The 57,671-nt window shown below is 32.8% G+C and carries 45 protein-coding genes (1 of these 45 running past the window's edge); 27 read left to right on the forward strand and 18 right to left on the reverse strand.

Annotated elements, in window-relative coordinates; genetic code table 11:
* Positions 1-153 precede the first annotated feature (153 nt).
* From FEM21_RS05760 to FEM21_RS05785, 6 genes are all read right to left on the reverse strand, one after another.
* Positions 154-705, reverse strand: coding sequence for an acyl-CoA thioesterase (locus tag FEM21_RS05760; protein WP_035658815.1), 552 nt, complete (start codon positions 703-705; stop codon positions 154-156).
* A gap of 21 nt (positions 706-726) precedes the next feature.
* Complete coding sequence (locus tag FEM21_RS05765; protein ID WP_035658816.1) at positions 727-2,169, reverse strand: rubredoxin; 1,443 nt, start codon at positions 2,167-2,169, stop codon at positions 727-729.
* 76 nt (positions 2,170-2,245) lie between these two features.
* Positions 2,246-5,764, reverse strand: a complete 3,519-nt coding sequence (locus tag FEM21_RS05770; protein ID WP_035658983.1) for a nitrate reductase — start codon at positions 5,762-5,764, stop codon at positions 2,246-2,248.
* Between the two features lie 300 nt (positions 5,765-6,064).
* The gene (locus tag FEM21_RS05775; RefSeq protein ID WP_035658818.1) at positions 6,065-7,009 is read right to left on the reverse strand and encodes a tRNA dihydrouridine synthase; all 945 of its coding nucleotides are present in this window, start codon (positions 7,007-7,009) and stop codon (positions 6,065-6,067) included.
* A gap of 103 nt (positions 7,010-7,112) precedes the next feature.
* Positions 7,113-7,898 carry an anti-sigma factor gene (locus tag FEM21_RS05780; protein WP_035658820.1) on the reverse strand — a complete coding sequence of 262 codons (786 nt, stop codon included), beginning with the start codon at positions 7,896-7,898 and terminating at the stop codon, positions 7,113-7,115.
* 4 nt (positions 7,899-7,902) lie between these two features.
* Complete coding sequence (locus FEM21_RS05785; RefSeq protein ID WP_035658821.1) at positions 7,903-8,433, reverse strand: RNA polymerase sigma factor; 531 nt, start codon at positions 8,431-8,433, stop codon at positions 7,903-7,905.
* Between the two features lie 225 nt (positions 8,434-8,658).
* On the opposite strand from FEM21_RS05785, the gene FEM21_RS05790 reads away from it, so the two are divergent.
* The 16 genes from FEM21_RS05790 to FEM21_RS05860 all read left to right on the forward strand — a co-directional run bounded on the left by FEM21_RS05790 (position 8,659) and on the right by FEM21_RS05860 (position 31,588).
* Positions 8,659-9,246, forward strand: a complete 588-nt coding sequence (locus FEM21_RS05790; RefSeq protein ID WP_035658823.1) for a glutathione peroxidase — start codon at positions 8,659-8,661, stop codon at positions 9,244-9,246.
* A gap of 256 nt (positions 9,247-9,502) precedes the next feature.
* Positions 9,503-11,164 (forward strand): 2-succinyl-5-enolpyruvyl-6-hydroxy-3-cyclohexene-1-carboxylic-acid synthase, encoded by a 1,662-nt coding sequence (menD, locus tag FEM21_RS05795; RefSeq protein ID WP_035658824.1) that lies wholly within the window; start codon positions 9,503-9,505, stop codon positions 11,162-11,164.
* Positions 11,165-11,389: 225 nt separating this feature from the next.
* Positions 11,390-13,831 carry a Plug domain-containing protein gene (locus tag FEM21_RS05800; RefSeq protein ID WP_035658825.1) on the forward strand — a complete coding sequence of 814 codons (2,442 nt, stop codon included), beginning with the start codon at positions 11,390-11,392 and terminating at the stop codon, positions 13,829-13,831.
* A gap of 281 nt (positions 13,832-14,112) precedes the next feature.
* A complete protein-coding gene (locus tag FEM21_RS05805; RefSeq protein WP_035658826.1) occupies positions 14,113-16,512 on the forward strand; it encodes a hypothetical protein in 2,400 nt (799 codons plus the stop codon).
* 34 nt (positions 16,513-16,546) lie between these two features.
* Complete coding sequence (locus FEM21_RS05810; protein ID WP_035658827.1) at positions 16,547-17,746, forward strand: carboxypeptidase-like regulatory domain-containing protein; 1,200 nt, start codon at positions 16,547-16,549, stop codon at positions 17,744-17,746.
* Positions 17,747-17,817: 71 nt separating this feature from the next.
* Positions 17,818-20,250 carry a TonB-dependent receptor gene (locus FEM21_RS05815; RefSeq protein WP_152547376.1) on the forward strand — a complete coding sequence of 811 codons (2,433 nt, stop codon included), beginning with the start codon at positions 17,818-17,820 and terminating at the stop codon, positions 20,248-20,250.
* Between the two features lie 182 nt (positions 20,251-20,432).
* Positions 20,433-21,146: a family 43 glycosylhydrolase gene (locus FEM21_RS16685; RefSeq protein ID WP_236353535.1), complete on the forward strand. Its 714-nt coding sequence runs from the start codon at positions 20,433-20,435 to the stop codon at positions 21,144-21,146.
* Entirely contained in the window at positions 21,095-21,958 is an 864-nt protein-coding gene (locus FEM21_RS16690; protein WP_236353537.1) for a glycoside hydrolase family protein, read from the forward strand. Before FEM21_RS16685 ends, FEM21_RS16690 begins: the two co-directional genes overlap by 52 nt.
* Before the next feature lie 114 nt (positions 21,959-22,072).
* Positions 22,073-22,927: a CvfB family protein gene (locus FEM21_RS05825; RefSeq protein ID WP_035658830.1), complete on the forward strand. Its 855-nt coding sequence runs from the start codon at positions 22,073-22,075 to the stop codon at positions 22,925-22,927.
* 646 nt (positions 22,928-23,573) lie between these two features.
* Complete coding sequence (locus FEM21_RS05830; protein WP_262486548.1) at positions 23,574-24,437, forward strand: 1,4-dihydroxy-2-naphthoyl-CoA synthase; 864 nt, start codon at positions 23,574-23,576, stop codon at positions 24,435-24,437.
* Positions 24,438-24,548: 111 nt separating this feature from the next.
* On the forward strand, positions 24,549-25,511 hold the full coding sequence (gene menA, locus FEM21_RS05835) for a 1,4-dihydroxy-2-naphthoate octaprenyltransferase (RefSeq protein WP_035658833.1): 963 nt from the start codon (positions 24,549-24,551) through the stop codon (positions 25,509-25,511).
* Between the two features lie 57 nt (positions 25,512-25,568).
* Positions 25,569-26,246, forward strand: a complete 678-nt coding sequence (locus FEM21_RS05840; RefSeq protein WP_035658834.1) for a metal-dependent hydrolase — start codon at positions 25,569-25,571, stop codon at positions 26,244-26,246.
* Between the two features lie 37 nt (positions 26,247-26,283).
* Positions 26,284-27,483 carry a tetratricopeptide repeat protein gene (locus tag FEM21_RS05845; RefSeq protein WP_035658835.1) on the forward strand — a complete coding sequence of 400 codons (1,200 nt, stop codon included), beginning with the start codon at positions 26,284-26,286 and terminating at the stop codon, positions 27,481-27,483.
* A 169-nt stretch (positions 27,484-27,652) separates the two neighbouring features.
* Positions 27,653-28,687, forward strand: a complete 1,035-nt coding sequence (locus FEM21_RS05850; RefSeq protein WP_035658836.1) for an o-succinylbenzoate synthase — start codon at positions 27,653-27,655, stop codon at positions 28,685-28,687.
* A 163-nt stretch (positions 28,688-28,850) separates the two neighbouring features.
* Positions 28,851-29,969, forward strand: coding sequence for a vWA domain-containing protein (locus tag FEM21_RS05855; protein WP_035658837.1), 1,119 nt, complete (start codon positions 28,851-28,853; stop codon positions 29,967-29,969).
* A gap of 155 nt (positions 29,970-30,124) precedes the next feature.
* Positions 30,125-31,588: an AAA family ATPase gene (locus tag FEM21_RS05860; protein ID WP_035658839.1), complete on the forward strand. Its 1,464-nt coding sequence runs from the start codon at positions 30,125-30,127 to the stop codon at positions 31,586-31,588.
* Positions 31,589-31,670: 82 nt separating this feature from the next.
* Here FEM21_RS05860 and FEM21_RS05865 read toward each other — a convergent pair whose 3' ends face one another.
* From FEM21_RS05865 to FEM21_RS05875, 3 genes are read right to left on the reverse strand one after another with little or no spacing between them, the layout of a single operon-like run.
* A complete protein-coding gene (locus FEM21_RS05865; protein WP_035658840.1) occupies positions 31,671-32,462 on the reverse strand; it encodes an SDR family oxidoreductase in 792 nt (263 codons plus the stop codon).
* A 4-nt stretch (positions 32,463-32,466) separates the two neighbouring features.
* Positions 32,467-33,294 (reverse strand): amidohydrolase family protein, encoded by an 828-nt coding sequence (locus tag FEM21_RS05870; protein ID WP_035658842.1) that lies wholly within the window; start codon positions 33,292-33,294, stop codon positions 32,467-32,469.
* 1 nt (position 33,295) lies between these two features.
* The gene (locus FEM21_RS05875; RefSeq protein WP_035658844.1) at positions 33,296-34,312 is read right to left on the reverse strand and encodes a zinc-binding alcohol dehydrogenase family protein; all 1,017 of its coding nucleotides are present in this window, start codon (positions 34,310-34,312) and stop codon (positions 33,296-33,298) included.
* Positions 34,313-34,443: 131 nt separating this feature from the next.
* Between FEM21_RS05875 and FEM21_RS05880 the strand changes: the two genes are divergently transcribed.
* On the forward strand, positions 34,444-35,466 hold the full coding sequence (locus tag FEM21_RS05880) for a LacI family DNA-binding transcriptional regulator (RefSeq protein WP_035658845.1): 1,023 nt from the start codon (positions 34,444-34,446) through the stop codon (positions 35,464-35,466).
* A 1-nt stretch (position 35,467) separates the two neighbouring features.
* Here FEM21_RS05880 and FEM21_RS05885 read toward each other — a convergent pair whose 3' ends face one another.
* From FEM21_RS05885 to FEM21_RS05900, 4 genes are all read right to left on the reverse strand, one after another.
* A complete protein-coding gene (locus FEM21_RS05885; protein WP_035658847.1) occupies positions 35,468-36,049 on the reverse strand; it encodes a 2'-5' RNA ligase family protein in 582 nt (193 codons plus the stop codon).
* Between the two features lie 36 nt (positions 36,050-36,085).
* Positions 36,086-36,835 carry a GYF domain-containing protein gene (locus tag FEM21_RS05890; RefSeq protein ID WP_035658848.1) on the reverse strand — a complete coding sequence of 250 codons (750 nt, stop codon included), beginning with the start codon at positions 36,833-36,835 and terminating at the stop codon, positions 36,086-36,088.
* Positions 36,836-36,933: 98 nt separating this feature from the next.
* Positions 36,934-37,494 carry a DUF6642 family protein gene (locus tag FEM21_RS05895; protein ID WP_035658849.1) on the reverse strand — a complete coding sequence of 187 codons (561 nt, stop codon included), beginning with the start codon at positions 37,492-37,494 and terminating at the stop codon, positions 36,934-36,936.
* A gap of 48 nt (positions 37,495-37,542) precedes the next feature.
* Entirely contained in the window at positions 37,543-38,430 is an 888-nt protein-coding gene (locus FEM21_RS05900) for an AraC family transcriptional regulator (protein ID WP_035658850.1), read from the reverse strand.
* 133 nt (positions 38,431-38,563) lie between these two features.
* Here FEM21_RS05900 and FEM21_RS05905 point away from each other — a divergent pair, with 133 nt between their 5' ends.
* The 5 genes from FEM21_RS05905 (at position 38,564) to FEM21_RS05925 (ending at position 51,310) form a co-directional block, all read left to right on the forward strand.
* A complete protein-coding gene (locus FEM21_RS05905; RefSeq protein WP_035658851.1) occupies positions 38,564-39,961 on the forward strand; it encodes a sugar porter family MFS transporter in 1,398 nt (465 codons plus the stop codon).
* Positions 39,962-40,125: 164 nt separating this feature from the next.
* Positions 40,126-43,419: a DUF5107 domain-containing protein gene (locus FEM21_RS05910; RefSeq protein WP_035658853.1), complete on the forward strand. Its 3,294-nt coding sequence runs from the start codon at positions 40,126-40,128 to the stop codon at positions 43,417-43,419.
* A gap of 27 nt (positions 43,420-43,446) precedes the next feature.
* On the forward strand, positions 43,447-45,873 hold the full coding sequence (locus tag FEM21_RS05915; RefSeq protein ID WP_035658854.1) for a beta-galactosidase: 2,427 nt from the start codon (positions 43,447-43,449) through the stop codon (positions 45,871-45,873).
* Between the two features lie 174 nt (positions 45,874-46,047).
* On the forward strand, positions 46,048-48,396 hold the full coding sequence (locus FEM21_RS05920; RefSeq protein ID WP_035658984.1) for a beta-galactosidase: 2,349 nt from the start codon (positions 46,048-46,050) through the stop codon (positions 48,394-48,396).
* A gap of 10 nt (positions 48,397-48,406) precedes the next feature.
* The gene (locus FEM21_RS05925; protein ID WP_035658856.1) at positions 48,407-51,310 is read left to right on the forward strand and encodes an exo-beta-1,4-galactosidase; all 2,904 of its coding nucleotides are present in this window, start codon (positions 48,407-48,409) and stop codon (positions 51,308-51,310) included.
* A gap of 64 nt (positions 51,311-51,374) precedes the next feature.
* Here FEM21_RS05925 and FEM21_RS05930 read toward each other — a convergent pair whose 3' ends face one another.
* Both FEM21_RS05930 and FEM21_RS05935 read right to left on the reverse strand, forming a co-directional pair.
* Positions 51,375-51,815: a KTSC domain-containing protein gene (locus FEM21_RS05930; protein WP_035658857.1), complete on the reverse strand. Its 441-nt coding sequence runs from the start codon at positions 51,813-51,815 to the stop codon at positions 51,375-51,377.
* Between the two features lie 163 nt (positions 51,816-51,978).
* Positions 51,979-52,224 carry a hypothetical protein gene (locus tag FEM21_RS05935; protein WP_035658859.1) on the reverse strand — a complete coding sequence of 82 codons (246 nt, stop codon included), beginning with the start codon at positions 52,222-52,224 and terminating at the stop codon, positions 51,979-51,981.
* An 85-nt stretch (positions 52,225-52,309) separates the two neighbouring features.
* Between FEM21_RS05935 and FEM21_RS05940 the strand changes: the two genes are divergently transcribed.
* Positions 52,310-52,867, forward strand: a complete 558-nt coding sequence (locus FEM21_RS05940) for a hypothetical protein (RefSeq protein WP_035658860.1) — start codon at positions 52,310-52,312, stop codon at positions 52,865-52,867.
* On the opposite strand, the gene FEM21_RS05945 is transcribed toward FEM21_RS05940, so the two are convergent.
* Together FEM21_RS05945 and FEM21_RS05950 are read right to left on the reverse strand one after the other, a co-directional pair.
* Positions 52,864-53,253 carry a response regulator gene (locus tag FEM21_RS05945; RefSeq protein WP_035658861.1) on the reverse strand — a complete coding sequence of 130 codons (390 nt, stop codon included), beginning with the start codon at positions 53,251-53,253 and terminating at the stop codon, positions 52,864-52,866. The genes FEM21_RS05940 and FEM21_RS05945 overlap by 4 nt on opposite strands.
* Positions 53,250-55,454 carry a sensor histidine kinase gene (locus tag FEM21_RS05950; protein WP_160171307.1) on the reverse strand — a complete coding sequence of 735 codons (2,205 nt, stop codon included), beginning with the start codon at positions 55,452-55,454 and terminating at the stop codon, positions 53,250-53,252. The genes FEM21_RS05945 and FEM21_RS05950 overlap by 4 nt, the downstream gene beginning before the upstream one ends.
* Positions 55,455-55,903: 449 nt before the next feature.
* On the opposite strand from FEM21_RS05950, the gene FEM21_RS16600 reads away from it, so the two are divergent.
* The 4 genes from FEM21_RS16600 (at position 55,904) to FEM21_RS05965 (ending at position 57,049) form a co-directional block, all read left to right on the forward strand.
* On the forward strand, positions 55,904-56,056 hold the full coding sequence (locus tag FEM21_RS16600) for a hypothetical protein (RefSeq protein ID WP_201448275.1): 153 nt from the start codon (positions 55,904-55,906) through the stop codon (positions 56,054-56,056).
* Between the two features lie 12 nt (positions 56,057-56,068).
* Positions 56,069-56,299, forward strand: a complete 231-nt coding sequence (locus FEM21_RS05955; RefSeq protein ID WP_035658862.1) for a hypothetical protein — start codon at positions 56,069-56,071, stop codon at positions 56,297-56,299.
* Positions 56,300-56,368: 69 nt separating this feature from the next.
* The gene (locus FEM21_RS05960; RefSeq protein WP_236353540.1) at positions 56,369-56,677 is read left to right on the forward strand and encodes a YchJ family protein; all 309 of its coding nucleotides are present in this window, start codon (positions 56,369-56,371) and stop codon (positions 56,675-56,677) included.
* Between the two features lie 18 nt (positions 56,678-56,695).
* Positions 56,696-57,049 (forward strand): type ISP restriction/modification enzyme, encoded by a 354-nt coding sequence (locus FEM21_RS05965; protein WP_035658865.1) that lies wholly within the window; start codon positions 56,696-56,698, stop codon positions 57,047-57,049.
* Between the two features lie 72 nt (positions 57,050-57,121).
* Here the strand turns inward: FEM21_RS05965 and FEM21_RS05970 are convergent, their stop codons facing one another.
* A protein-coding gene (locus tag FEM21_RS05970) for a DUF2490 domain-containing protein (RefSeq protein WP_035658867.1) crosses the window boundary here: on the reverse strand, positions 57,122-57,671 show its 3' portion. The gene runs 224 nt beyond the window's last position; only the last 550 of its 774 coding nucleotides appear in the window; its start codon lies off the right edge, out of view — the gene reads right to left on this strand; its stop codon occupies positions 57,122-57,124.

A 57,671-nucleotide genomic window follows, 5' to 3' on the forward strand; every position in this document is an offset into this window, starting at 1 on the left:
ATTTGTGTAATTTGCGGTTAATTAATTTAGTTTTTTTAAGGAAACAAATCGTTATGAATACAAAAAGCACAGTGTTATACTGTGCTTTCTGCGTTTTTAGATGTTGTTTATAGATTCGGCCGATTTAAAAAGCGGTCGAGTTTATAAGCACATTTATTGTTCAAAATCTACTCTTACTTTGTATTCATTCGATTTTAAAATATTTTCGATAGATCCAAAAGTAGCGATGGTTTTTTGATATTCTCTTTCTTTTTTTAAGGCAATTTGTCTTATACCATTTTCAAAACGGCTTACTTCTTTAAGTGTAGTCAAAATTAACCCTGGAACCGCTACATTTTTACCTTCTTTATCTTTGGCAACCATTGTAAAATAAGAAGAATTGCAATGTTTGATAACACCTGTTTGAATGTTTTCAGCTTCTACACGAATACCAATAATCATGGAACTATTTCCCACAAAGTTTACACTGGCTTTCATAGTTAGTAATTCGCCTACTTCAACTGGTTTCAAAAAGTTTACCGTATCTACCGAAGCAGTAACGCAATAATTTCCTGAGAATTTTGAACCACAGGCAAAGGCAATTTGGTCCATCAGGGATAAAATGTAACCACCGTGAATTTTTCCGCTAAAATTAGTATGCGAAGGCAGCATTAATTCGGAAATGGTTATTTTTGAAGAATCTACTGTTTTGTATTCGATATTCATAATTGTGTGTTTTGTGTAGTTTTAAATATCTTGTTTTTCAGCTGCTAAAAGTACAAAATTAGATTTTGGAGATTCGCATAAAGAACAGCAATAATCAATAGGTAAATCTTTAAATAATACTCCTTTTTCAATTCCTTGTACCGCATCACCGTATTCAGAATTATAGATTGTTAAACATTCTGAGCATTGGTAAACATCTTGTTCTTGTTTTTCTTTTTTAGTGGTAGCTGTATTGTTATTATCGGTTGTAGTAACACTTCCTAATTCATCAAAATACTTTTTACTCAGTTCGATTAAGATACTTGGTAATTCCAGTTTGTCAATATCTTGTGTGTGAATGATATATTCCCTGGTATTTGGGTCAAAATGTTTAGCATACAAAACATTGTAAGTATCTCTGATTTTTATAGATTGAAGATCTTTTGGCAATTTGTTTTTTTCGATAACAATCGAAGTGAAATAATGCCCATCACGATTGTAATCAGAAATTCCAAAAGTGAGTCCGTACGTACTTATATCAAACTGATCTAAGGTTCTTACCAAAAAAGTTTTCAGGTTCAAAGACCATTCGGTAGCCACCGGAAGATGCCAGTTTAATTCCAGAAGGGAATGACGAACATTGATTCCTTTTTTGCCAAGAAATTTTTCCCAATCTAATTTTCTGTCTTTTGGAATTCCTTTTATAATGAAGGATTTCCATGGTGTGATACTTATTTTTCCAATTTTACAATCAAAACACAAATCGCACATTTCTTTAAGAAACTCTAAATCATAAAGATTATTTCTCCAATAGAGTCCAAGCCAATATTGGTCAATTCCCAAACGATTCATTCCTTCGTAATATGGAAATGGATAAAACGGAACATTCAAAGATTTGTCCATCGTTCGGTTATTGGTATCTAAATTTTCACTTACTAAATTGAAAATCATATCAATTCCCATGGATTCCTGGCTAACAAGACGTTCGATTTCATAATAAATTTTTGAAATATCCCAGCTGTAAATTAAAACAGGATAGACTTCCATACGGTGCCAGTTAGGCAAACGAATATATAAATACCAATAATCTTCAAGTTCAGAAGCTATAAAATTGATATGTCCTGTAAATAAAGGAACTAATTGCTGTTTTGGGTCGGTAATATTTACTTTTAAAACAGGTTGTTCTTTAAATTGTTCTAAAACATACAAGAATTTATTTCCTGTGAGCCAAGGAGTATTTCTAAAAATATCAGTTGCAACATAAGAAGAAACAATGTTGTTTCCGCTTTGTTCATTAGGATAAACAATATGAAATTTTCCATTATTTTCTGTTTCTGAATATTCAAATCCATTAGGGAAAATAATATCTTGTCTGGAACCAAAAGAAATATTTTTTAGCCCTTGAGCCATACTTATATTTACAATGTTTCGTAATTCGCCTGGCGAAATAACGCCTCCTTTTACTATTAATCGGGTTAATTCCATATTCTTATAAGTTTATGGTTTGTAGTTTGTTGTTTATAGTTACTGAACAATGAACTATAAACTATTAACGACAAACTTATTTACACTTTGCTAAAATCTCTTTTACTTCGGTTTTACAGCTTCCGCAGCCTAAACCTGCTCCGGTAGATTTACATAATTCGGTAAAATTAGTAGTTCCGGCTTTGATGGCTTCTTCTATATTTCCGCTTCCTACCTGACTACAAGAGCATACTAGTTTGCCTATTACCGGTTTTGCTGCTGCACCGCTTCCTCTTAATAATTGGTTTCGTTTATCAGATAATTCGATTTTGCTTTCAATCAAAGTTTTGAATTCGGCAAATTCATTTTTATCTCCCATTAAAATGGCGCCAACTAACAAATCGTCTTTAACAATACATTTTTTGTAATAACGTTTTTTTAAATCGGCAAAAACAATTTCTTCGTAGCTGTCATCATTTTCAGGAATGGCAAGTTCGCCAATACTGCAAAGGTTAATATCTTCCAGTTTTAGAATATTCATTAATATAGAGCCTTTGTAATAACTGCTAATATCACCAGCCAGATAATTGGCCAAAATATCAGCCTGTTCTTCGGCAGCAGAAGTAATTCCGAATAATTTTCCGTTGAATTCAGCAATTTCTCCTATGGCAAAAATATCAGGATGAGACGATTGTAAATACTGATTTACTTTTACTCCGCGACCACAAGCAATTCCTGATTCTTTGGCAATTTCTATATTTGGAATAGTTCCAATGGCGTAAACAATGGCATTTGCCGTTAAAATTCGACCACTTTTTAGTGCAATTTCTAATTCGTTAGCATTGTCAGATTCGAAAACAGTACTTACTTCGTTGTCAAAATAAATTTGGATATCACGAAGCTGAACTTCTTCAGCTAATAATTTACAGGAAATACGATCCAGTTGACGTTCCATTAATCTCGAAGCTCGTTGAATAATGGTAATTTTTACTTTTTTGTGCTTTAAGGCTGCGGCTAATTCGAGACCTAATAAACCACCACCTACAATTACTACGTGTTGGTCTTCGGGAGCTAAATTAGTATTGTCTAAATAATTCTTTAATTGGTCAGCATCTTCTTTTTTACGCATGGTAAAACGACCTGGTAAATGCAATTGCGCATTTTCAGGAACAAAAGGACGACTTCCTGTAGCAAGGATTAAGTTGTCAAAAGTATGCGTTTCTCCTCGGCTATCTGTGATAGTTTTTGTTACTGTATCGATGTTTTCGATTCCAACAGATGATTTTAAAGTAATATTAAGTTTGCTTAAACTATCATTATCTCTAATTTTTAATAAGCTTTCCCAAGTTAACTCTTCGGTAACATATTCAGGTAACAACACACGGTTGTAAAAAGGATTGGCTTCGTTAGAAAATACAACAATTTCATCGGTTGTATTGAGTTCTCTGTAATTTTGAATGAATCGGAATGCTGCTGCTCCGGCACCAACAATAGCTATTTTTTGGAACGGTTTTTCATATTTTTTTACAGCAACTGTGGTGAATTTAAAATCAGGTTCTTTAGAAACAGGATCAACAAGTGTATTGGTTAAATTATTGGTTCTGTTTAAATCGTTATCTAATTGTTTTCCCCAGTGCATTGGTAAAAAAACGACGCCTTCTTTAATAGTTTCAGTTACAGTAGCTTTTACACGAACTTCTCCGTTTTTACTGCTCACCACTAAAATATCTCCATTTTCAATTCCGCTTTTAAAAGCGTCAATAGGATTAATTTCTAAAAAAGGATTAGGAATATGGGATAACAATCGGGAAACTTTTCCTGTTTTAGTCATCGTATGCCATTGATCTCTAATGCGGCCGGTGGTAAGAATAAAAGGAAATTTATCAGTAGGTTTCTCCGAAGTATTTTCAATTGATACCGGTAAATTAAAAATAGCTTTTTTCGAAGGTGTGTAAAACTTTTTGTCTGTAAATAAACGCGGAGTTCCTGCATGACCATAATCAGAAACGGGCCATTGAAAAGTTCCTTCGTGTTTTAATCGATTGTAATTGAGATAAGAAATATCAATATTAGTATTTTTTGTCATTTGACAATATTCCTTATAAACTTCTTCGGATGTGTCGAAATTAAAACCAGTAAATCCCATTTTTTTTGCAAATCGGGTTATGATTTCAAAGTCGGGTAGGGCTTCACCAGGAGCATTGATTCCTTTTGGTAAATAAGAAATTCGTCTTTCAGAATTGGTCATGGTTCCTTCTTTTTCTAACCAACCTGCAGCAGGTAACAATAAATCAGCAAATTTAGCCGTATCAGCATTATGTGAAATTTCCTGAACTACAACAAATTTAGCTTTTTCTAAGGCCTTTTCTACTTTTCGGGAATCAGGTAAACTTACCATTGGATTAGTACAAATAATCCAAACGGCTTTCATTTTTCCGGATTCTAAAGCTTCGAACATTTCGGTAGCAGTTAGACCCGGTTTTTCAGAAATAGAATCTACTCCCCAAAAATCAGCTACTTCCTGACGGTGTTCCGAATTATTAAGTTCTCTATGAACAGCTAATAAATTAGCCATTCCGCCTACTTCTCTTCCGCCCATAGCGTTAGGCTGTCCAGTTAAAGAAAACGGACCAGAACCAGGTTTTCCTACATGTCCTGTCAATAAAGAAATATTGAGTAAAGCGGTATTTTTATCAACTCCTACGGCACTTTGATTCAATCCCATTGCCCACAATGAAAGAAATCCTTTGGCTTTGCCTATCAAATCAGCGGCTAAATCAATTTCTTTAATAGAAATTCCGCATAATTGCGATGCTTTTTCTAATGAAGTAGATAAAACCAGCTTCATGTAGGCATCATAGTTTTCGGTATATTGGTTGACAAAATTACTGTCAGCATAGCCTTTTTCGATAATTCTTTTGGCTAAAGCATGATATAAAATAATGTCACTTCCGGGAAGAATTTGCAAATGTAAATCGGCTGTTAGAGCAGTATCTGTTTTTCGAGGATCAATAACAATTACCTTAACTTGTGGATTTTTTTCACGATGTTGTTCTAAACGTCTGAATAGAATAGGGTGACACCAGGCAGGATTTGCTCCTGTAATTAAAAATGTATCAGCCAGTTCAATATCATCATAAGCAATAGGTACTGCATCTTCTCCAAAGGTTTTTTTGTAACCAGCAACGGCTGAACTCATACAAAGACGAGAGTTTGTATCTATATTATTTGTTTTTAAAAAACCTTTAACTAGTTTGTTTACCAGATAATATTCTTCAGTAAGACATTGTCCAGAAATATAAAAACCTACACTATCTGGTCCATGTTTTTTTATGATTGACGAAAAAACAGCTGCTGCACGATCTAAACCATCTTCCCAGCTCACACGCTCCATTGGGTGCGATTTACTCCAGCGCATTTCCGGATAAAGAATTCGATCAGAAATATCGTTAGCCACATAATGTAGATTCATTCCTTTAGAACAAAGCATTCCTCTGTTTACCGGATGATCTTTATCTCCCTTTACTGTGATTCCATTGCTGGAATCTTTTGTTACAATGATTCCGCATCCTACACCACAATAAGAACAGGTAGTTTTAATCTCTGAATTTTGCATCATCATCTGGTCTTTTTTAATATTGAAATCTATCTAAACTCTAAAAGTAGTTTTTAAAATGTAAAAATACGTATTTAATACGTATAAATACTTATTTTTTAAATTAATTTTGCAAGTTTGATAAATAGATAAAAGAAGTCTAAAATAATGCTTTTTATCTTTTTTTTGGTTCGAAAAATAATTATTAATTCAAAAACAGCATTTAGATTACTGCTGTTTGTTACTGTAATTATTGGTGATTTGAGGGGAGTTTTGGAGAATATTTATTTTTTGTAGCAGATATATTCGGTATTAAAGGTTTTACCCCTCCTTAATAATTTCGCTTACAGCCTGCTCATAATTACGAATACTTTTAGCTTTTTTAATTTTTTTATGTACTTTATGAGGATTCGAAAAAATCACCGAAAAGTATTCCCATAAATGGTGCATTTTTAATAAAATATGTGTGGCTCCGGATAAAGATTCATTATAACCAGCGTACAAAGTATCATGAAAAGCACTAAATAACTCCATTTTGTTAGATGGATATTCAGTGCTATTATTTTTAATCATAGAAGGTAAGAATGGATCAGCAATTAATCCTCGGCCTATCATCCAATGGTCAATAGCAGGAAATCGTTCTTGCATTTTTTGGAATTGGGCAACCGAAGTAATATCACCATTGTAATATAATTTCAGTTTTGTAGCATCAACACAGTTTTGAAAACCGTCTAAATTTACTCCGCCATTATATAATTGTTTTCCAATGCGGGCGTGAATAGCAATGTTTTTTACAGGGTATTTTTCTATAAGAGGCAGTACATTTAAAATTTCATCAGGTGAGTCATATCCTAAACGCATTTTCATTGATACAATAATATTCGATTCCGCGTGTACTCTTTCTAAAATAGCATCAATTTTCTGAGTTTGGCAAATCAAACCTGAACCCATTCCTGATTTGGTCACCATTGGATAAGGACACCCTAAGTTCCAATTCAATTCTTTATAACCTAATTCCTGAACATATTTGGAAACAAATAAAAATTCGTCGGCATCATTGGTAATAATTTGCGGAATCACTTCTAATTCGGAATTATTTTCAGGTAATAAATCCCGTTGATAAGAAGATTTAACAACTAATTTTCCGTTTAAACGAATGTAAGGAGAATAAAAGGTATCAATTCCTCCAAAATATTTGTTTTGGGCATTTCTAAATCGAAAATCAGTAAATCCCTGAAGTGGTGATGAAAGAAGAGTGTAGCTCATGAAAAAATTAATTGTGCAAATATAATGAATGCGAACTACAACTGTGCAAAACAAAAAAAGACTTTCTTTCGAAAGCCTTTTTTATATCTAATTTTTAAAATGATTATACTTTTCCTAAAGTATATAATTGTTCCATTGTAGGAGTTAAACTTCCTCCGGCTGGTTCCAGTGTAATTCCAAATGCCTGTGCTTCTTCAGCATTATTAACAGCAAAAAAGCGTTGGTCATTTTTATCAAAATTATCCAATAATCCAATACTTGTTGGTGTAAGCGGGTTTAACTTTAAAGCCCAAACCTGATACACCATTCCTTTAGGCGGCTTCGGTAATCCGGCAGCATCAACATATACTTTTTGAGTTGCTTTGTTCCAATATATTTTAGCCGAAGATTCCGGAGCTACAGTTTGTCCGCCAAGTGCAACAACGGTATTGTTTTCGTCTTTTATAACGGCTAAATTAGTTTCAATTGCTTTTTTAGAAAGTTCTAATTGTTTGCGTTCCTTTTCAATTTTAGTTTTTTCGGTTGTAACATTCGCTACCTGATTATTACTTTCTTCAAGTTGTGTGTATTGGAAACCAATACCAAATAATAATAAAATAGCTGCTGCCCAACCAATAATTGCTGCCCAGTTTTTCTTTGGCTCTAATTCGATTACTTCCGTTTCATTAAAACCTAGTTTTTCTTTTATTTTAGCGTAATTTTCCGCTGATTGAAAAGGTGCAAAACTAGATGATAATGATACAACTGATTTTTCAATTGCTATAATTTCTTCATTAATTTCAGGGTGTTTTTTAGCCATTGCAGCAACTTCTTCGCTTTCAGTTTCAGACAGTGCACCATAAACATAAAGTTCTAAAATGCCTGATTCGATGTATTCTCTCATTTCCATTGTACTATACTTTCAAATAGTTTCTTAAATCATTAATACAGTTTCTATTGTGTGTTTTTACGGTTCCTAGCGGAATTTCCATTTCTTCTGCAGCTTCTTGTTGGGTGTAACCTTTAAAAAACAATAAGTCTATTATTTGGATACATTTAGGTTTTAACCTTTTAATAAATTCCTGAATTCCAATTCCGTCTACTTTATTTACCAGTTTATTACTGTCTTCTAATAGATTTACGAAATTATCAGCAGAAAGGTTTTTTTGATCATTGTTAAAGTTTTTAGAACGTAATTTGTCAATAGAAGTATTACGGGCAATATTGAGAATCCAGGTGTAAAAACGCCCTTTACTTTCATTGTAACTATCAATGTTTTTCCAGATTTTTACAAATACTTCCTGAAGCACATCTTCGGCATCTTCAGTATTTTTAATAAGAACACTAATAACAGAAAACAAACTTTTGGCATACATATCGTAAAGATGCGTAAATGCTTTTTCGTCCTTCCTGTATATTAAAACTAATAATTCGTCTTGGCTCATAGTTTTTATTTTTTGCTATACAAACTTAACATAAACTTACTTATAAATAGATAGATTTTATTCGATTGAGATATAAAAACATATATTTTATTCTTTTTTGGGTTCAAATTTTGAAAAAAGAATCTGTTTTCATTGGGATTTATTTAACTCTTATCGAAAAGAAATTAATTATCTAAAATAAAGACAGTGAACTGAATTTGATTAATTTTATCAAAAAATAGATATATGAAAAAAATAGTATTTACACTTTGTGCTGCTTTATTGCTTTCTGGCGGATTTGTTCATGCACAAAGTAAAAAGAATGATAAAATCAAAAAAGAAAAAGCAGTGGATACCCAAAGCATTTATCAATTTAAAGTCGAAGATTTGTCAGGAGAAACATTTGATTTTGCAACTTTAAAAGGAAAGAAAGTATTGATTGTCAATACCGCTTCAAAATGTGGTTATACGCCGCAATATGAGCAATTAGAAGCGATTTATAAAGAATACAAAGACAAAGGTTTCGTAGTTATAGGTTTTCCGGCTAATAATTTTAATTCGCAGGAGCCAGGAACTAATAAAGACATTGAAACTTTTTGTAAATTAAATTACGGTGTATCTTTCCCAATGATGGCAAAAATTTCAGTTAAAGGAAATGATATGAGCCCAATTTATCAATTTTTAACTCAAAAAGACAAAAACGGAGTAAAAGATTCTGAAGTTAAATGGAATTTCCAAAAGTATTTAATTGACGAAAAAGGACATTTAGCAGAAGTATATTTCTCTAAAACAAAACCTGACGCACCAGAAATTGTAAACTGGATCAAGCAATAAGCAATTTAATTTTTACAGAAAAAGCGATTTTTAATTCAATTAGAGATCGCTTTTTTTTAATTACACCATTAAGAAATTAAGACAGATTAAGTATATAAACTGTAGCTGCTTAGTTCTGTAGACTTATATGGTTTGAAAGATGAATAATACTTTCATTACTTAAATCTAAACTCTCTTAATTTCTTAATGGTTTATTATAAATTTTTACATTAAAGTAAGGTCATCTTTGTATCTTTGATTTTTTGAAATAAAAACAATGATTTACCCTAAAATATCTTTGGCACAAAACATCATTCAAATTTGTCAGGCCAAAGGAATCACCGATATCGTAATTTCTCCGGGATCCAGAAATGCGCCACTCACTATTGGTTTTGCCAATAATCCTAATTTTAAATGTTACAGTATTGCTGACGAACGCTGTGCCGCTTTTTTTGCACTTGGAATTGCCCAACAAATCAAACGTCCGGTAGCGGTTGTTTGTACTTCGGGTTCCGCATTGTTGAATTATTATCCGGCTCTTGCCGAAGCTTTTTACAGTCAGATTCCTTTAGTAGTTATTTCGGCCGACAGACCACAAAATAAAATTGATATTGGTGACGGACAAACCATTCGTCAGGAAAATGTTTTTGTAAATCATTCTTTGTACAATGCTAATTTGACCGAAGCAATTTCGAAAGAAAACGATCATAAAATTAACGAAGCTATTGATGTAGCTTTTTATAAAAAAGGTCCTGTACATATCAATGCACCTTTTGAAGAACCTTTGTACGAAACCGTTTCTGAACTTTCTACAATTGCAATGGTTCATCATTTTGAGAGTTTGAACCCAATAAATCAATTAGAAGATTTAAGCGAATTTATTGATATTTGGAACCAATACACTAAGAAATTAGTTTTGATAGGAGCCAATGATCCAGATGTTATTTCGAATACAACTATTCAGGCTTTCGCCAATGATGAATCGGTTGTAGTGATGACCGAAACAACGTCTAATGTGCATCATCCAAGTTTTATTTCGAATATTGATACGATAATTACACCGTTTACCAATGAGGATTTTGAGGATTTTTGTCCGGAAATCTTAGTCACTTTTGGCGGAATGATTGTGTCGAAACGTATCAAAGCTTTTTTACGAAAATACAAACCAAAACACCATTGGCACATTGATTCTTTACGTGCTTATGATACTTTCGGAATTTTGACAAAACATTTTGAGTTGAGCCCGAAAACCTTTTTTGAAGCATTTTTACCGTTAACTCAATCTGTAAAAAGTAATTATTTCGAAAAAATAAATCGTATTCAGCACCTTCGAAAAGAAAAACAAGCAATTTACTTGGAAAAGATTCCTTTTTCGGATTTTACAGTTTTTAATACCATTATTTCAGGTTTGCCTAAAAATAGTCAGTTACAAATTAGTAATAGTTCGGCCATTCGTTATGCTCAATTAATGGAAATAGAACCTTCCATTGAAGTATTTTGTAATCGCGGAACCAGCGGAATTGATGGTAGTACTTCAACGGCTATTGGCGCTGCACTGGCGAGTAAAAAGCAAACTGTTTTTATTACTGGAGATATTAGTTTTCTATACGATAGCAATGCGTTGTGGAACAATTACATTCCGAAAGATTTCAAAATTATTGTGATTAATAATGGAGGCGGAGGGATTTTCAGGATTTTACCGGGACACGAAGAAAATGCTGTTTTTAATACTTATTTTGAAACTTCGCATAACTTAACAGCTGAACATTTGGCTAAAATGTATGGTCTGGATTATGTTACAGCTTCAAATCAAGTAAGTTTAGAAAGTGGTTTAGAGCAAATGTATTCGCAAAATGACAAAGCTGTTATTCTGGAAATTTTTACGCCTACAGTTGAAAATAATGTTGTTTTAAGTCAATTTTTTAAGGGGATGGCTTAGTGTAATAGCGATGTAGAAAAATATTGATTATTCTTAACACGGCAATTTAGCTGTGTTTTTTTTTGATTTTCAATTATCGGATTAAACAGGTAAGTACAGGATAGTTAATTGGTTTTTAGTGTATAGCTTAGTAAAATTTAACTTACATAAATATGTTAAGTATAATTTTAGAATTTATGTAGTTATGGTTATTAATTATGGTTTAATATAAATCCAAATTTTCACATGGTTAAAGTTTTACTAAGCAATAAAAATTGCTTTTTAGTTTGTTTATTTTGGTTTGCTTCTTTAGTTTTTTTAAAGGCCCAAACAACCTCGAAGATTCCCGCTGTTGAGAAAATTTACCTTCATACTGACCGTTCGACCTATTTTTTAGGGGAAGATTTATGGTATAAGGCCTATGACGTATATGCTTATAATAATAAGCTATATGATAACAGTAATATTTTATATGTAGAATTAATCTCGCCCGAAGCTAAAATAGTTGCCCGAAATAAGACCAATTTAGAATTAGGTTTGGGGGCTGGTGATTTTCAGTTAATAGATTCTTTGGGGGTGAAAACTCCGGGTATTTATCAAATAAGAGCTTATACCAATTGGAATAGGAATTACAATGATGATTTTGTGTTTAAGAAAGAGATCGAAATTATAGATGCTTTCGATGATGATTTTATTAAAAATAATCTTTCTAAAATAACATCAAATAGTGTTGTTGTAGGTAAAACAGCCCAAACGAGCGACCAACAAACTTTTAGTGTTGATTTTTTTCCTGAAGGTGGTTCTCTTTTGGAAAACGTAGGGAGTATTGTTGGTTTTAAAGCACAGGATAGTAATGGAAAACCTGTAGAGGTGAAAGGTGAAGTATTTGATGCTAATAATGAGTCGGTTTCTTTTTTTATGAGTGCGCATGATGGGATGGGGAAATTCCCAATTTTACCTATTGAAGGCAAACAGTATTATGCCAAAATTAAAACTTTAGCCGGTGCTGAATTACGAGTAGATTTACCGTCAGCATTGAAACAAGGTTATGTGTTGAATTTTAAATCGCTTAAAGGTAGAAACATTGTTACTATTAATACTAATGAGGCAACTTTGGGGCAAAATCTAAATGCAGAAGTGATTATAATATGTACTTCGAGAGGATTGTCTTATTTTGAGACTACTCAAAAATTAACAGCAACTTCATTTTCTTTTGAATTGCCTAAAGATAAAATTCCTGAAGGAATCAATCAGTTAACATTGTATGATAGTAATTTGAAACCTCAAAGTGAACGATTAGTGTTTATTGAGAAAGATCAGGATTTAGAAGTTATATTAACAGCCGATAAATCTATTTATAAGCCAAAAGAGAAAACTACTCTTAATGTGGTTTCTAAATCTAAGGCAGGTGTATCCAAATCAGCCAGTTTTTCGTTGAGTGTTACCGATATGAACGGATTAACAGAGGATAAGGATTATGGAATGAGCATTAGTTCTTATTTTTTAATGGAATCAGATATTAGAGGAAAAGTGCATAATCCGGGCTATTATTTTGATAGCAGTAACTTAAAAAGACTGGATCATTTAGATAATTTATTGCTAACACAAGGATGGCGTGATTTTTTATGGAAAAAACTACCAAAAGCCAATGATTCGATTACTTATAAGGTCGAGAAAGGATTTACGATATCCGGAAGGGTAAAACAACTTCTAGGTGAAAAAGCTAAAGTAAATAGTAATGTTACACTGTCTTTGATGAATAAAAAACACATGAATTTTTTTGGAGCTAAGACGGATTCAATAGGTGGCTTTAAATTTGAAAACCTAATGTTTTCGGGAAAAATCAATATGTTTTTAAATGCTAGTAATGATAAAGGAAAAGTTAAAGGAGAGATAGTATTAGATTCAATTGAAAAAAAGCCAATGTTAGTTTCGTTTGAAGAAGAACCTATCAATTGGACCCAAGATATGTTTACGGTGACTAAAAATGTGAATAAGAAATTTACCGCTTTTGGGGTAAAACCTGAGAATATTTTGAATGAAGTGAAGATTGTTGCGCCTAAAAAGAAAAGGGCTTCTAGTCTGTATGGAATTCCTGACTTTAGTTATGTTGTTGACGAAAAAGCACCGTTAGCCGGTGATATTTATAATTTCATACAATATGCTATTCCGGGAGTTGTTGTCGATGGAAGTTCAGTACGATTTATGCGTTACACAGAACCGGTTCATTATATTTTAAATGGTTTTCCTATTTATAATCAATCAGATATCGATTTGTTGCAACCTATAGATATTGAAAGGATAGAAGCAATAAAAGGAGGGGCAAGTGCTGCTTTATACGGTTCTGATGGTAACAACGGTGTGATTGCCATTTATACTAAACCAAATGCACCTAAAAGATCAGAAAACAATCTGTTTAACACACTTAAAAATGAAATTGATGGCTTTTACATGACTCGTGTATTTTATATGCCTGATCCTCAAAAACCAAATGTGGAGTTAGATAACAAAGCTGCTGTAAGAAATACTATTTATTGGAATCCCTATGTACATCCGGATACAACGGGTAATGCCCATGTAAGTTTTGATAATACAGATTTTGAAACTAAAGTGAAAGTAGATTTAGAAGGAATTACTGCTACAGGCATTCCAGTAGTTAAAAATACTTATTACACGATAAAAAAATAGAGTGACTTAATAATTTATCAAACTGTTTAAAATAAATCATGAATTTGTTTTAAGCAGTTTTTTTATCTCAAATAGTTATTGATAATGTATATTTTAAAATGCAGTAGTTAAATAAATGTAGTACTTTTTTTAAAATTAATATAAAATTTGTAATAATTGGCTTAATAATTGATGCGGGTGAAATTGTTGTATTTATTGTTATTGTAGGTTTAATTTTTAGTATTCATAATTTTTTATGCTATACAATGTGTTTTTTGTTGTAATTTAAACTTGTATTCTACATGATTCGATTCTTTTTAAAAAGTAAAAAATGCACTTTAGCTTCTTTGTTTTTAGTAGTAATGTCATTTGGTTTTCTGCAGGCACAGGATAAAAATACGATTCCAGATATTGAAAAAGTCTATCTCCATACCGACAGATCCACTTATTTTATGGGCGAAGATTTATGGTACAAAGCATATAATGTAAGAGCTTCTAATAATTTGCTTTTTGATAACAGCAATATTTTATATGTCGAATTAATTTCATCCGATTCAAAAATTATTGCCCGAAATAAGACCAATTTAGAAATGGGTTTAGGTCATGGTGATTTTCAATTACAGGATTCGCTTGATGTAAAACCTGGAAAATACCAATTACGAGCTTATACTAATTGGAACCGAAACTTTGGTAATGATTTTGTCTTTAAAAAAGAGATTGAAGTTATTGATGTTTTCGAATCAAATGATAAATCGAAAACCCCTAAAAATATTTCTGAAGTTACTACAAAATCAAAAAAGCAAGCAACAAAACAAAACACTTTTAAAGTTGACTTTTTCCCAGAAGGCGGTTCTCTTTTAGAAAATGTATCTAGTATTGTAGGTTTTAAAGCAGTAGATGTAAACGGAAAACCAATAGATATTAAAGGCGAAATTTATGATTCTAATGATGAATTAGTTACAACTTTTACAAGTGCTCATGATGGCATGGGAAAATTCCAAATACTACCAATGGAAGGGAAAAGCTATTATGCCAAAATTAAATCTCCATCTGGAGAAGAAGTAAAAATAGAATTGCCAAATGTTCTCAAACAAGGCTATTTAGTTAGTTTTAAAGCGATAAAAGGCAAGAATATTATTAGCATTAGTACTAATCAAGTTACTTTATCGCAAAATCCTAATCCAACTTTGACGGTTATTTGTAAAATCAAAGGAATTCATTATTTAGAAACTGCACAAACACTTACTGAAAATACATTGTCTTTTGAATTACCAAAAGAAAAAACTCCTGAAGGTATTAGTCAAATAACAATTTACGATAGCAATAATAAACCACAAAGTGAACGATTAATTTATATTGAAAAAGAACAAGATTTAGAGGTTGAACTTTCAACTGATAATGATATTTATGAACCTAAAGAAAAGGCAATAGTATATATTTCATCTAAATCAAAAGAAGGATTGGTAAAATCAGCCAATTTTTCTTTGAGTGTAACCGATACAAACGGAGTAGAAGATAAAGATTTTGATTCAAATATCTGTTCCTATTTTCTGATGGAATCCGATATTCGAGCAAAAGTCTATCATCCTGCTTATTATTTTGATACCAATAATCCTAATCGATTAGAACATTTAGATAATTTATTATTAACGCAGGGCTGGCGTGACTTTATATGGAAAAGATTGTCAAAAGCGAACGAAATTACTAATTACAAAGCAGAAAAAGGAATTACCATTTCAGGCAGAGTAAAACAGCTTTTAGGTGATAAATCGTTAATAAATAGCAGTTTGACATTAGCTCTAATTAATGAAAAAAATCAATATATTTTTAGTTCAACTACAGATTCTATAGGTAGATTCAAATTTAAAAATTTGATGTTTTCTGAAATGACTAATATGTATTTAAGCACTACAAACGAAAAAGGAAATTTTAGAGGGGAAATAGTTTTAGATTCTATTGAAAAGAATCCAATTTCTGTTAAACTAAAAAACGAAATAATTGGATTTCCTGCAACAAACAAATCAATTATTGAAAATGTATTTAAGAAATACACTGCTTTAGGAGTAAAATCAGAAAATATTTTAAAAGAGGTTGAGGTAAAAGCTATAGAGAAAAAGAATAGAAATCCGGACTTTAGTTTTTTGGTAGACAAAAAAGATGCAAATAGGTTTTATAGTTTTTTTGAATATCTTATTCATAAATTAAAGATAAATGTTCCTGTAATATTTGAATCAAATAGATCTTTTGAAATAAAAATAGACAATTTTAAACTTGAAAACATGAATGAATTATTTTCTTTATTTCCAGATCAAGTTATTAAAGTTGAAGTCATAATTGGTAATAGTACAAGTTTTACACCTGGTAGTAATACCATTATTACTATTTTCACAAAAAAGATAAATGGAGGGCAACGTATTGCCTCATCTCCTCTTTATTATGTTAATCAAAAAATAAAGGGATTTTATACTGAACGAATTTTTTATTCCCCAGATTTAGAAAATCCCGAGATTGAGGTAGATAATATGACAAACTTGAGAAACACGATTTACTGGAATCCTGATATAAATCCAGATGAAACAGGTGAAACAAGTGTGGATTTTTACAATACCAATGTTGAAACTAAAGTTAAAGTAGCTTTAGAAGGAATTACTGCTAATGGAATTCCTGTTGTCAAAACAACTTATTACACTATTAAAAAATAAGCTGTAATTCTCATTTATTAGAAAAACATACATGATGAAAATAATAAAAAAATATACAGGAATTTTAGTGCTATTTATAGGTGCTATTTCATATTCTCAAAGCAATGAAATTCTTGTATTGGATAGTGAAACAAACTTACCAATTGAAACTGTAAATATTTATTATCCAGCGATTCAGGAAGGTACTTTTACAAATTCTGACGGGAAAGCAACAATTAATATTTGGAATCACGAATTAAAAATTTCTCATGTAGCTTATCAGGATAAAATTATCAATTTTAAAGATTTACAAGATTCTAAAATTTTTTATTTAATTCCAAAAGCAGTTATTCTGGATGAAGTTGTTGTAAGTTCTTTTGATCTAACTAAAGCACTAAAATATGTAATTGATAACTATGAAATTCTATACGAGAATCAAGCTTTTGAAAAAGAATGCAATTTTAAAGAGACACTATCTATTGATAACAATCTAAAACGACTGATATTAACTAAAGTTAATTGGTGGAGTAGAAGTTATTACTACAAGCAGTTAAAAGACTTAAAGTTACGTTTAGGCTCAATAGATTTTAATGTAAATAACCCAATGGATGTTTTTACAGACATTCCTAAAGAAAATATCCCGTCAAATAGTGGTTTTATTGACACAAAGAATTTAATTAATAATATTTATTTGAATGTTTTTCTAATTAATTTCATAAAAATCAATCCTAAACTTAACTTTTTTATTGAAAATTCTTCTGAAAATGAAACAATAGTTTCTTTTATAACAGACTGGAAAAGGAGATATACTTATTTTTTTAGAAGTAAAGGGAAAATTATTTTTGATAAAAAAACTAAAGCTATAATTTCATTTACAAATGAAGTCGAAAATAAAGATAGAATTATCCAAAGTTATACTATAAAATCCAACAAAAAGTTTTCGTATGAGACGAATAATTCTATTTCAATATTAAATTTCCAAAAAAATATAAATAACAAATGGACAGTAAACTCATTTGAATCCAGCACCGATTTCAATATAACATACAATGATGTAAAGCATAATGGAAACATAAAAAACAACTTATACGTACTAAAAAATACTGAAATAGAAAAAGTTAAGAATGTTGGTCTTATCAATTTATCAAAACCATTATATCAAAATATTCCAAAAAATAGTATTACAACTTCAAACTCTATATTATTGTCTAATGAGGAAAAAAGTTTTGTTGAACAAAAAATACTGTCTAATTGAAATACCCTAACGGTTAGTTTTTAGAATACTTTCATATCATAATTAATTAATTAATTAATAAAGACTGATATATGCTTGAACTTTTTAATAAAAATTGCTTTATTCTTACTTTCTTGTATTTTGTTGTTTTAAATGCTCAAGAAAAAAATACAATTCCTGACATTGAGAAAATCTATCTTCATACCGATAGAACTACTTATTTTATGGGAGAAGATTTATGGTACAAAGCCTATAATGTGCGAGCTTCTAATAATTTGCTTTTTGATAACAGCAATATTTTATATGTTGAATTAATTTCATCCGATGCCAAGATAATTGCCCGAAATAAAACCAATTTAGAAATGGGATTGGGTCATGGCGATTTTCATTTAGCAGATTCTGTTGGAGTAAAACCTGGTGTTTATCAACTTAGAGCTTATACGAATTGGAATCGGAATTTTGGAGAAGATTTTGTCTTTAAAAAAGAGATTGAAGTTATTGATGTTTTCGAATCAAATGATAAATCGAAAACACCTAAAAATATTCCTGTAGTTACTACAAATTCAAAAAAAGAAGAAACAAAACAAAACGCTTTTAAAGTTGACTTTTTCCCAGAAGGCGGTTCGATTTTAGAAAATGTATCTAGTATTGTAGGCTTTAAAGCAGTCGATATAGACGGAAAACCAATAGATATTAGAGGAGAACTTTTTGATTCTAATAACGAATTAGTTACCGCTTTCGAAAGTGTTCACGATGGTATGGGAAAATTACAAATGTTATCCATGGAAGAAAAAAGCTATTTTACAAAAATTAAAAATCCAAGAGGAGAAGAACTTCAAGTGGAATTACCCAAAATTTTAAAGCAAGGCTATTTAGTTAGTTTTAAAGCGATAAAAGGCAAGAATATTATTAGCATTAGTACTAACCAAGCTACTTTACAACAAAATCCTAATCCAACTTTGACTGTTATTTGCAAAGCTAGAGGAATTCCATATTTAGAAACCGCACAAACACTTACTGAAAATACATTCTCTTTTGAATTACCAAAAGAAAATACTCCCGAAGGAATTAGTCAAATAACAATTTACGATAGCAATAATAAACCACAAAGTGAACGATTAATTTATATTGAAAAAGAACACAATTTAGAGGTTGAACTTGTAACGGATAAATTAAATTATCAACTCAATGAAAAAACTATTCTCAATGTTAGATCTAAATCAAAGGCTGGTAATCCAAAATCAGCTAGTTTTTCATTAAGTGTAACAGACACTAATGGTGTAGAAGATGAGAATTTTGATTCAAATATTTGTTCTTATTTCCTGATGGAATCAGACATTCGAGGTAAAGTTCATCATCCAGGCTATTATTTTGATAACAAAAATCCAAAGCGTTTAGAACATTTGGATAATTTATTGTTGACTCAAGGCTGGCGTGATTTTGTGTGGAAAACTTTACCAACTTCTAAAACCGAATTTAAAGTAGAAAAAGGAATCACCATTTCGGGAAAAGTTAAACAAGTATTTGCTGATAAGCCATTCGTAAATAACAACCTGACATTATCTTTAATGAATAAAAAGAATCGTAATTTTTTCAGTACAATCACAGATTCTATAGGTAAATTCAAATTTGAAAATTTGATGTTTTCCGGAAAAACGAATATGTACTTAAATAGTGTAAATGAAAAAGGGAAGTTCAAAGGTGAAATTGTTTTGGATTCTATTGAGCATTCACCAATTCACGTTAAATTAAAAAAAGAGTTAACTCTTCTTCCAGAAACAAATCAATCTATTATTGAAAATGTATCTAAAAAATACATTGCTTTTGGAGTAAAACCGGAAAACATGTTGAAAGAAGTTGAAGTAAAAGCTCCGAAAAAAAATAATGCAGTTGTTCTTTATGGTGTTCCTGACTATAGTTATGTACCTGATGAAAAAGCAAAAGAATTTATTAGTATTTATGATGTATTAGATAAAGTTCCGGGAGTTTTAGTTATTGATACTACAGTAAGTATTCCGGGTGAAGGAGATAAGGAAAATACATCTCCACTCATTTTAATAGATGGTTATCCAATTTTAGAAATTAGCCAATTACTTATGGTTTCACCTTATGAAATTGAAAAAATAGATGTAATAAGAGGATCGCAACTTGCAATGCTTTATATTGTAAATTCAGAGGTAAATGGAAGTGCTGGTGCTATTTCAATTTTTACAAATCGATACAAAAATCTCGGTAAACCTAATAAGAATCCTCTTTATTCTATCAAAAAAGAAATAGAAGGTTTTTATTCCGCACGCATTTTTTACTCTCCAGACCCCGAAAAACCAAATGCAGAATTAGATAAAAAAGCTGCAGTAAGAAATACGATTTATTGGAATCCTTATGTGCATCCCGATGAAACAGGAAATTCTTATCTGGATTATTTTAATAACGGTGTAGAAACTAAAGTAAAAGTGAATCTGGAAGGGATTACAGCTAACGGCATTCCCGTGGTTAGAAATATTTATTATAACATTAAAAAATAAATGAAGCTTTTTGCTATAATATCTTATTCGGGACAGTGCAGGATGATTTTTTATTTTATGTGATTTATTTTAGCATTTTAATAAAAGTGATTAATTTTTTTCTAATTATGATAAGAAAGTATAATGTAAAATTAAGTAGTAAATTTTTGTTGGTTGCAATAGTATGTTTTTGTTCTACAAATATGATTACAGCGCAATATCAAAATATTAAAAATGATGTTTTTTGGGATACTAAAGACGGAAAACCTATTTATAGCCAAGGAGGAGGAATTTTTAAATTTAAAGACAAAGAAGGCATTGAAAAATATTATTGGTATGGTGTACATTATGAAGAAGCAGAAAAATACCGAAAAGAACCAATTGTAACGTATCCAAACTGTACATTCAAATCCATAACATGTTACAGTTCTACTGATTTAGTGAATTGGACTTTTGAAGGAGATGTTTTTTTCGACAATAAAGCATTTCCTGATGGTAGAAAAACATGGGTAGGAAGATTAGGAGTAGCTTTTGTAAAAGAGATGAATAAATATGCTTTATTTGTTCAACATGGTAATCAGGTACTTGTTGCTTTAGCTAGTTCTCCTACATCTGAATTTATTTGGCATCAAAAAATAAATATGGAATCCTGGATTGGAACTACTAATACTGGTGATCAAACTGTTTTTACGGATGATGACGGTAAATCCTATTTGATTTATTCTTATGGAAAAGGACGTAATAAAATTTATGTTTCCCAAATAGGAGTCAAAGACGGAAAAGTGACTATTTTAGATTGTACCAAAGTTTTCAGGGAGCAAGCCGCGAAGGAAATTGTATGTTTAAGTACAAAAATAAGTATTATATGGCGGCTTCGAATATTTATGGATGGGACTCTTCTTTTGCCTATTATTTAGTTTCTGATCATATTCGCGGACCTTATTTGCCAACAAACGATATGCAAATTATGGAAGGCTCGGCTGAAGATTATGCTCATGTAACCCAAACCGGATTTTTCTATACGATAAAACGCAATGGAAAAGAAACCGTTATTTATTGCGGAGATCGCTGGTCTGATTTTGCCGGAAATGGTTTAGGTTATAATCAATGGTTTCCACTTTCGTTTAATGGAAGCAAACCGTATTTTAATTCGTTAAGCTCATGGAATTTAGACGAAAAAACTGGAGATTGGACAGTTGGTACAGATAATAATTATGTGAAAAATGGTAGTTTTGAAGCTGATAGAAATAAGATACCAAGCAATTTTAAGCCCATTCAGGAACAATTATTAGGTTGGAAAACAGAAATTATTAAAGGAAATAAAATAAGTACAACAGATGCCAACTCGCCGCAACTGAATTATTTTAATACCGAAAATGACCGAAAAGAAGTAATAGGCGAAAAAAGTTTGAATATTACTGATAAAGTCGATTTTACAAGAGTAATTACCCAGCAAATTAGTTCGTCTCCTTATGTTATTTTAGAAGACGGCATATATACTTTGACAGCAAGAATTAAAAACAGCAAAGGTTTCAATGAACTTAAAATCTATGCCAATACCGGCGATGTTGATTATAAATTTAATATCGAAACAGAAAATTCTTCCTGGACAAGCATTCAGATTCCTAATATTGCTGTGAAAAACGGAAAAATCACAATTGGCTTTTTTGCTGATGGAATGGCTAATGCTTTTTGTTTAGTGGATGATGTGACTTTGGTAAAGAAATAAGTATTGATTACACAGATTTTTTATACTTTGTGACCTTTGCGAAAAACTTTGCGAACTTTGCGGTTAAAATCATTTCGTAACATCGTACCTTTGCAGCTTAGAAAAAAGAATAAAATGCTTAAAATAGGAAAATACAATAGCTTAACGATATTACGTGATACTAAGGTAGGATTGTTTTTGGGAAATCCAGAAAAAGATCCGGAAGGAATTCACGATGTCCTTTTGCCTAATAAATATGTCCCTAACGAATTTGAAATAGGCGAGGAGCTTATTGTTTTTGTGTATTTAGATCATGAACAACGTCCGGTAGCAACTACATTAGAACCTTATATTTTATTGAATGAATTTGCACTTTTGCGTGTTAATTACATCAATCAGGTGGGTGCTTTTATGGATTGGGGAATGGAAAAAGATATTTTGGTTCCGTTTAAGGAACAAGCCAGACCTATGGAAAAGGGAAAACGTTATTTAGTTTACCTTTATATGGATAAAAAGACTAATCGATTAGTTGCTTCAAGTAAAACAAATCAATTTCTGGATAACGAAAATATTACAGTTGAAAATGGAGAGGAAGTAGAACTGATAGTTTCTCATATTACTGAAATTGGTATCAATGTAATTATCAACGAAAAACACAAAGGACTTTTGTATAAAGATGAGGTTTATGATGATAGTATTCGTACAGGAGACAGAATGCGCGGTTTCATTAAAAACATTCGACCTGATAACAAAATAGATGTTTCGTTACAAAAACAAGGTTACGAAAGTATTGAACCAAATGCCGAAAAAATTCTAAACGAATTGAGAGCAAGCCGTGGTTTTTTAAGATTAAATGACAACTCGCATCCTGAAGATATTAAAACGGTGCTTAAGATGAGCAAAAAGACTTTTAAGAAAGCCATTGGAGCTTTGTACAAAGAGAAACTTATCGAAATTAAGGAAGACGGAATTTATCTCGTTAATGAATAAAAAAAAGAAAGACTAAGTCTGTTGGCTTAGTCTTTCTCTTTTATAGCTAATCTTATTTTTGGATAGGCTATAATGTATTTAACAATTAGAAACCTTTTTTTAGTTTCTCTTTCCGTTTTCTTTTCTTTATCTTTTTTTACCTCTTAAATGTTATTTAGAATACCATTTCACATTAGAAACCTTTGGTACAAAAGTTATAATATTGGATTTTACGCATTCATTTTAATGATTGTTTCAATCTTTGTATAGTAATCCAAATTGTTTACCCTTGGTGTTACTTTGAGTAAATTCTAATAAAATTTAGGGTCTCCCTCTTGGGCTCTTTTCTTCCGAAGTTTTTTAAATTTAGTAACGTACAAAAAAGAGTGATAAAGCTTGTTGTTTGTTTCAATATTCCTTTTTTAAGTTAATAAATCAGTGAAGTTCTCTAAGTTAATTTGTATTGTAAATATTTTACCAATTCCTCAACTAACTATGTCTAAAATTAATAAAAAAAAATTTTCGCTGTTTAAAAAAAACAAATTATTCGATGAAATTTAACAATTTTATGAGATTAACGGGATAAGGATTACTCTTGCTATGAAAGATAGCTTAATTATGAATAGGACTTTGCTTTCCTATAGTATAAAATGTAAAAAAATGATTTATTTTTACGCTAAAATTATTTAAACCCATAAAAATGGATTGGATTACAGCAAAAGAATATGAAGATATTACTTATAAAAAATGCAATGGTGTTGCCCGAATTGCATTCAACAGACCGAATGTTAGAAATGCATTCAGACCTAAAACAACTGCCGAACTTTTAGATGCTTTTCATGATGCACAGGAAGATACTTCAATTGGAGTAGTTTTGCTTTCGGCTGAAGGCCCAAGTACTAAAGACGGAATTTGGTCTTTTTGTAGCGGAGGCGATCAAAAAGCACGTGGACATCAAGGTTATGTGGGAGAAGATGGTTACCATCGATTGAACATTTTAGATGTGCAGCGATTGATTCGTTTTATGCCAAAAGCAGTTATTGCTGTAGTTCCGGGTTGGGCTGTAGGTGGCGGACATAGTTTGCATGTGGTTTGCGATATGACTCTGGCAAGTAAAGAACATGCTATTTTCAAACAGACAGATGCCGATGTAACCAGTTTTGACGGTGGTTATGGATCTGCTTATTTAGCTAAAATGGTCGGACAAAAAAAAGCCCGTGAAATTTTCTTTTTAGGACGTAATTATTCAGCTCAGGAAGCTTTTGAAATGGGAATGGTCAATGCTGTTGTGCCTCATGACGAATTAGAAGCTACCGCTTATGAATGGGCTCAGGAAATTTTAGCGAAGTCGCCAACATCTATCAAAATGCTGAAATTTGCCATGAACCTTACTGATGACGGAATGGTGGGACAACAGGTTTTTGCAGGCGAAGCTACAAGATTAGCTTATATGACCGAAGAAGCTAAAGAAGGCAGAAATGCGTTCCTTGAAAAAAGAAAGCCTAACTTTGAAAAGAAATGGTTGCCGTAAATCAGTAAGCAGTACACAGTACTCAGTGAACAGATTTATAGTAGTAACTATGAAAAATATATAAGCTAAGAAACTTAGAAACTTAGTTTCTTAGCAACTAAAAAGAATAAAATGAAACACTGGATTGAAGCCGCAAGACTGCGCACCTTACCTTTGTCAGTATCTGGAATTATTGTGGGAAGTATGTATGCTTTGGCACATCCTACTGATGAAATATTAACGCCTACAGAAGTCTTTAACTGGAGACTTTTTGGGTTTGCTATACTAACAACTTTAGGATTGCAAATTTTATCTAATTTTGCTAATGATTATGGTGATGGTGTAAAAGGAACCGATAATGAAGATAGGATAGGACCTAAACGTGCTATTCAAAGCGGTGTGATTTCGCCTGCTGCTATGAAGCGTGCTATCATTATTACTTCTTTTTTAACCTTGCTTTCGGCAATAGCATTGATTTATTACGCATTTGGAGATACTAATATTTTTTATTCGCTATTTTATCTTGTTTTAGGAATTTTAGCCATTATGTCGGCTATTCGTTATACAGTTGGAAATACAGCTTATGGATACCGTGGTTATGGCGACTTGTTTGTGTTTGTGTTTTTTGGATTGGTAAGTACTTTAGGAGTGAATTTCCTTTATTCAAAACAGTTTGATTTCGAATTGATTTTACCAGCTATGGCTGTTGGATTTTTAAGTGTAGGAGTTTTAAATCTAAACAATATGCGTGATGAAGCTTCAGATAAAAAGGCAGGTAAAAATACTATTGTTGTAAAAATAGGATGCGAAAAAGCAAAAAAATATCACTACTTTTTAGTTGGTGGAGCGATGCTTTTAACTTTAATATTTGCAGTTATAAGCGAATTCAAATTCGATCAATATTTATTTTTACTGGCTTATATTCCTTTAACTAAACATTTAATTACAGTTCGTAACAATCAAGAGCCTAAGTTGTTAGATCCTGAATTAAAAAAGTTAGCTTTAAGTACTTTTGTGCTTTCAGTATTGTTGTCATTGTGTATGATTTACTTTTTCTCGGATATTGTAGTAAATGCATTTTTAGGAGGAAGATAATTCATTAGTTAAAACTAATTACTATTCGCCAGTTACTCATCACTTAAAATATTAAATATGAAAATTACTTATTACGGTCACGCAGCTTTAGGGATTAAGGTGGGAGGAAAACATCTTATTGTAGATCCTTTTATTTCAGGAAATCCATTAGCAGAACATATTGATATTAACGAATTAAAAGCAGATTATATTTTGCTTACACATGCTCACGGAGATCATGTGCTGGATGTGGAAGCCATTGCAAAACGCACGGGAGCGGTGATTGTTTCGAATGCTGAAATTGCAGGCTATTATGAAGCCAAAGGTTTTCAATCGCATCCAATGAATCACGGTGGAAGCTGGAATTTCGATTTTGGTAAAGTAAAATATGTAAATGCAATTCATTCGAGTTCGTTTCCTGATGGTTCAAACGGAGGAAATCCTGGCGGTTTTGTTATCGAAGGCGAACATAAAAACATCTACATTGCTGGTGATACCGCTTTGACAATGGATATGAAGTTAATTCCAATGCGTACCAAACTGGATTTAGCTATCTTCCCAATAGGCGATAATTTTACAATGGATATCGAAGACGCTATTATTGCGGCTGATTTTGTACAATGTGACAAAATTCTGGGTTATCATTATGATACTTTTGGATACATAAAAATTGATCAGAAAGAAGCTATTCAAAAGTTTTTCAACAAAGGAAAAGATTTGATGTTGCTCGAAATAGGAGAGAATATCGAATTGTAGATTTTTATTTTTTATCAAATTAAAATCAACCACATTAGTGAAAAAAACAATTTTAGGATTATTGATTAGTTTTTTTTGTCAGGTTGCATTGGCACAAAAAACGGGTTATTGGGACAAAGAACGCGCTACGTATAAAGAAATTTCCGTTTCAGCAAGGGATAGAATTATTTTAGAAACCGATGATTTTCCCGCAGGAACCACCGAATTAATTTTTAGAATTACGCTTCTTGACAACAATCAGCAAATGGCAAGTAGTCTGGTTTCGGTTTTAAAATCGATTCCTGATCCTACCGGAATTAGTCAGGGTTCGGCAGGAGCTGTGTTTTTAATGTCTAAAATTTCAGGAGAAGATAAATGCAAATATGCCATTTTTTCGACAAAAGAATTAGCGAAAAACTACAGTTCAAAAGGGGAAACAAACGATGCTTGTTTGGTTCAAAATACAGCTGTTAGTAAAGATGCTAAACGACTATCAATTGATAAATCGGCTTGTATAAAAGCAAATACTACTAAATTGTTTTTTGGTTTCGAAAGTTCGAATTGGATAATGAAACAAAAAATCGTTCTGGAAGTGGTGCCTTGGGTCGATGCTAAATTAAGCCGTGGCTGGACTTTAGAAAACCGAAAAAATATCATTAACCAATGTAAAACATCAGCATTAGCGCGAAAAATGGCTAATTCAGATGATTTTTGCGTTTGTATTGAAGAAAAAATCCAAAAACAATATACTTTTCAGGAATTTCAAAAGTTGTTGGCTATGGAACAGGCTAAAGCGTATAAAGATTTTGGAGCCAATTGTTTTGAAGAAACAGGAATTGCCAATAACCTTTTTAATGATTTAAGAACAAAAGCTTCCAATAATATTAAAAAAGGAGACTACGGCTCGGCTATAAAAAACTACAACGAAATTGTCAACCAACAAAAAGCAACTGCTTTAGATTACAGCAATTTGGGTTATGGGTATCTATTGACCAAACAATACGGAAAAGCGATTAAAACCCTGAAAGAAGGCGAAAAACGAGATGATACTGAGTTGTTAGTGAAATTGAATTTAGCTCACGCTTATTTGTTAAATAATGAATATGCTAAAGCAAAAACAATCTACAAAGAATATCAAAATCAAAATGTAACTGATAGTTTAAGCTGGACTCAAAAAATCAAAGATGATTATCAGGCTTTCGCCAAAGCAGGAATTCAAAATGAAGATTTTGAAAGGGTTTTGAAGTTATTGAATTAGTAGATTTAACCGCAAAGGGCACAAAGTTTTTCGCTAAGTTCACTAAGTTTTTTTTAGAAATAACCCTGCGGATTGAACAGCTATAAAGGATTTTATATTGTCCTTTGTGATCCTTGCGGAAAACTTTGTGTTCTTTGTGGTAAAAAAATCAGCGGTAAAAAAATAAAAAATGAAAGCAACTTACCATAAATACATTCTTAATTTCAAACGACCATCTGGAACTTCCCGTGGTGTAATGACCGAAAAAGAAACCTGGTTTTTAGTCTTGGAAAAAGACGGGAAAAAGGGAATAGGTGAGTGCGGAATTCTAAGAGGTTTAAGTGCGGATGATCGACCGGATTATGAAGAAAAACTACAATGGACTTGCGCTAATATTCATTTAGGTAAAGATGCGTTGTGGGAAGCGTTGATTGAGTTTCCTTCGATACAGTTTGGAGTCGAAATGGCTTTTCGGTCTTTAATAAGTGAAACTCCTTTTTTGTTGTTTCCTTCCGCTTTTACCGAAAGCGAAAAAGCAATAGAAATTAACGGTTTGATTTGGATGGGCGAGGCGGCTTTTATGAAGCAGCAAATCGAAGAAAAATTAGCTCAGGGATTTCGTTGTGTAAAACTCAAAATAGGAGCGATAGATTTCGAAAAAGAGCTGGAATTATTGCGTTATATTAGAGAATATTTTACACCGGAGCAGGTAGAAATTAGGGTAGATGCTAACGGTGCTTTTTGTTTAAATGAAGCTTTAAATAAATTAAATCAATTAGCTGAATTTAAACTACATAGTATAGAGCAGCCTATTCAAAAAAACAACACTGACAGGATGGCAGGGTTGTGTGAAAACACTCCTTTTCCTATTGCTTTAGATGAAGAATTGATAGGAGTATTTACTTTGACAGAAAAAGAACAATTACTGCAGAGAATTAAGCCACAATACATCATTTTAAAGCCAAGTTTTGTAGGTGGTTTTAGAGGTACTCAACAGTGGATTACGCTAGCCGAAAAGTATAATATTGGTTGGTGGATAACTTCAGCTTTAGAAAGTAATGTAGGTTTAAATGCCATTGCCCAATGGACTTATACATTACAAAATCCCATGCCGCAAGGTTTAGGAACCGGAGCACTTTATGCTAATAATTTTGATTGTCCGCTTGAAGTTACTGAAGGTAAATTATTGTATAGAAAATCTAAAAACTGGACTTTTGATTTGTAGATAAAAATAAATTGTTGATACATTTTAATTCTGTTTTTCTACGCAAGAAACTCGGGAAAGATTGTCTTTGGAATTTTATATACCGTTTTTAAATTTCTTTTTAACTTAAAATTAATAGCTGTTCAGTTCAAGTACATTTTAAAATGATGTAATTTTAAGGATTATGGAAAAGAGCAATAAAAAAGGATTCTATTTTAAACAGTACCAGGCTCCTAATCAATCCCCATTTGATAAACTTTTTGAGATATTCAAAGAGTTAATTACACATACTTCGGGGGATTTTGATGAAGCGATCGATTGGTTGAGGGAATTAGACAAGGAATATAAATTGACTGATGAACAATATACTATTGACGACTTTATTGAGGATTTAAAGAAAAAAGGATACATCAAAGATGAAGTCAAAGATGATGGAACTTCAGGACTTGGAATTACTGCAAAAACTGAAAGAGCCATACGACAACAAGCCTTAGACCGGATTTTTGGTAACTTAAAACGTTCTGGAAATGGCAATCATAAAACAAAACATTCCGGAAACGGCGATGAACATACTGGTGAATTCAGGGAATTTCATTTTGGCGACAGTCTGGAAAGAATTTCTCTGACAGAAAGTTTACGCAATGCCCAAATTAATAATGGGGTCGATAACTTCATGCTTACCGAAAATGATTTGGTTGTTGAAGATACACAGTTCAAAGCTCAAATGAGTACCGTTTTGATGATTGATATTAGTCACAGTATGATTTTGTACGGCGAAGACCGGATTACGCCTGCCAAGAAAGTAGCTATGGCGTTGGCTGAATTAATTACTACAAGGTACCCAAAAGATACTTTAGATATTTTGGTTTTTGGAAATGATGCCTGGCCAATTGCGATCAAAGATTTACCTTATTTAAAAGTAGGCCCCTTTCATACTAATACCGTTGCTGGTTTGCAATTGGCAATGGATTTACTTCGAAGAAAGCGAAATACCAACAAACAAATTTTCATGATTACCGATGGAAAACCGAGTTGTGTAAGAGAACGTGATGGTTCATATTACATGAACAGTAATGGTCTCGACGAATATATTGTTGACAAATGCTATACTCAGGCGCAACAGGCAAGAAAATTACACATTCCAATCACCACTTTCATGATTGCCAGCGATCCGTATTTGCAAAAGTTTGTCAATAAATTTACTGAAGCCAATCAGGGAAAAGCTTTTTATACTGGTTTAAAAGGTTTGGGAGAAATGATTTTTGAAGATTATGAAACAAATCGGAAAAAGAGATTGAAGTAATCAGAAGGCAGAAATCAAAAAGCAGAACGCAGTTAACAGAAAGCAGAAATCAGATAATAGAAATCAGATATTAGAGAACAGAATAAAGATATTAGATATAGACTTAGTGTGCTTTGCGAAAACTTAGTGCTCTTTGTTGTTAAATAAAAAAAAACATGAAAATAGAAAATATAAACACTCTAGGCGAGTTAAAAAAATCAGGATACCAAAGCAAAACTATAAAAGACGAATTGCGAAACAATTTGCGAGAAAAAATTAAATCAGGAATTCCTACGTTTGAAGGCGTTCATGGTTTTGAAAACACTGTAATTCCTGAGTTGGAACGAGCTATTCTTTCGCGTCACAATATCAATTTATTAGGACTTCGTGGTCAGGCTAAAACCAGACTGGCTCGTAAAATGATTGAATTGCTTGATGAGTACATTCCGTATGTTAGTGGTTCAGAAATCAATGACGATCCATTAAATCCTATTTCTCGTTTCGCTAAAGATTTGATCGATGAAAAAGGCGATACAACTCCAATTTCCTGGCTGCACCGAAGCGAACGTTTTTTCGAAAAACTAGCTACTCCAGATGTTACTGTTGCCGATTTAATAGGTGATGTTGATCCGATAAAAGCAGCAAATTTAAAATTATCGTATGCCGATGATCGTGTGATTCATTTCGGAATGATTCCGCGTGCCAATCGCTGTATTTTTGTGATTAACGAGTTGCCCGATTTGCAAGCCAGAATTCAGGTAGCTTTATTTAATATTTTGCAGGAAGGTGATATTCAAATTCGTGGATTTAAGGTGCGAATGCCACTCGATATGCAATTTGTATTTACAGCAAATCCGGAAGATTATACTAATCGTGGTAGTATTGTTACGCCATTGAAAGACAGAATAGGTTCTCAAATTTTGACCCATTATCCAGAAAGTCTAAAAATTGCCAGAAAAATTACAGAACAGGAAGCCAAATTAGATACGGCTCAAAATGATACGGTTTACGTTCCTTCATTAGCTAAAGATTTATTGGAGCAAATTAGTTTTGAAGCCAGAGAAAGTGAATTTATTGACCATAAAAGTGGGGTGAGTGCCAGAATGAGTATTACCGCTTATCAAAATTTACTAAGTACTGCCGAACGCCGTGCTTTAAAAGCTGGTGTTGATAGAACTACTTTGCGATTGTCTGATTTTATGGGGATTATTCCTTCGATAACAGGAAAAGTAGAATTGGTTTACGAAGGAGAGCAGGAAGGAGCTGCTGCAGTTGCTGAAAGTTTAATAGCCTCGGCAGTGCGTACAATTTTCCCAGCGTATTTTCCTAAAATTGAAAAGTTAGAAAAACCAAATGATAAAACGCCTTATTCGGATTTGGTAGAATGGTTTTTTGCTGAAAGTGGTTTCGAATTATTGGATGATTGTTCTGATGAAGATTATCAAAATATTTTAGGGGCTATTGTACCATTGGAAATCTTACTCAAAGAATACCAGGCTGATTTAGCAAAAGAAGATAAGTTTTTTATGAAAGAATTTATTCTTTGGGGCTTAGTAGAATATCGAAAATTAAGTAAGGATAGAACTGATGATGGCTATCAGTTTAAAGATATTTATGGGAGTTATATCAGTAAATTATAAAACATTTGAAACGAAAAAATCCGTCAAAATCTTCAGATTTAATTCTGAAAATATGACGGATTTTTTATTTAAATAAAATGTTTTATTCTGTTAACAATGAACGGTCTAAGTGAACGTAACCACCATCACAGAAAATAAATTGTCCTGTAGTATGAGACGATCTTTCAGAAATAGTAAACAAGCAAGTATCTGCAATTTCATCAGGAGTTGTCATTCTGTTTTCCAAAGGAATTTTCTTCACAATAGATTTTAATTTTTCTTCTCCGTTTTCCAATGTTTTAATCCAGGTGTCATAAGCAGGAGTCCAGCTTTCGGCAATGATAATCGCATTTACTCTTATCGAATGTTTGATTAAATCTACAGCCCATTCGCGGGTTAAACCTAAAACACCACCTTTGGCAGCAGCGTAACCTGAAGTTCCTCCCTGACCTGTTAAACCAACTTTAGAACCGATATTCAAAATAGGTCCTTTAGAAGCTTTTAGGTGAGGAAGTGCGCTTTTTACAGTTACAAAGTAGCTTACCATGTTCAGTTTCAAAGAATCCATAAATTCCTCGTAAGAAGCGTCTAATCCGGCTCCGTCATTAACCCCAACATTGTTGATTAAAGCATCAATACGACCGTATTTAGCAACGATTTTAGCAATTGCTTCTTCTATTTGAACTGGGTTAGTTACATCAGTTTTGCAAAATAAACCATCAATTCCTTGTTTTTGAATTTCTTCAATATAAGCAAATCCTCTATCGTTTCTGTCGATTACTGCTGGAATTGCACCTTCGGCAGCCAAATGTTGTAATATTGTTTCTCCAATGCTTCCTTTAAGTCCGGCTGCACCAGTAATTACGACTACTTTTCCTTTTAATCCTAAATCCATAAATTTATAATTTATAAAATTGCACTGCATTGCCTCCCATGATGGCAGCTTGTTCTTCTGAACTTAATTTTGCAATGAAATTGGTTACTAATTCTTTTGTTTTTGTATAATTTCCGGCAACTAAACACACTGGCCAATCAGAACCAAAAAGGATTCTGTTTGCGCCAAAAGCGTCCAAAACTAATTGCATGTAAGGCTCTATTTGTTCTGGAGTCCAGTTGTTATAATCAGCTTCGGTGGTCATTCCTGAAAGTTTGCAATATACATTTTTATGTTCAGCAATCGCTTTCATTAAAGTTGCCCAACCATCATAAAATCCGTCTTTTAAATAAGGTTTTGCAATATGATCGATAACAAATTTCTGATTTGGAAAACGTCTGACTAATTCTAATGCTGCTCCTAATTGATGTGGAAAAATAAGAATGTCATAAGTGAAATTGTATTTTTCTAAAGCAGCAATTCCGTTTAGGAAATCTGGACGTAACATGAAATTATGATCCGCTTCTCCCTGAACTACATGTCTGAAACCTTTTAGTTTTGGAAATTTACTGTAATGCTCTAAAACAGTATCAACATCAGAAGCTCTTAAATCAACCCAGCCTACAATTCCTTTGATAAAATCGTTTTTTTGAGCCAAATCTAATAGGAAATCAGTTTCTGCCAATGTTTGATCGGCTTGTACAGCCACGCAGCCATCGATATTGTTTTCCTGATAAACAGTTTTTAAATCTTCAGGAAGAAAATCTTTGCGGATGACTTTCATGTCATCGTCTATCCAGGCATGTTTTTCGGACTCGTAAATCCAAAAATGCTGATGTGAATCGATTACCATATTATTTTAATTTAAAATCTACTGTAGCTTTGATTACGCCTGTTGCAGGATTTAACCAGCTGTCAAAATTAGCAATCATTTCAGTATAAGGAACATTATGGCTAATGTATGATTCTGTAGGGAACTGGTCTAAAACGCTAATTACGTGTTCAAAATCTTCGGTAGTCGCGTTACGGCTGCACATTAAAGTCATTTCTTTAGCATGAATTGCCGGATGGCTGTATGTTAATTCGCCTTTAGATAAACCAACCAATACAAAACGACCTCCATGGGACATATAATTTGGACAAGTTTCCAAAGCTCCTTTGTGACCTGAAGCATCAAAAACCGCTGTACATAAATCACCATTGGTAATTTTTGTAATTTCTTCAACTGTGTTTTCCCCAGCTTTTACAGTATAATCAACACCGATTTTTTCTTTGGCGTAAGCCAAACGCTGTTCGTTCATATCGATAGCGATTACTTTTGCACCGGCAATTTGAGCCAGTTTCATAATCCCAATTCCGATAGGACCACAACCTACCACAGCAACAGTTTCTCCAGGAACAATTGCTGCTCTGCGGATAGCGTGAGCACCAATAGCTAGTGGTTCAACAATAGCCATTTGATCATCAGATAAATTGTTTGCTGGTAAAAGAATAGAAGTAGGGACAGTTATTTGTTCCTGCATTCCACCATCAGTATGGACACCTAAAACCTTGATATTAGTACAGCAGTTGGTTTTTCCATTTCTGCACGCAATACAAGTACCACAGCTTATGTAAGGCATGATTACAACATTATCACCAGCTTTAATTCCTTGTGGATTTTCTCCAATTTCCAAAACTGTAGAAGCTAATTCGTGACCTAAAATTCTAGGGTAGCTAAAGAAAGCCTGATTTCCGCCGTAAGCGTGTAAATCGGTTCCACAAATTCCTACTTTGTTAATTTGTAGTAAGGCTTCGTTTTCTTTTCTTACAGGAGCTTCTTTTTCTTTTAAGATAAATTCACCTGGTTTTTCGCAAACAATATATTTCATAATAAGTAAGTTATTTTATTTGTTCCAACGTTTGAACAATACTAGAATAAAAAAACACAACTACGAATACATTGTGTTTTTGGTTTAAAATTCTATTTTTGTTACATAGATTGAACAAATATAAAAACTAATTGGAGAATAAAAAAAAATCTACAATAAAAGATATTGCTGCTGTACTGGGGCTAACACCTTCGGCAGTTTCTAAAGCATTGAGTGATCACCCACGAATTAGTGAGAAAACTAAACTGGCAGTAAAAGAAACGGCAATAAAACTGGATTATCAGCCTAACTATTTATCGAGTGCTTTACGTAAAGGGAAAAGTAATTTGGTGGGAGTAATTATTCCGCGAGTGAATAGTCACTTTTTTTCTTCGGTAATGGAAAATATCGAAAAAACACTTAACCTGAATGGTTACAATATTATCATGACGCAGTCTAATGAATTGTATGCCAAAGAATGTCAGGAAATAGATACTTTATTAAAAATTCAGGTGGATGGAATTATTGCTTCGATGGCAAACGAAACTACAGATTTAGAGTATTATAAAAAAATAAAATCAAAAACAGAATTGGTTTTGTTTGATAGAGGCGAAGAAGAATTAAATGTCGATTATGTAGGTATTGACGATTATAAAAGTAGTCATTTGGTCGTTGATCATTTGGTTTCACAAAAATGCAGCCGAATAGCTCATATTGCAGGTTTTAAGCATATTCGAATTTACAAGGAAAGAATTCGTGGCTATAAAGATGCACTGGAAAAATCAGGATTAGCAGCTCCTGATAATTGGATTATCGAAAGTAATTTACGTCTGGAAGATGGACGCCGAATTATGCAGCAGTTATTAGATTCGCCTGAAAGACCTGATGCGGTTTATGTGGCAGGTGATATTGCTGCACTTGGCGCTTTACAGATACTTTTAGAAAATAATATTAAAGTTCCTGAAGAAATCGCCCTGATTGGTTTTAGTGATGAACCTTTTACTTCCTTGACTCAGCCTTCTATTTCTACCGTAAATCAGCATAGTGACCAAATAGGAAAATTGGCTGCCGAAGCTTTTTTACAACGAATTACTAATCCGAAGCAAAAGATTAACCGAATTATTTTAGAACCAGAATTGATTATCAGACAATCTTCAAACAGGAATTTGAAATAAGCTAAAAAAGAGTTCTTTGCTCAAAGTTTAGTTTTGGATTATTCTTAAATTCAAAATGTTCGATGATTTCAAACTGTTTGATTTCAGGCTTAAAAAGGCGTAATGAAATACTGTTGCAAACAAAATTCAATTCAATAGGATTTGAAAACAAACGATAAGCAATAGCTAAATTTTCATCACTCAATTTACGTGCAATAGACAAATGCGGTTCGTTATTTTTTAAAAGTGTTTTTGGTCTGAAAGATTGGTTGATGTATTTCATCATTTGCTGCAAAGCTATTTTAGAAACCTCATCGGGAGTTATGAAAAAGGCACCATTTTGATAATTATTAAATCCATTCAGATGAACATCGACTGGTTTTAAACTGTCAGCAATAGTGTTAAGCTGTTTTTTGATAATTTCAATCTCACTTTTTGAAGCCATAAATTCATTGATAGTAAAATGTGCTAATGAATTTTTACTATTAAACCAGCCCTTTCTGTCTATTAATTTAATTTCATTGGATAATTTTTGTTTCATGGATTTTACCAAAGCAATTATTTCTTCAGAAGGACTAATAACTAAAGAATAACGGTTTTGCATTTTTTTAGTTTTAAGAAGGAAACTATGTGTTTTATTTTAAGGATTTTGTCTTTCTTTCAGTTGTATTTTTTCTAATTCTAAACCTAATTGATTAGCTTCATTTTCAAGTGATTGTATTTCGTTAGTATAAGATGTAATTTCAGCTTGAATAGCATTTATTTCTCTGGTTCGTTCATCAGCAGTTCTAAAAAACTGAAATTCTGATGCTTTAACCAGTTTGTTTTTAGCTTCTTCCAAACGGGTTTGGTATTCAATTTGTTTAACCTGATTTTCAGATAATTTAGCATTAATGGCTGCTCTTCTTTCTTTGGTAATTCGTTCGGCTTCTTGTTTTTGCTGTTCAATTAAAAGTTGTTTTTGTTGCTGAATTTCTTTTTCCTGCAATTCAAACTGGAGATTTTCTCTTTCTGTTTTGTCGTTTTTTTCTTCGAAATCTAATCTTCTTTTTTCCTGAATAATAGTCAAAATAACACTGCCAATAATTAATGAAACGAATATAAAAACGATATAAAAAGTACTTTTGTTTAATCCCATAATCTTAGGATTTTCCTCTTCGATTTTTTCTTCTTGCTGTGGTTCAGGAATTGATTTTGGAACCTCGGATTTAAATGGCGGCGGAATCACTTTTAAAATAGATTGTAATTCGTCTATTTCGCCGGCAGTTTTCCAGTCAGGCATTCCTGAAAACCATACAGGCGTTGTTGCCGTGATTTGTTTCATTTGCAATTCGGCTAAATCGAATGGACCGCTGCTTTCGACACCGTTATGTAAATAATATTTTTTCATTATTATCAGCTTAGATTGATGGCTTAATAACTGTATTATTAGTGATTTATTTTTTTGCGAAAGTATTAAAGTTTAACGAGTTCCCGAAATGGATATTTTTAATAATACAATCTAAAATCTAAGAATTTACAAAGAGCATAGTGTTTTTGATGTAATTCTTCTACAATTTCCACAGGATCATCTGAATCCTGAAACAAACTAAAAAAGAACCGGTCTAAATGAATACTACTAACAGTGGGATGAACAATACCATAACCTGAAATAGCTTTAGCTCCGGTTACATCAAGAAAATATTGTGATTCTTCGGATGTTAAATCTAATATTTTTTTATTGGCAAAATGAATAATCTTACCTTTAAGTTTTCCTTCAAATAGCTCGGCTATTTCCTCTAAACTATAGTAATAATCGTGTAAGCAAATATTATTTTCCTGACCAGGCATGACTAAATAAATAATCTCATAATCTTTAAAATTATGATCATCATAAAGTAAATTTCCAAGACTTTCTTCCAGTCCTTCAATGGTGTCACAATTTTTATAAATGCTGGGAATTTTATGTTCGAATGCTAAGATTTCTAAATTTTTGAGTACTTCAGTATTTGTATTGATTTCTACATCAGGAACACCTTCGAGACAAAAAATAAAGTTTTCATAATCCATGTAAAGCCACTTTTTTAAGTACGCAAATATAGGTTTTATCAGGAAAATTTAAATAGAATTAGCGAGGTGTTTTTTATACTGCATTGGTGATAATCCCATTTGTTTTTTAAACATTCTCGAAAAATAGTAAGGATCGTCAAAACCTACTTCTTTACATATTTCTTTGATATTAAGATTGGTAAAATTGAGATATTCACAGGATTTATGAATTTTTAATTGGATAAAATATTGAATAGGAGAGCTTCCTGTTTTTTGCTTAAACAATTCTGAATACCTTGAAACGGAATAAAAAGCCTGATTAGCTAATGCTTCGATGCTTAGTGTTTGGTTTAAATTGGCTTTCATAAAAGAGATAGAATCACTTATTTTATCTTCGATAGTATTGTCTAATGTATTCGAATAACATAAAGAACTTAAAAAGGTAATTAATCTAAAATGGATGAATTCGATTTTTTCGTCAGAAAGATTGTTTTCTAATAGTTTAATTATTTCGTTCAGGAGCTTTATTCGGCTTTCATCAAATGCAATTTTGACGGCTTCATTGGCATTTGTCGAAAATCGATTATAAAGTGTAGCAGCATAGTTTCCCGAAAAATGAATCCAGTAAATACTCCAGGGATCGTTCAAAGAACTTCCATATTTGTGGGGTGTATTTTGAGGAATAATAAAAGCTGAATTAGGTTGCAATTGAATTGTTTTTCCGTTGATTTTAATCCAGCCTTCGCCTTCAAGACAATACAGAAAAATATATTCCTGAATCCCATTTTTCCTGGATCGGTTATGGTGTTTAGCATTAGGAAAATAACCTATGGCATCAGGAAATAAATTATGGAAAAAGGGATGAAAATGTGCTTTCTCTTTTTGATCAGCAGATAATACTGCCATGGTTTGTCCCAAAAAGCCTTCTTTTATTTTTGGTTTCGGTAGATTATTCATTATAAATCTATGATTGATATGTATATTGATTTAGGTTCGTAAGATAGTCCATTTATTTCAATTAATAATCCATTTGTAAATAGATTCGTAAACGTATTTTTGTTTTACTATTAATTTAACCACAACATCTTTTATGGCAAGCCACAATAAACAGTTCAACAATTCTTATTTATTTGCAATTTCCATGGTTTCGGCAATGGGAGGATTACTTTTTGGTTACGATTGGGTAGTAATAGGCGGAGCCAAGCCTTTTTACGAACGTTTTTTTGATATCACTACATCGGCTAATTTGCAAGCCTGGGCAATGAGTTCGGCATTAATTGGTTGTATTGTGGGAGCTGTTGTTTCGGGAGTAATTAGTGATAAGTTTGGACGAAAAAGGCCTTTATTACTTTCGGCATTTTTATTTACGGTTGCTTCATTGGGAACGGGATTAGCTTCAACTTATTGGATATTTGTTGTTTTTCGAATAATAGGAGGAGTGGGAATTGGTCTGGCATCAGCACTTTCTCCAATGTATATTGCCGAGGTCGCTCCGTCTCATTTAAGAGGGCGTTTTGTTTCGTTAAACCAAATGACACTTGTAATAGGTATTCTTGCAGCGCAAATTGTTAATTTATTGATTGCTGAAAAAGTTCCAGCTGGAGTTAGTGACGAGTTCATTCGTGCTTCATGGAACGGACAAATGGGTTGGCGCTGGATGTTTTATGCCTGTGCAGTACCTTCAGTAGTTTTCTTTCTGTTGGTATTTACACTTCCCGAAAGTCCTCGTTGGTTAATGAAAGCAGGAAAAGAAGAAAAGGCTTTCCCTACACTGAATAAAATAGGAGGCGAAGCTTACGCTCAGGAGGAAATAGCTAATATAAAGGCGACATTAGATGATGTTACCGAAAAAGTTGATTTCAAAGCACTTTTCAATCCTAAATTTAAAAATGTATTATTAATTGGGATTGTAATAGCTGTTTTTCAGCAATGGTGCGGAATCAATACGGTTTTTAATTATGCCGAAGAGATTTTTACAGCTGCTGGTTATGGCGTGAGTGATACGTTGTTCAATATTGTAATTACAGGAACGGTTAACCTTGTATTTACTTTAGTAGCTATGTTTACCGTAGATAAATGGGGAAGAAAAAAACTCATGATTTTTGGAGCAGCAGGTTTAGCAATTACCTATTTGCTTTTAGGAAGTGCCTTTTATTTTGAGTTGAAAGGTGTGGCTGTTCTTTCGTTAGTGGTAGTGGCAATTGCTGTATATGCTATGTCATTGGCACCTATTACCTGGGTGATTCTTTCTGAAATTTTTCCTAACCGTGTTCGTGGAGCTGCTATGGCATTGGCAACATTCGCCTTGTGGATAGCCTGTTTTATTTTGACCTATACTTTTCCGTTACTCAATAAATCTTTTGGTGCGGCAGGAACTTTCTGGGTTTATGCGGGAATTTGCATCGTTGGATTTCTATTTATCCTAACGAAATTACCCGAGACCAAAGGAAAAACTTTGGAGGAGATTGAGAGTGAATTAGTGAAGTAATTTTGATAGATAAAGTAAATTTTTAAAAAAAATATAGCCACAGATTTAAAAGATTCCCACATATTTTTTTCTAAAAATCTAGGTATTCTTCATATAATCTAATCTTTATAAATCTTTTAAATCTGTGGCAAAAATTAAAATGCATAATTAAAAACATATTAATAATGAGTGTTAAAGCCTGGCAAGAGGAGGTAATCATTCCTACATACGAAATCGGGAAAGCCGAAAAGAATCCTATTTTCCTTGAAAAACGAGTGTATCAGGGTAGCAGCGGGGTAGTGTATCCTTATCCTGTGGTGGAAAAAATTGAAGATGAAAAATCAGATAAAAGCTATCAGGCGGTTTATCTGGAAAACGAATACATTAAGGTAATGATTTTGCCAGAATTGGGAGGCCGTGTACAAATGGCTTATGATAAAATCAAACAACGTCATTTTATTTATTACAATCAGGTAATTAAACCAGCTTTGGTGGGATTGACTGGTCCTTGGATTTCAGGTGGAATAGAATTTAACTGGCCGCAACACCACCGGCCGAGTACTTTTTTGCCTGTGGATCATATTATTGAAAATAATGCCGATGGCAGCGTTACTGTTTGGGTAAGCGAAAACGAAAAAATGTTCCATCAGAAAGGTATGGCAGGATTTACACTGCATCCCGGAAAAGCTTATTTGGAGATTAAAGGAAAATTGTATAATCCAACACCGGTTCCGCAAACATTTCTATGGTGGGCTAATCCTGCCGTGGCGGTGAATGAACATTATCAATCGGTTTTTCCACCGGATGTACATGCGGTTTTTGATCACGGAAAGCGCGACGTTTCTACATTCCCAATTGCAACGGGAACTTATTATAAAATTGATTATTCGGCTGGTGTTGATATTTCGAATTATAAAAATATTCCGGTGCCAACATCGTATATGGCTATCAATTCGGACTTTAACTTCGTGGGAGGTTATGAGAATGATACCCAAGCTGGTGTACTTCACGTGGCCAATCACCATATTTCACCGGGGAAAAAGCAATGGACCTGGGGAAATGGAGATTTCGGAAAAGCCTGGGATAGAAATCTTACTGATGAAGATGGACCGTATATCGAATTGATGGCAGGAGTTTATACGGATAATCAACCTGATTTTAGCTGGATGCAGCCTTATGAAGAAAAAACTTTTACTCAATATTTCTTGCCATATCGTGAATTGGGTGTTGTTAAAAATGCTTCGCAGGATTTACTTTTGAATTTAGATAAAGAAGGAGACAAAGCCATTGTGAAGATTTTTGCAACTTCATTGCAGAAAAAAGTAAAAGTCGTATTAGAAGGCTTTTTTGAAGAAACTGTGAATTTAAGTCCTGAGCAGGTTTTCGAACGAGAAATTTCTGTTGGCGCTGTGGCTCTAATTGATTTGAAATTGGTTGTTTATGCTGAAAATGGCAGGGAGTTATTAAATATTAAAGCAGAAGAACAGGAAGCAGTAGTAACTCCCGAAGCGGCTAAGCCTGCTTTTTCTCCGGAAGAAACACCTACTTGTGAACAATTGTATCTCACGGGATTACATTTGGAACAATACCGCCATGCTACTTATGTTGCTACCGATTATTATCAGGAAGCCTTGAAAAGAGATCCGTCTGATGTTAGAAATAATAATGCGATGGGATTGTGGTTACTTCGAAGAGGAAAATTTGCCGAATCGGAAAAGTATTTTCAGGCAGCCATTGACACCCAATTGCAACGTAACCCTAATCCGTATGATGGAGAACCACGATATAATTTAGGATTGGCATTGCAATATCAGGGAAAAAATAAGGAAGCTTATGCTGCATTTTACAAATCATGTTGGAATGCCGCTATGCAGGATGCAGGTTATTTTGGCTGTGCCCAGATTTCCTGCCTTAACGATAATCTGACCGATGCATTATATGAAATTGATAAATCCTTAGTTCGCAACTGGCATAACCACAAAGCCCGTGTTCTAAAAACAGCCATTTTAAGAAAGTTAGGAAATAAACAAGAAGCTTTAATGTTGATAGAGGATTCTTTAAAAATCGATTTATTCAATTTTGGCTGTCGTTTCGAAAAATACCTGATTTCAAATTCGGTTGCAGTTTTGGACGGAATGAATCGTTTGATGCGTGGCGAAATTCATAATTATGAAGTGGTGGCATTGGATTATATTGCTGCAGGAATGTATGATGAAGCGGTTCAATTGTTGAAAGAAGGAATCAAAGTATGTCCAACAACTCCAATGACGTATTACTATATGGGATGGGCATTAAGTTTAGCTAATAAAAACAGTACAGAAGCCTTTGAAAAAGGAGCTTCTCACGCTCCTGAATATTGTTTCCCAAATCGTTTGGAGGCTATTTTAGCATTAGAAACAGCACAAAAATTAAATCCAACTGATTCTAAAGCGCCTTATTATTTAGGGAATTTATGGTATGATAAGCGTCAATATGCTGAAGCTATTGCCTGTTGGGAAAAATCAGTAGCGATTGATGAAAGTTTCCCAACAGTACACCGCAATTTATCGTTGGCTTATTTCAATAAATTGCAACAAGAAGAAAAAGCAATTGTTTCCTTAGAAAAAGCTTTTTCATTGGATACAAATGATTCCCGTATTTTGATGGAGTTGGATCAATTGTACAAGCGTTTGTGTAAACCTCATAGTGAGCGATTGGTCTTTTTGGAAAAGTATTTCCATTTGGTGGAACAACGCGATGACGTTTATCTGGAATATATTACATTATGCAATCAACTAGGGAATTATGAAAAATCAATTGCATTAATTGATAATCGAATTTTTCATCCCTGGGAAGGTGGCGAAGGAAAAATTCCGGCGCAATATCAATTGGCAAGAGTGGAATTGGCTAAACAATTTTTGGCTAAAAATGAATTTGAAAAAGCTATAAAATTATTGAATGAATGTCTGGAATATCCGCATAATTTGGGAGAAGGAAAATTACATGGAGCTCAGGAAAATGATTTCCATTATTGGTTGGGTTGTGCTTATGAAGGTTTAAAACAAACAAATGAAGCCCAGAAATATTGGGAATTGGCCAAAGACGGAAATACAGAACCTGCAGCAGCTATTTTTTACAATGATCAAAAACCGGATAAGATATTTTATCAAGGATTGGCTTTATTAAAATTAGACAGAAAATCAGAAGCTCAGCAACGTTTTGATTCTTTGATTGCTTTTGGAGAAAAACATTTAGACGAAATTATAAAGCTCGATTATTTTGCAGTATCATTGCCTGATTTGTTGATTTGGGAAGATGATTTAACTTTTAGAAATAAAATCCATTGTCATTATATGCTTGGTTTGGGTAATTTTGGCTTAGGTCAAATAGCTAAAGCAGCAACACATCTTAATGAAGCCGCAAAAATGGATTTGAATCATCAGGGCGTTCAGGTACATTTAGCAATGATCAACGAAAATGCTTTGGAATTGAGCAGATAACCATAAAAAACATTAAAATAGATATTCATGAAAAAAATTAAATTCTTTCCTTCAGTACTTATATTATTGTTTATTGTTTCCCTACATGTTACTGCACAAAGCAATTATTCCATTGATATAACTAAAGTTAAAACTGAGGTTAAACGCGGTCATCTTGATTTAGGTGGAACAAATGCTAAAGGTGACAGGATTGACGTAAACAGTTTTTATCTGGAGCGAAATGGAAAACCTTTTATTCCTGTTATTGGCGAATTTCATTACAGTCGCTATCCGCATCAGTATTGGGACGAACAGTTGAAAAAAATGAAAGCTGGAGGAATTACGGTAGTAGCTACCTATGTTTTTTGGAATTTACACGAATTTAAAGAGGGTGTTTTTAATTGGTCTGGCGATTTAGATGTTCGCAAATTCACCGAACTTTGCGCTAAAAATGGATTACAAGTTCTTATGAGAGTTGGACCATTTGCTCATGGTGAAATGCGAAACGGAGGACTTCCGGATTGGTTATACGGTCGTCCTATTGATGTAAGAAGCAACGATCAGGTGTATTTATTTTATATAAATAGACTGTATCAGGAAATTGGTAAACAATTAAAAGGGCTAATGTTTAAAGACAATGGTCCTGTTATTGGGGTACAATTGGAAAATGAATACCAACATTCAACAGCGCCATGGGGATTTACATATCAGGATGCTCCTAAAGAGCGTACTGTTGCAGGACGTGATAAAAAGATTATTCAGGATGGAGTTGGAATTAATAGCATGGGAAATGAATTTGCCGATGTAGGTAAAGACCACATGAAAACTCTTAAAAAACTAGCTATTGATGCTGGTTTGATAGCACCTATTTACACAGCAACTGGCTGGGGATATGCAACTATTGTCGAAAAAGGATCCATTCCGGTGATGGCGGGCTATGCTTATCCGTTTTGGACAGCCGGAAATAGTCCGTCACCGTTTTATTTGTTTAAAAATATTCATCAAAATCCGGATTATTCTCCTGTAAGTTATGATGTTAATTTGTATCCATCATTAGCAGCCGAATTAGGTACAGGAATGGCAGTTACTTATTCCAGACGTCCAAGAGTTCTGGGAGAAAGTTTTTTACCAATGATGGTTCGAACTGTAGGAAGTGGAACTAACGGACTTGGATTTTACATGTATCATGGAGGAACTACACCTTCTATAGGTAATTTTTTCATGGCTGAAGGAGCCGGACTTCCTAATAAATCATACGATTATCAGGCGCCTATTGGTGAGTTTGGAAATGTAAGCAGTGGCTATTATCCGTTAAAGCTGATAAATTACTTTTTGAAAAGTTATGGTAATGATTTAGCGCCTTTATATCCAATATTGCCTTCGACTAATGACAGTATCAAAGCTACTGATACTAGTACTTTGCGTTATGCTGTAAGAGGAGATGGAGATAAAGGCTATTTGTTCATGCATAATTTCCAGGATCATTTAGAAACTAAAGATTTATCAAATTTAAAAATTGATATTGCTACTAAACAAGGAAAAATACAATTTCCACAAACAGGAACTTTTACCTTAAAAGCAGGCAGTTCAGCTATTTTTCCGTTTAATGTCAATTATGATGGTGTAGCCATTCGTATGGCAACAGTACAGCCTTTTTGCAAGTTTACCAATAAGAATAAAAAGTATAATGTGATGGTTGCTATAGATGGTATTGCTCCTGAAATTGTACTTCAGGGTGAGGTGAAAGTTAGTGGTACAGGAATAAAAACTGTAGCTAGAAACGGGAATACTGTTGTAATTTGTAGTGCTGGTAAAATCAATGATTTCGAAATAAACGGAGTTTCATTTTTAGTTTTACCAAGTAGTGAAGCAGAAAAAGGGTATTTGATTGGCGAAGTTGACAATCAAAAGTTAGTATTGAGTAATGCATTGGTATTAGATAATAATGGAAAATTAACATTGGTTAGTAATAATCAGGAAAACATTGATTTTGCTGTATATCCTGCTGCTGCTGTAACTTCGGTTGATGGAAAGCTGACAAAAGGAAAAGCGGCAATTAAAAACATAAGCACCTGGAAGTTGAGTGTGCCAAAAGTAGATATTACTATTAAATTAATACAAGCCGATAACAGTCACTATGTACTGAAAGCGGGCAGTCTTGATTTATCGAAAGTAAATGATGTTTTCATCACTTTTGATTATCGTGGCGATCGTGGAATTTGTATGATGAACGGTGAGTTGCAAACAGACGATCTTTACACAAGTAAACCCTGGACAGTTGGACTTAAAAGATTCCAGGAAGCTTTAAAAACAACAGATATGTATTTCTATTTTATGCCAATGCTAAAAGACGCTCCTTATCTAAGTTATTTGGATAAAAAAGTATTGCCTGATTTTAGTGACAAAAAGAGTTTTCTGGAAGTGAAACAACCTCAAATTTCAGTTGAATACAAAGCGAATGTTGAGTTTAAGTAACATAAAATGCTTTTCATAAAGCATCAAATTTTCCTGATTCTAATTAGTAATAATTTGGCAATGAATTAATTTCTAATTGGAGCAATCAAAAATAATCTGGAATAAAGTGATTTTTAATTTTGGATTCCTACAAGGTAAATGTATTTTTGGAAAAACAAGATTACTGTAAAACACATGAGAATATCAAAATTAATTCTTGTCCTGCTAATTTTTATGAGTTTGGCAACTAAGGCGCAAACTTCTGGGAAAGCTGGAACTTTTGAGGCTGGAGAAAAAACGTTTTTATTAAACGGAAAACCATTTTTAGTGCGTGCTGGAGAAATTCACTTTCCAAGAATCCCAAGAGAATATTGGGAACAACGCATTCAAATGTGTAAAGCCATGGGGATGAATACCATTTGTATTTATCTTTTTTGGAATTTTCACGAGCAACAACCGGATCATTTTGATTTTACAGGACAAAAAGACGTAGCCGAATTTGTGCGATTGGTTCAAAAAAACGGAATGTATTGTGTGGTTCGTCCCGGACCTTACGTTTGTGCCGAATGGGATATGGGCGGTTTGCCTTGGTGGTTATTGAAAAAGAAAGATCTTCAGGTTCGAACGTCTAATGATTCCTATTTTATGGAACGTTCTTTAAAATATTTAAAAGCAGTAGGGAAACAATTGGCTCCGTACCAAATTCAAAATGGCGGAAATATTATCATGGTTCAGGTCGAAAATGAATATGGTGTTTTCGGGAATGATGTGGGGTATATGAACCAAATTCGTGATGCAGTTCGTAATTCAGGATTTGACAAGGTTCAATTATTCCGTTGCGACTGGAGTTCGAATTTCTTCAAATACGATGTGGAGGGAGTTTACACGGCATTAAATTTTGGTGCTGGTTCAAATATTGATAAACAGTTTGAAAAATATAAAGAAATCTATCCAAAAGCGCCACTCATGTGCAGCGAATATTGGACGGGTTGGTTTGATTACTGGGGAAGAGCGCATGAAACCCGATCCATCAGCAGTTTTATAGGCAGTTTAAAAGACATGCTGGATCGTAATATTTCATTTAGTTTGTATATGGCGCATGGTGGAACTTCGTTTGGACAATGGGGTGGAGCTAATTCACCTCCGTTTGGAGCGATGGTTTCTTCTTATGATTATAATGCTCCCATTAACGAAGCAGGACAGCCTACTGACAAATTTTACGCAGTGCGTGATTTGATGAAAAATTACCTGAATCCGGGTGAAACAATTCCGGAACCACCAGCCAATTATCCTGTAATTTCGATTCCTAAAATTACATTTAATGAGTCGGCATCGCTTTTTGAAAATCTTCCAAAAGCTAATAAATCAGGATTAATCCAACCGATGGAAAATTTTGATCAGGGCTGGGGGCGCATTTTGTATCGTACCAAATTACCAGAAAGTGCCACTTCATTTGATATAAAAATTACTGATTTGCATGATTGGGCTGCTATTTATATCAATGGAAAATTGATTGGAAATTTAGATCGTCGTAAAGATCAGCATACAATAAAAATACCTGAAGCAAAAAAGGGTGATGTTCTGGATATTTTAGTTGATGCTTTGGGCAGAGTGAATTATGGAAAAACTATTATTGACCGCAAAGGAATTACTGAAAAAGTAGAAATGCTGGTGGGTTCAACTGCTACTAATCTGACCAATTGGGAAGTTTTTAATTTCCCAGTAGATTATGATTTTCAAAAGAAAATGAAATTCAAAAAATCCAAAGCCAATGGTCCGGCGTGGTACAAAGCTACTTTCGAATTGAATGTCGTTGGAGATACTTACATCGACATGAGCAGCTGGGGCAAAGGAATGGTTTGGATAAACGGATATAATATTGGTCGTTATTGGAAAATTGGACCACAACAAACCTTGTTTATGCCTGGATGTTGGTTGAAAAAAGGTAAAAATGAGATTATCATTCTGGATTTAGAAACGCCAAAACAAGCTCAGATTACAGGAGTAACCGTTCCGGTTTTAGACAAAATTGTAGTAGACGAATCGCTTTTGCACCGTAAAAAAGGAGAAACTTTGGATTTGTCTGCTGAAACACCTGCTAATCAGGGAGAATTAAGCAGCGGTCAGGGTTGGAAAGAAGTCATTTTCGAAAAAGAATTCGAAGGCCAGTATTTTTGTTTTGAAGCTTTAAATTCTCAAAATCCTAAAGATACCAGCAGCAGTATTGCTGAAATTGAATTGATTGGTGTAGATGGTTTGCCAGTCAATCGTTCTAAATGGAAGATTGTTTACGCTGATAGTGAAGAAGTTTCGGTAGGAAATTATTCGGCTGAGAAAATATTTGATCAGCAGGAATCTACTTTTTGGTCAACGGCATGGACGGTTTCTAAAACATCGCATCCACATCATATTGTAGTAGATATGGACGAAAATATTAAAATTAAAGGATTTAAATACTTACCACGTACAGATAAAAGTACTAATGGAAATGTAAAATCGTATCGTTTTTATATTAAACCAAGCTCATTTACAATTAAAAAATAAATACACTCTAATGAAAAAACTCAATTACGTCTGTCTTCTTTTGGCAATTCTATTTTCTTTAAGCAGTTTTAAAGGAAAAGATGAAGTAATCAATTTGGATGGCAATTGGCATTTTGAAATTGATCGAAATAACGAAGGAATCGCAGGGAAATGGTACAATAGAAATCTTTCGGATAATATCAAGTTGCCGGGTTCGATGGCAGAATTTTTAAAAGGAGACGAAATCACGTTAAAAACAAAGTGGACAGGTTCTATTTATGATAGTTCCTTTTACTTTAGACCGAGTTTAAAAAAATACCGTCAACCGGGAAATATTCACATTCCTTTTTGGCTAACTCCGGCAAAACATTATGTTGGTGCGGCCTGGTATCAAAAAGAAGTTACTATTCCATCAAATTGGAAAGGAAAGCGAATCATTCTTCATTTAGAAAGAACACATATCGAAACCAGAGTTTGGGTAAATGATAAAGAAGTAGGTTTGCAAAATTCCTTAGTAGCTCCGCATGTATATGATTTGAGTGCTTATCTGACTGAAGGAAAACAACGTATTTCTATTCGTATAGATAACCGAATTAAAGAAATAAATGTAGGTCCAGATTCACACAGTATTACTGATCATACACAAGGAAACTGGAACGGAATTATTGGTAAAATTGCATTGGAGGCGATTGCGCCAGTTTATATAGACGATGTTCAGGTATATCCTGATGTCAGAAATCGTAAAGCCCGAGTAAAAATTACAGTCAATAATAGTACTAAGAATAATTTTACCGGAAAAATTGTTATTTGGGCTAAAAGTTTTAATTCTAAATCATCTGATCAAACTAAGGAAATAGTGAGCAAAATTGCTGTTTCTAAATCAGGAACGAATATTGTGGAACTTGATTTGCCTTTTGGCGAAGGAATGTTGACCTGGGACGAATTTAATCCTGCCTTGTATCATTTAGATGTCAATCTAGATGCCAAAGGAATAAGTGCACATAAGAAAGTGCAGTTTGGAATGCGTGAATTTAAAATTAACGGAAACCAGTTTTTAATTAATGGTAATCCGGTTTTCCTAAGAGGAACGGTTCATAATTGTGAATTTCCATTAACAGGTTATCCGGCAACGACTGTTGAAGCTTGGGAAGAAATTTATAAAAAAATAAAATCGTACGGATTAAATCACGTTCGTTTTCATTCCTGGTGTCCGCCGGAAGCTGCTTTTATTGCTGCTGATAAAGTGGGATTGTATTTGCAGCCGGAAGGACCGAGTTGGCCTAATCACGGTCCAAAAATTGGTTTAGGTCAGCCTGTAGACCAATATTTGTATGACGAAACGACAAGAATGGCTAAAGAATATGGAAATTATGCTTCATTTACGATGTTGTCAGCAGGAAATGAGCCAGCAGGAAATCAGGTGAAATATTTGAATGCTTTTGTTGATTTTTGGAAAGCAAAAGATAACAGAAGAGTTTACACAGGAATGTCAGTAGGCGGAAGCTGGCCTGTAGTTCCTAATGCTGAATACCAGTCGCGTGGTGGTGTACGAGGCTTGAACTGGAATAAGGTTTTAGAAACAGAATCTGATTTTAGTGCCGGAATTGCTCCGTTCAAAGTTCCTTTTGTAGCGCATGAAATTGGTCAGTATTGTGTGTTTCCAAATTTCGAAGAAATTAAAAAATACACAGGAGTTTACAGAGCTAAAAATTTTGAGATGTTTCGTCAGGAATTAGAAGATCATAAAATGGGAGATCAGTCTAAAGATTTCCTGAATGCTTCTGGAAAATTACAAGTGTTGTGTTATAAAAACGAAATTGAAAAAATGTTGAGAACTCCTGGTTATGCCGGTTTTCAAGCATTAGGTTTACAGGATTTTCCTGGTCAGGGAACAGCTTTGGTAGGAGTATTGGATGCTTTTTTTCAGGAAAAAGGATATGTTACTGCTAAAGAATATTCGAGATTTTGTAATGAAACGGTTCCTTTGGCAAAAATTCCAAAATTTGTTTACAATAACGGAGAAACTTTTAAAGCTGAAATCGTTCTTTTTCATTCGGGTAAAGAGGCTTTAAAAAATGCAGTAATTAGCTGGACAATTAAAGATGAAAAAGGAGTAGTTCTTGCTTCTGGTAATTTTGATCCAAAGACCTACGAAAACGGAAACGGAATTGTAGTTGGAAATCTTAGTCTTGCTTTAACTGATATTAAAGTGGCTTCTAAATTGAATTTGGAAGTAAAAGTAAATAATACTGATTTTGCTAATGATTGGAATTTTTGGGTATATCCAAATGAAAATGTGAAAGTTTCTCCGGAGATTTATTATACTAAAGTCTTAGATGAAAAAGCGAAAGTGGTGTTGAATAAAGGAGGAAAAGTGTTTCTGAATGCGTCAGGAAAAGTGGTAAAAGGAAAAGAAGTAGAAATGCATTTTCTACCGGTTTTCTGGAATACGTCCTGGTTTAAAATGCGTCCGCCACACGTTACCGGAATGTTGATTCAGGAAAAAAGCCCGGCTTTTACAAGTTTTCCAACGAGTTATCACAGTGATTTACAATGGTGGGATATTCAAAATCGTGCTCAGGTTATGAATTTAGAAGATTTCCCTGCTGATTTCCGTCCGTTGATTCAACCTATTGATACCTGGTTTATGAATCGCAGACTGGCTCTAGTTTTTGAAGCTCAGGTAGGAAAAGGAAAATTAATTGTAAGTAGTGCCGATTTAGGACCTGAAGTTCAAAATAAACCTGCATCAAAACAATTGTTTACTTCATTACAGAATTATATGAATTCGAAAGAATTTAATCCAAAAAATAAATTGAGTATCGAAGTAATTCAGGATATTTTTATGAGTCCGTCAAAAGAACAATTTGAGAATTATACTAAAGACAGTCCTGATGAGTTGAAACCCAATTCGAATCAGAATAAAGTGAATTAATAATAATGAAAAAGCCAGTAAAAATAAATTTACTGGCTTTTTTTATAATGTTAGATTAATCTAATTAATCTTGGTTTGTTACTTTTCTGTAAGGAAATGCATTGAAGATATGTCTTTTAGCAAATCGTGCAGGAGAATCAGCATTTACCATTTTTACATAAGTTGCTTTAGGAACACTGATGTATTCGTAAACGCTACCATTAGAAAAATCTACAATTAATCTGCCTTCCTGAAATTTGTAATCAGAGATAGTTGCAGTAGCAATAGTTTCATTGTACTCAGGTAAGTTAGCTTTAATAGTTTCAGGATTAATACTTACAAGGAAATGGTAAGCTTCAATAATCTTTTTACTGTTCTCTTCAGCAGCTTTTAAACCAGCCTCATCTCCTTGAAATTTATCAGGGTGAGATTCTTTCATCGCATTACGATAAATGGTTTTTAACTCTTTTAACTGTACAGTTTTATCAACATTTAAGAGCTTGCGGTATTCAACTATTTTTTTCATAAATTTAATGTAACTACTTGTCTGTTAGCTTGAAACTAATGTTTTTAGATTCGAAATTGACAATTTTTTGCAAAGGTACACTTTTTTTTAAGTTTTCAGTTTATAAGCTTAAAAAAAGCAAAAAAAGATTTTTCAAACCTAATCTATTGATTTACAATAATTATTATTCGGGCTTGTTATTAGCTTTATCAAAGTTTTTAGACTTTTTAGGATACTTTTTATAGCTTATATCACTTGGATTTTCGATCACTGATTTTATTGTTACCCAGTCACCAACAGCATGTTTTGCCTGAACCATTTTATAATCTAATAGATATTCGCCACAAAAAAAGTTGTTATCCTCATCTTTTTCAATAATTCCGGTAAATACTCCTTTTTGTAACATCTTTTCTTCTGAAGCTTTGGTCATGGTATTTTATTTAAAATTCTGCGGCAAAGTTAATCAATTATTGTTGGCTTAGGCTGTTTTATGCTTTCTAAGTATCTTTGCGCTCATGAAGAAAAACTTTAAGCCACATCCTAATTCTTTCAAAAATACCTTTTGTGTTTTTCATGAAGTGCTTCCAAAAGCTCTGGAAGGATTAAAAGTCCAGTTTGAAAGCAAGGCTGGAAGTAGCTATTATTACACTCAGGAAGGAATGTATCGTGTTTCTAATCATTGGGGACGATTGGCCAACAGCAAATGGCGATTAATAGCTATGCAGCCTGAAACAGCTTCTAAATACAAAATAGGTTTTGCTAAATGGGATTGTTTTTATCCTGACAATACTACCGAAAAATTGTACTATTTAGAAATGGATTATGCTAAAAACACCGTGAATTATCAGCATAAATTAAATCCTGATTATAATCAAAAAGCAGTGCTTCGTAATAGTCTGGAAACGACTAAGAGAATTAAACAAGTTCGCAATTTACTTCAGTTAACTTCCTGGGCTAAACATTTTGAATGTGATGATATTGCGCTTTTACGCTCTTTAATTATTGATGATTTGATTAATACCAATGCAACTTTGGAATCAATAAAAATGGAGGTTGCTAAAAAGTGTTCTTAATTAGCAATTTTAGTCAAATCATTTAAAGTTACAGGTTTGCACATATATCCTGAAATGCAAGGATTATTTTTAGCTCGTTCCTTGTCTTCAATTGCAATTGAAGAGCTCGAAATATAAATTTGAATATTAGTATAAATTTGAGATTTTAAAAGCATTATTTCTTCCATAAATCCCCATCCGTCAAGGACTGGCATTTCTATATCAAGCAAAATAATATCAGGAAAACTACCATTATCCAAAATGATTTTCTTTAACATATCAATAGCTTCTTTACCATTATGGAAAGAAGTATTAGAAGAAAAAATATCCGATTTAAGGATAATTTTTTTCATTATAATTTGATAAATAGGATCATCATCTATTACCCAGATTGTTTTTCCTGTCATGATATATATACTTTAAAAGTTGTTCCTAAATTGGGTTCACTTTCTACAGTTATACTGCCGCCCATTGCATCAATTTGGTTTTTAGTAATAAATAATCCAATGCCTTTTGAATCCTTGTGTGTACTGAATTTTTTATACATTCCAAATATTTTATGACCGTTTTTATTCAAATCGATTCCTATTCCGTTATCAGATATCTGAAGTACTGTTTTTTTGTTTTCGATATAAGAATCAATAGTTATAATAGGATGTTTTTCCTGATGGCTGTATCGAATAGCATTCGAAATAAGATTATATAAAATACTTTCCAGATAAGCCGGATTATAATTGACTTCTACAGCTGCATCAATCGATGAAACAACATTAATTCCTTTTAATTCAATCTGATCAGCAAGCAGTGTTAAAGTATTATCTAAATATTGTTTTAAATTTAAGTTTTCGGTTACTATATCTACATTGGTTTGAATACTTACAATTTCGTTAAGGTTAAGCATGGTTTCATTTAATGAATCAGAAACTGATTTTAATAATTGTATCATTTCCTCTTTTTCTTCTTCAGATTCTGAGGTTTCAATTAAATCAACAATAGATGAAATATTACTGGTGTGCGATCTTAAATTATGCGAAACAATATAAGAAAAATTCAGTAACCTTTTATTTTGTTCGCTTACTAAATTGAACGAATTATTGAGCTCTTTTTCAATTTCTTTAGTTTTAGTAATATCAATGATAATTCCTCTTAAACTTTTAGCTTCATTATTATCAGTAATTACATTTACAATATCTCTAACCCAAACTACCGAACCATCTTTGGCAACCATTCGATATTCAAAATCATGATTTTTAAGTTGGTTAGTTTGTTCAACGCAATATTGTAGCGCATTTTCCTTGTCTTTATAAAAAATATGGTTTACCCAAAAATTAGGAGTATTAATCCATTCTTCAGAAGTATAGCCTAAAATATCTTCGACTTTTTTACTAACAAAATTAAATTCTAAAGTTTTAGCGTCACATTCCCATACAATTCCGTCAACAGTATTAATAAGTGATTCGATTCTTTTTCGAGAAGCAAGAATAATTTTGTCGGCTTTTTTTCTCTTCGAAATATCTTCAATAATTACAATGTGATTAGTAGGTTTTTCGCCTTTTTTCCATAATGGAGAAACAGTAATATTAACCCATATTGTTTTGCCAGATTTGCTAATGTACCTTTTTTCCAGACTAAATTCTTCGATTTCATCTTTATAAAGTTTTTCTAGTGAAAGCAACGATTTTTCGATATCATCAGGATGTGTGATTGATTTTAAATCCATCGATTTTAATTCTTCTGAACTGTATCCTATTAATTGACAAAAGCGTTTATTAACATCCGAAAATTTTCCTGTATTCGAATCAACATAGGTAATTCCTACTGCAGCCTGATCAAAAATGCTTTTGAATTTGATTTCGTTTTTTAAAAGTTTATCCGATTGTTTACGAAGCAATATTTTTAATTCGGCTGGTTTTTTAAAGAAAGAATAGGTTAAAAATCCAATTAAAGAAGCCAGAAATAAAGCTAAAACGCAACGAATTACAGTTGTAAATAATAATTCATTTGGGTTTTTATCTACCAAATATAATTTCCAGTCACCATCGGGGATAATAGAACTTACTGTATTTTCAGGATTAAATTCTTCATCTGCATTCAAAAAGAAATCTTCTCTTTTACTGACAGGATTGATTTTAGAAAATAAAAAATGGTATTTTGAGGTATTCATTTTTTCGATTTCAGGTTTTTTTATCAAAGTGTTGAGCTTTATAATAATTGCCGAAAATCCCCAAAATTTATTGTCTTTATAAATCGCTACACGACCTAAAATACCTAATCCTCCTTGTTTTAACTCAAATGGACCAGCAAAATACATTTTGCGTGTTTCAATTGCTTTCATTGCTTCAAAACGATATTTTTTATTGTTTAAAATATCGATCCCTTTGGCAGCTTCGTTTCCTTTTTCGGGATAGGTATATTGTATAATTCCGTCAGGAACCAGTTGTACTGCGTCAATATTAGGATTTGAATTTAAAATTTGTTGGCAAACGGTTTCAAAATTTTCAGGAATACCTTTGTCATTAATAGTCATTGCTAATGTCAATGCATCAACATAATAATTCTTTAAAGATTGATCAATACTTTTATGAATGGCTTGTAGTTTAGCATGCATAGTGTCACGCTTTGCCTTTCTTGAAAGTTCATATTGTTGAAAAATAATGAGCGAAAATATGATACAAAAAAATAAAAAAACTAAGATTCCGGTCAGCTTAGATTTGATAATAAACCAATTGTGTCGGTTTGTTGTTGACTGTTTTAATTTCATTATTATTGTAAAGTTGAAAACCGTTCTTTTTTTAAATTATCCACACATAAATTAATAAAGATTTGATTAAATCAAAAGTAATTATTCCAAATCTATGTAAAATATTTAAAAAAAAGAAAGTTAGGTTATTGTTTTTTATAGATAATAAGCAATCTTTTTGTTTGAAATTTTAAATCGAAAATAAAAAGCTACAATTTGAATTTTCGATTTAAAAATGATAGCCTTTGCAGGCTATAACATCAGATTTTTTGTTTTTATAAATTCGATGTGTTTATGTCAAACTAAAATAAAATTGCATGGGAAGAAATAATGAAAAGAATATAAAAAAGCATAATGATAAGTTGCATAAAACACAGGCCAAAGCCAAACAAGCCGAAATGCTTAGAAAAGAAAAACTAAAAGAAATAGTAAAAAAGTTTAACGAGAACAATAAAGAAAACAATAATTAAAAGAAACTAGAAATGGAAAACGATAAATATGCCTTATTAAAATCTGAAGTTCAGGAAATTATTGATTTAATCGCGGCTAAAAATGCTAAAGATGCTAATAATAAATTAGTAGATGTAAGCGAACAATTAGACGATATGTTAGACACCAGTGATGAAGATGAGGATTTAATCGAAATCAGTAAATATCAGGTGTTATTGAATCAATTGCATCAAAAAATTGTTGCGCTAAACGGATCTATTTAATTGATTATGAATTGTTATTGTAATTCTCAAAAATTATTTAAAGATTGCTGTGAACCTTACATCAAAGGAATGGAAAAAGCACCAACAGCCGAAGCTTTAATGCGTTCCCGATATAGTGCTTATGCCACACATCAGGTTGATTATTTAGTAGCCACAACTCATGTTTCGCAAAGGCATTTATACTCTAAAGAAAATATATTATTATGGGCAACTTCTAATAATTGGCAAAAATTAGAAGTATTAAAAACTACGCCAACTACAGTAGAGTTTAAAGCCTATTATTTAGATCAAAATAAACAACAGCATATTCATCATGAGTTTTCTACTTTTGTTCAGGAAGATGGTATTTGGTATTATGTAGACGGAGAATATTATTGATTTTTCACTCAAAAGCGAATGAAAGCAACAGTTTTTGAAACATTAGAAAAGATCATCCAAATTCCATTTGTTGCAGATGAATTTGAAAATGGCGCTGTTTGTTTTGCAAATGACGAAGAAGTACGTGCTGATTTTAAACTTCAGTTTACAGCCTTTGACGTTGTCAATTATGTTTACGGTATTTTGTTTAAGTTGTATTTGAAAGAAAATATAGAAAACGCTTCCATTTTAAATTTGAAAATTCCGTTTCCTGCTGATGCTGATTTTTTCTGGAAATATTCTGATTTTGGTAAAAAACTGCGTCAGGAAAAAATTATAGAAACAATAGAATGTAATGCTGTTAATCAATTCAATTGGGAATTTATGGAATAATTTTTCGATAGTAAAAATAACAAAGCCGTTTCAATGCTAATCTTGAAACGGCTTTGTTATTTAACAGCAATTTTATTTTTTGCTAAAAGGATTTTTCAATACTACATCAAAAGCGATGTAATGAACACATTTAGAGAATTTTTTCCCCAGAATGTTATTCATGTATCCCATGTTTAAAGTTATTTTTTGTTTGGGTATTGCAATCGAATAATACAAGCTCAACCTGCTTTCTTTGTACTTTAATTTGTCCCATTGTTCAGTTTTGTTAGTTGCAAATAAGGCTTCGGTTGCAGCAATTATTTTGTGTGTTTTTAAGGAATTGACAGTAAAAGCTATTTGGGCTTTTAAGCGGGAGCGAAACTCTGTTGTTTCTTCAGGCAAACTGAAATCAGGATTATAAAAAAACCGAAGTTCTGGTCGATAGGTAAAAGAATAAGCCATTTTTTCGAAGGATTTAAGATAAGTAAATTTACCGTAAAACCGAATTTCCTGTCTTGCTTTTGGATTATCTAATTCATAAGGAGCAGCTGTTTTGTATTTATTTTGCCAGCGATAACTTGCTGCTAACGAATATTTCCAGTTGGGTTTAAAATGATGTGTTATTTCTTCGGTTACAACATAA

This window comes from Flavobacterium seoulense (genome assembly GCF_000695795.1).
GTDB lineage: Bacteria > Bacteroidota > Bacteroidia > Flavobacteriales > Flavobacteriaceae > Flavobacterium > Flavobacterium seoulense.

What these genes read in the sequence shown, in the direction of transcription:
- FEM21_RS05760 (WP_035658815.1), bottom strand. Translation starts at nt 705, where the DNA reads ATGAATATCGAATACAAAACAGTAGATTCTTCAAAAATAACCATTTCC.
- FEM21_RS05765 (WP_035658816.1), bottom strand. Translation starts at nt 2,169, where the DNA reads ATGGAATTAACCCGATTAATAGTAAAAGGAGGCGTTATTTCGCCAGGC.
- FEM21_RS05770 (WP_035658983.1), bottom strand. Translation starts at nt 5,764, where the DNA reads ATGCAAAATTCAGAGATTAAAACTACCTGTTCTTATTGTGGTGTAGGA.
- FEM21_RS05775 (WP_035658818.1), bottom strand. Translation starts at nt 7,009, where the DNA reads ATGAGCTACACTCTTCTTTCATCACCACTTCAGGGATTTACTGATTTT.
- FEM21_RS05780 (WP_035658820.1), bottom strand. Translation starts at nt 7,898, where the DNA reads ATGGAAATGAGAGAATACATCGAATCAGGCATTTTAGAACTTTATGTT.
- FEM21_RS05785 (WP_035658821.1), bottom strand. Translation starts at nt 8,433, where the DNA reads ATGAGCCAAGACGAATTATTAGTTTTAATATACAGGAAGGACGAAAAA.
- FEM21_RS05790 (WP_035658823.1), top strand. Translation starts at nt 8,659, where the DNA reads ATGAAAAAAATAGTATTTACACTTTGTGCTGCTTTATTGCTTTCTGGC.
- menD (WP_035658824.1), top strand. Translation starts at nt 9,503, where the DNA reads ATGATTTACCCTAAAATATCTTTGGCACAAAACATCATTCAAATTTGT.
- FEM21_RS05800 (WP_035658825.1), top strand. Translation starts at nt 11,390, where the DNA reads ATGGTTAAAGTTTTACTAAGCAATAAAAATTGCTTTTTAGTTTGTTTA.
- FEM21_RS05805 (WP_035658826.1), top strand. Translation starts at nt 14,113, where the DNA reads ATGATTCGATTCTTTTTAAAAAGTAAAAAATGCACTTTAGCTTCTTTG.
- FEM21_RS05810 (WP_035658827.1), top strand. Translation starts at nt 16,547, where the DNA reads ATGAAAATAATAAAAAAATATACAGGAATTTTAGTGCTATTTATAGGT.
- FEM21_RS05815 (WP_152547376.1), top strand. Translation starts at nt 17,818, where the DNA reads ATGCTTGAACTTTTTAATAAAAATTGCTTTATTCTTACTTTCTTGTAT.
- FEM21_RS16685 (WP_236353535.1), top strand. Translation starts at nt 20,433, where the DNA reads ATGATTACAGCGCAATATCAAAATATTAAAAATGATGTTTTTTGGGAT.
- FEM21_RS16690 (WP_236353537.1), top strand. Translation starts at nt 21,095, where the DNA reads ATGGCGGCTTCGAATATTTATGGATGGGACTCTTCTTTTGCCTATTAT.
- FEM21_RS05825 (WP_035658830.1), top strand. Translation starts at nt 22,073, where the DNA reads ATGCTTAAAATAGGAAAATACAATAGCTTAACGATATTACGTGATACT.
- menA (WP_035658833.1), top strand. Translation starts at nt 24,549, where the DNA reads ATGAAACACTGGATTGAAGCCGCAAGACTGCGCACCTTACCTTTGTCA.
- FEM21_RS05840 (WP_035658834.1), top strand. Translation starts at nt 25,569, where the DNA reads ATGAAAATTACTTATTACGGTCACGCAGCTTTAGGGATTAAGGTGGGA.
- FEM21_RS05850 (WP_035658836.1), top strand. Translation starts at nt 27,653, where the DNA reads ATGAAAGCAACTTACCATAAATACATTCTTAATTTCAAACGACCATCT.
- FEM21_RS05855 (WP_035658837.1), top strand. Translation starts at nt 28,851, where the DNA reads ATGGAAAAGAGCAATAAAAAAGGATTCTATTTTAAACAGTACCAGGCT.
- FEM21_RS05860 (WP_035658839.1), top strand. Translation starts at nt 30,125, where the DNA reads ATGAAAATAGAAAATATAAACACTCTAGGCGAGTTAAAAAAATCAGGA.
- FEM21_RS05865 (WP_035658840.1), bottom strand. Translation starts at nt 32,462, where the DNA reads ATGGATTTAGGATTAAAAGGAAAAGTAGTCGTAATTACTGGTGCAGCC.
- FEM21_RS05870 (WP_035658842.1), bottom strand. Translation starts at nt 33,294, where the DNA reads ATGGTAATCGATTCACATCAGCATTTTTGGATTTACGAGTCCGAAAAA.
- FEM21_RS05875 (WP_035658844.1), bottom strand. Translation starts at nt 34,312, where the DNA reads ATGAAATATATTGTTTGCGAAAAACCAGGTGAATTTATCTTAAAAGAA.
- FEM21_RS05885 (WP_035658847.1), bottom strand. Translation starts at nt 36,049, where the DNA reads ATGCAAAACCGTTATTCTTTAGTTATTAGTCCTTCTGAAGAAATAATT.
- FEM21_RS05890 (WP_035658848.1), bottom strand. Translation starts at nt 36,835, where the DNA reads ATGAAAAAATATTATTTACATAACGGTGTCGAAAGCAGCGGTCCATTC.
- FEM21_RS05895 (WP_035658849.1), bottom strand. Translation starts at nt 37,494, where the DNA reads ATGGATTATGAAAACTTTATTTTTTGTCTCGAAGGTGTTCCTGATGTA.
- FEM21_RS05900 (WP_035658850.1), bottom strand. Translation starts at nt 38,430, where the DNA reads ATGAATAATCTACCGAAACCAAAAATAAAAGAAGGCTTTTTGGGACAA.
- FEM21_RS05905 (WP_035658851.1), top strand. Translation starts at nt 38,564, where the DNA reads ATGGCAAGCCACAATAAACAGTTCAACAATTCTTATTTATTTGCAATT.
- FEM21_RS05910 (WP_035658853.1), top strand. Translation starts at nt 40,126, where the DNA reads ATGAGTGTTAAAGCCTGGCAAGAGGAGGTAATCATTCCTACATACGAA.
- FEM21_RS05915 (WP_035658854.1), top strand. Translation starts at nt 43,447, where the DNA reads ATGAAAAAAATTAAATTCTTTCCTTCAGTACTTATATTATTGTTTATT.
- FEM21_RS05920 (WP_035658984.1), top strand. Translation starts at nt 46,048, where the DNA reads ATGAGAATATCAAAATTAATTCTTGTCCTGCTAATTTTTATGAGTTTG.
- FEM21_RS05925 (WP_035658856.1), top strand. Translation starts at nt 48,407, where the DNA reads ATGAAAAAACTCAATTACGTCTGTCTTCTTTTGGCAATTCTATTTTCT.
- FEM21_RS05930 (WP_035658857.1), bottom strand. Translation starts at nt 51,815, where the DNA reads ATGAAAAAAATAGTTGAATACCGCAAGCTCTTAAATGTTGATAAAACT.
- FEM21_RS05935 (WP_035658859.1), bottom strand. Translation starts at nt 52,224, where the DNA reads ATGACCAAAGCTTCAGAAGAAAAGATGTTACAAAAAGGAGTATTTACC.
- FEM21_RS05940 (WP_035658860.1), top strand. Translation starts at nt 52,310, where the DNA reads ATGAAGAAAAACTTTAAGCCACATCCTAATTCTTTCAAAAATACCTTT.
- FEM21_RS05945 (WP_035658861.1), bottom strand. Translation starts at nt 53,253, where the DNA reads ATGACAGGAAAAACAATCTGGGTAATAGATGATGATCCTATTTATCAA.
- FEM21_RS05950 (WP_160171307.1), bottom strand. Translation starts at nt 55,454, where the DNA reads ATGCATGCTAAACTACAAGCCATTCATAAAAGTATTGATCAATCTTTA.
- FEM21_RS16600 (WP_201448275.1), top strand. Translation starts at nt 55,904, where the DNA reads ATGGGAAGAAATAATGAAAAGAATATAAAAAAGCATAATGATAAGTTG.
- FEM21_RS05955 (WP_035658862.1), top strand. Translation starts at nt 56,069, where the DNA reads ATGGAAAACGATAAATATGCCTTATTAAAATCTGAAGTTCAGGAAATT.
- FEM21_RS05960 (WP_236353540.1), top strand. Translation starts at nt 56,369, where the DNA reads ATGGAAAAAGCACCAACAGCCGAAGCTTTAATGCGTTCCCGATATAGT.
- FEM21_RS05965 (WP_035658865.1), top strand. Translation starts at nt 56,696, where the DNA reads ATGAAAGCAACAGTTTTTGAAACATTAGAAAAGATCATCCAAATTCCA.